Origin of the sequence: Pseudomonas sp. (assembly GCF_040514055.1) — a bacterium.
GTDB lineage: Bacteria > Pseudomonadota > Gammaproteobacteria > Pseudomonadales > Pseudomonadaceae > Aquipseudomonas.
Map to the genome: position 1 here is coordinate 1 of NZ_JBEVDL010000094.1, position 53,889 is coordinate 53,889.

At 64.6% G+C, this 53,889-nt stretch carries 57 protein-coding genes (1 of these 57 only partly in view); 22 read left to right on the forward strand and 35 right to left on the reverse strand.

Annotated elements, in window-relative coordinates; translation table 11 throughout:
• The 4 genes from ABWY06_RS24305 to ABWY06_RS24320 all read right to left on the reverse strand — a co-directional run.
• Positions 1 to 861 (reverse strand): sigma 54-interacting transcriptional regulator (locus ABWY06_RS24305; protein WP_353928159.1); only part of this gene is annotated, 861 nt, incomplete at its 3' end.
• Complete coding sequence (glnL, locus tag ABWY06_RS24310) at positions 858 to 1,943, reverse strand: nitrogen regulation protein NR(II) (protein ID WP_353928160.1); 1,086 nt, start codon at positions 1,941 to 1,943, stop codon at positions 858 to 860. The genes glnL and ABWY06_RS24305, both read right to left, overlap by 4 nt.
• A 336-nt stretch (positions 1,944 to 2,279) precedes the next feature.
• A complete protein-coding gene (locus tag ABWY06_RS24315; RefSeq protein WP_353928161.1) occupies positions 2,280 to 2,936 on the reverse strand; it encodes a DUF4124 domain-containing protein in 657 nt (218 codons plus the stop codon).
• A gap of 3 nt (positions 2,937 to 2,939) precedes the next feature.
• Positions 2,940 to 3,497, reverse strand: coding sequence for a DUF4124 domain-containing protein (locus ABWY06_RS24320; RefSeq protein ID WP_353928162.1), 558 nt, complete (start codon positions 3,495 to 3,497; stop codon positions 2,940 to 2,942).
• Positions 3,498 to 3,843: 346 nt separating this feature from the next.
• On the opposite strand from ABWY06_RS24320, the gene ABWY06_RS24325 reads away from it, so the two are divergent.
• Positions 3,844 to 4,245 carry a hypothetical protein gene (locus ABWY06_RS24325; RefSeq protein WP_353928163.1) on the forward strand — a complete coding sequence of 134 codons (402 nt, stop codon included), beginning with the start codon at positions 3,844 to 3,846 and terminating at the stop codon, positions 4,243 to 4,245.
• 94 nt (positions 4,246 to 4,339) lie between these two features.
• Here the strand turns inward: ABWY06_RS24325 and glnA are convergent, their stop codons facing one another.
• A complete protein-coding gene (glnA, locus tag ABWY06_RS24330; RefSeq protein ID WP_353928164.1) occupies positions 4,340 to 5,746 on the reverse strand; it encodes a glutamate--ammonia ligase in 1,407 nt (468 codons plus the stop codon).
• Between the two features lie 325 nt (positions 5,747 to 6,071).
• On the opposite strand from glnA, the gene thiI reads away from it, so the two are divergent.
• The 3 genes from thiI (at position 6,072) to cptA (ending at position 11,401) form a co-directional block, all read left to right on the forward strand.
• Positions 6,072 to 7,526 carry a tRNA uracil 4-sulfurtransferase ThiI gene (thiI, locus tag ABWY06_RS24335; protein WP_353928165.1) on the forward strand — a complete coding sequence of 485 codons (1,455 nt, stop codon included), beginning with the start codon at positions 6,072 to 6,074 and terminating at the stop codon, positions 7,524 to 7,526.
• A 133-nt stretch (positions 7,527 to 7,659) separates the two neighbouring features.
• A complete protein-coding gene (typA, locus tag ABWY06_RS24340) occupies positions 7,660 to 9,477 on the forward strand; it encodes a translational GTPase TypA (RefSeq protein WP_353928166.1) in 1,818 nt (605 codons plus the stop codon).
• Between the two features lie 178 nt (positions 9,478 to 9,655).
• Positions 9,656 to 11,401, forward strand: coding sequence for a phosphoethanolamine transferase CptA (cptA, locus tag ABWY06_RS24345; RefSeq protein ID WP_353928167.1), 1,746 nt, complete (start codon positions 9,656 to 9,658; stop codon positions 11,399 to 11,401).
• On the opposite strand, the gene ABWY06_RS24350 is transcribed toward cptA, so the two are convergent.
• Positions 11,383 to 11,778 (reverse strand): YkgJ family cysteine cluster protein, encoded by a 396-nt coding sequence (locus ABWY06_RS24350; protein WP_353928168.1) that lies wholly within the window; start codon positions 11,776 to 11,778, stop codon positions 11,383 to 11,385. The two genes, cptA and ABWY06_RS24350, sit on opposite strands and share 19 nt — an antisense overlap.
• Before the next feature lie 229 nt (positions 11,779 to 12,007).
• Here ABWY06_RS24350 and ABWY06_RS24355 point away from each other — a divergent pair, with 229 nt between their 5' ends.
• From ABWY06_RS24355 to ABWY06_RS24390, 8 genes are all read left to right on the forward strand, one after another.
• Positions 12,008 to 15,664, forward strand: coding sequence for a DUF2339 domain-containing protein (locus ABWY06_RS24355; protein WP_353928169.1), 3,657 nt, complete (start codon positions 12,008 to 12,010; stop codon positions 15,662 to 15,664).
• Between the two features lie 68 nt (positions 15,665 to 15,732).
• Positions 15,733 to 17,052 (forward strand): DUF3999 domain-containing protein, encoded by a 1,320-nt coding sequence (locus ABWY06_RS24360; protein WP_502948249.1) that lies wholly within the window; start codon positions 15,733 to 15,735, stop codon positions 17,050 to 17,052.
• A gap of 18 nt (positions 17,053 to 17,070) precedes the next feature.
• Complete coding sequence (locus tag ABWY06_RS24365; RefSeq protein WP_353928171.1) at positions 17,071 to 17,217, forward strand: hypothetical protein; 147 nt, start codon at positions 17,071 to 17,073, stop codon at positions 17,215 to 17,217.
• 355 nt (positions 17,218 to 17,572) lie between these two features.
• A complete protein-coding gene (locus ABWY06_RS24370; RefSeq protein WP_353928172.1) occupies positions 17,573 to 19,489 on the forward strand; it encodes an autotransporter domain-containing protein in 1,917 nt (638 codons plus the stop codon).
• A 191-nt stretch (positions 19,490 to 19,680) separates the two neighbouring features.
• The gene (locus ABWY06_RS24375; protein ID WP_353928173.1) at positions 19,681 to 20,688 is read left to right on the forward strand and encodes a class 1 fructose-bisphosphatase; all 1,008 of its coding nucleotides are present in this window, start codon (positions 19,681 to 19,683) and stop codon (positions 20,686 to 20,688) included.
• A gap of 3 nt (positions 20,689 to 20,691) precedes the next feature.
• A complete protein-coding gene (locus ABWY06_RS24380; RefSeq protein ID WP_353928174.1) occupies positions 20,692 to 21,294 on the forward strand; it encodes a DUF924 family protein in 603 nt (200 codons plus the stop codon).
• 65 nt (positions 21,295 to 21,359) lie between these two features.
• The gene (gene bamE / locus ABWY06_RS24385; protein WP_353928175.1) at positions 21,360 to 21,614 is read left to right on the forward strand and encodes an outer membrane protein assembly factor BamE domain-containing protein; all 255 of its coding nucleotides are present in this window, start codon (positions 21,360 to 21,362) and stop codon (positions 21,612 to 21,614) included.
• 43 nt (positions 21,615 to 21,657) lie between these two features.
• Positions 21,658 to 22,206 (forward strand): lipocalin family protein, encoded by a 549-nt coding sequence (locus ABWY06_RS24390; protein ID WP_353928176.1) that lies wholly within the window; start codon positions 21,658 to 21,660, stop codon positions 22,204 to 22,206.
• A 280-nt stretch (positions 22,207 to 22,486) separates the two neighbouring features.
• Here the strand turns inward: ABWY06_RS24390 and ABWY06_RS24395 are convergent, their stop codons facing one another.
• The gene (locus tag ABWY06_RS24395; RefSeq protein WP_353928177.1) at positions 22,487 to 22,927 is read right to left on the reverse strand and encodes a DUF2141 domain-containing protein; all 441 of its coding nucleotides are present in this window, start codon (positions 22,925 to 22,927) and stop codon (positions 22,487 to 22,489) included.
• Positions 22,928 to 23,012: 85 nt separating this feature from the next.
• On the opposite strand from ABWY06_RS24395, the gene ABWY06_RS24400 reads away from it, so the two are divergent.
• Genes ABWY06_RS24400 through darH form a run of 4 tightly spaced genes read left to right on the forward strand, consistent with a single transcriptional unit; the run spans position 23,013 to position 26,514 of the window.
• The gene (locus ABWY06_RS24400; protein WP_353928178.1) at positions 23,013 to 23,930 is read left to right on the forward strand and encodes a dialkylrecorsinol condensing enzyme; all 918 of its coding nucleotides are present in this window, start codon (positions 23,013 to 23,015) and stop codon (positions 23,928 to 23,930) included.
• Positions 23,931 to 23,933: 3 nt separating this feature from the next.
• Complete coding sequence (locus tag ABWY06_RS24405; RefSeq protein ID WP_502948247.1) at positions 23,934 to 25,112, forward strand: beta-ketoacyl-ACP synthase III; 1,179 nt, start codon at positions 23,934 to 23,936, stop codon at positions 25,110 to 25,112.
• Positions 25,109 to 25,516, forward strand: coding sequence for a DarG family dialkylresorcinol biosynthesis protein (locus tag ABWY06_RS24410; RefSeq protein ID WP_353928180.1), 408 nt, complete (start codon positions 25,109 to 25,111; stop codon positions 25,514 to 25,516). Before ABWY06_RS24405 ends, ABWY06_RS24410 begins: the two co-directional genes overlap by 4 nt.
• On the forward strand, positions 25,513 to 26,514 hold the full coding sequence (gene darH / locus ABWY06_RS24415) for a BtrH-related acyltransferase DarH (protein ID WP_353928181.1): 1,002 nt from the start codon (positions 25,513 to 25,515) through the stop codon (positions 26,512 to 26,514). Before ABWY06_RS24410 ends, darH begins: the two co-directional genes overlap by 4 nt.
• Before the next feature lie 16 nt (positions 26,515 to 26,530).
• On the opposite strand, the gene ABWY06_RS24420 is transcribed toward darH, so the two are convergent.
• The 7 genes from ABWY06_RS24420 to ABWY06_RS24450 form a co-directional block, all read right to left on the reverse strand.
• On the reverse strand, positions 26,531 to 27,100 hold the full coding sequence (locus ABWY06_RS24420; RefSeq protein ID WP_353928182.1) for a hypothetical protein: 570 nt from the start codon (positions 27,098 to 27,100) through the stop codon (positions 26,531 to 26,533).
• Entirely contained in the window at positions 27,097 to 28,203 is a 1,107-nt protein-coding gene (locus ABWY06_RS24425) for a beta-ketoacyl synthase N-terminal-like domain-containing protein (protein ID WP_353928183.1), read from the reverse strand. The genes ABWY06_RS24420 and ABWY06_RS24425 overlap by 4 nt, the downstream gene beginning before the upstream one ends.
• Complete coding sequence (locus ABWY06_RS24430; protein WP_353928184.1) at positions 28,200 to 28,466, reverse strand: acyl carrier protein; 267 nt, start codon at positions 28,464 to 28,466, stop codon at positions 28,200 to 28,202. Before ABWY06_RS24430 ends, ABWY06_RS24425 begins: the two co-directional genes overlap by 4 nt.
• Positions 28,448 to 29,638, reverse strand: coding sequence for an ABC transporter permease (locus ABWY06_RS24435; protein ID WP_353928185.1), 1,191 nt, complete (start codon positions 29,636 to 29,638; stop codon positions 28,448 to 28,450). Before ABWY06_RS24435 ends, ABWY06_RS24430 begins: the two co-directional genes overlap by 19 nt.
• Complete coding sequence (locus tag ABWY06_RS24440; RefSeq protein WP_353928186.1) at positions 29,635 to 30,531, reverse strand: ABC transporter ATP-binding protein; 897 nt, start codon at positions 30,529 to 30,531, stop codon at positions 29,635 to 29,637. Before ABWY06_RS24440 ends, ABWY06_RS24435 begins: the two co-directional genes overlap by 4 nt.
• Positions 30,524 to 30,931, reverse strand: coding sequence for a beta-hydroxyacyl-ACP dehydratase (locus tag ABWY06_RS24445; protein WP_353928187.1), 408 nt, complete (start codon positions 30,929 to 30,931; stop codon positions 30,524 to 30,526). Before ABWY06_RS24445 ends, ABWY06_RS24440 begins: the two co-directional genes overlap by 8 nt.
• 78 nt (positions 30,932 to 31,009) lie before the next feature.
• On the reverse strand, positions 31,010 to 31,441 hold the full coding sequence (locus ABWY06_RS24450) for a hypothetical protein (RefSeq protein WP_353928188.1): 432 nt from the start codon (positions 31,439 to 31,441) through the stop codon (positions 31,010 to 31,012).
• Positions 31,442 to 31,677: 236 nt separating this feature from the next.
• Here ABWY06_RS24450 and pip point away from each other — a divergent pair, with 236 nt between their 5' ends.
• Together pip and dtd are read left to right on the forward strand one after the other, a co-directional pair.
• A complete protein-coding gene (gene pip, locus ABWY06_RS24455) occupies positions 31,678 to 32,649 on the forward strand; it encodes a prolyl aminopeptidase (RefSeq protein WP_353928189.1) in 972 nt (323 codons plus the stop codon).
• Positions 32,646 to 33,083: a D-aminoacyl-tRNA deacylase gene (gene dtd, locus ABWY06_RS24460; RefSeq protein ID WP_353928190.1), complete on the forward strand. Its 438-nt coding sequence runs from the start codon at positions 32,646 to 32,648 to the stop codon at positions 33,081 to 33,083. The genes pip and dtd overlap by 4 nt, the downstream gene beginning before the upstream one ends.
• Before the next feature lie 6 nt (positions 33,084 to 33,089).
• Here the strand turns inward: dtd and ABWY06_RS24465 are convergent, their stop codons facing one another.
• Together ABWY06_RS24465 and ABWY06_RS24470 are read right to left on the reverse strand one after the other, a co-directional pair.
• Positions 33,090 to 33,677, reverse strand: coding sequence for a 2-hydroxychromene-2-carboxylate isomerase (locus ABWY06_RS24465; protein WP_353928191.1), 588 nt, complete (start codon positions 33,675 to 33,677; stop codon positions 33,090 to 33,092).
• 52 nt (positions 33,678 to 33,729) lie between these two features.
• The gene (locus ABWY06_RS24470) at positions 33,730 to 34,458 is read right to left on the reverse strand and encodes an SDR family oxidoreductase (RefSeq protein WP_353928192.1); all 729 of its coding nucleotides are present in this window, start codon (positions 34,456 to 34,458) and stop codon (positions 33,730 to 33,732) included.
• A 104-nt stretch (positions 34,459 to 34,562) separates the two neighbouring features.
• On the opposite strand from ABWY06_RS24470, the gene ABWY06_RS24475 reads away from it, so the two are divergent.
• Positions 34,563 to 35,057, forward strand: coding sequence for a winged helix-turn-helix transcriptional regulator (locus tag ABWY06_RS24475; RefSeq protein ID WP_353928193.1), 495 nt, complete (start codon positions 34,563 to 34,565; stop codon positions 35,055 to 35,057).
• A 162-nt stretch (positions 35,058 to 35,219) separates the two neighbouring features.
• Here ABWY06_RS24475 and ABWY06_RS24480 read toward each other — a convergent pair whose 3' ends face one another.
• From ABWY06_RS24480 to ubiE, 10 genes are all read right to left on the reverse strand, one after another.
• Entirely contained in the window at positions 35,220 to 35,642 is a 423-nt protein-coding gene (locus ABWY06_RS24480) for a UPF0158 family protein (protein ID WP_353928194.1), read from the reverse strand.
• Between the two features lie 66 nt (positions 35,643 to 35,708).
• On the reverse strand, positions 35,709 to 36,416 hold the full coding sequence (locus ABWY06_RS24485; RefSeq protein WP_353928195.1) for a 16S rRNA (uracil(1498)-N(3))-methyltransferase: 708 nt from the start codon (positions 36,414 to 36,416) through the stop codon (positions 35,709 to 35,711).
• A complete protein-coding gene (tatC, locus tag ABWY06_RS24490) occupies positions 36,413 to 37,204 on the reverse strand; it encodes a twin-arginine translocase subunit TatC (RefSeq protein WP_353928196.1) in 792 nt (263 codons plus the stop codon). Before tatC ends, ABWY06_RS24485 begins: the two co-directional genes overlap by 4 nt.
• Positions 37,201 to 37,596, reverse strand: a complete 396-nt coding sequence (gene tatB, locus ABWY06_RS24495; protein ID WP_353928197.1) for a Sec-independent protein translocase protein TatB — start codon at positions 37,594 to 37,596, stop codon at positions 37,201 to 37,203. The genes tatC and tatB overlap by 4 nt, the downstream gene beginning before the upstream one ends.
• Entirely contained in the window at positions 37,596 to 37,844 is a 249-nt protein-coding gene (locus tag ABWY06_RS24500) for a twin-arginine translocase TatA/TatE family subunit (RefSeq protein WP_353928198.1), read from the reverse strand. Before ABWY06_RS24500 ends, tatB begins: the two co-directional genes overlap by 1 nt.
• Positions 37,845 to 37,869: 25 nt before the next feature.
• Entirely contained in the window at positions 37,870 to 38,205 is a 336-nt protein-coding gene (locus ABWY06_RS24505; protein ID WP_353928199.1) for a phosphoribosyl-ATP diphosphatase, read from the reverse strand.
• The gene (hisI, locus tag ABWY06_RS24510) at positions 38,198 to 38,599 is read right to left on the reverse strand and encodes a phosphoribosyl-AMP cyclohydrolase (RefSeq protein ID WP_353928200.1); all 402 of its coding nucleotides are present in this window, start codon (positions 38,597 to 38,599) and stop codon (positions 38,198 to 38,200) included. Before hisI ends, ABWY06_RS24505 begins: the two co-directional genes overlap by 8 nt.
• 84 nt (positions 38,600 to 38,683) lie before the next feature.
• Complete coding sequence (ubiB, locus tag ABWY06_RS24515) at positions 38,684 to 40,291, reverse strand: ubiquinone biosynthesis regulatory protein kinase UbiB (protein WP_353928201.1); 1,608 nt, start codon at positions 40,289 to 40,291, stop codon at positions 38,684 to 38,686.
• Complete coding sequence (locus ABWY06_RS24520; RefSeq protein ID WP_353928202.1) at positions 40,288 to 40,911, reverse strand: ubiquinone biosynthesis accessory factor UbiJ; 624 nt, start codon at positions 40,909 to 40,911, stop codon at positions 40,288 to 40,290. Before ABWY06_RS24520 ends, ubiB begins: the two co-directional genes overlap by 4 nt.
• Positions 40,911 to 41,681, reverse strand: coding sequence for a bifunctional demethylmenaquinone methyltransferase/2-methoxy-6-polyprenyl-1,4-benzoquinol methylase UbiE (gene ubiE / locus ABWY06_RS24525; RefSeq protein ID WP_353928203.1), 771 nt, complete (start codon positions 41,679 to 41,681; stop codon positions 40,911 to 40,913). The genes ABWY06_RS24520 and ubiE overlap by 1 nt, the downstream gene beginning before the upstream one ends.
• 125 nt (positions 41,682 to 41,806) lie before the next feature.
• Here ubiE and ABWY06_RS24530 point away from each other — a divergent pair, with 125 nt between their 5' ends.
• The 3 genes from ABWY06_RS24530 (at position 41,807) to ABWY06_RS24540 (ending at position 43,480) form a co-directional block, all read left to right on the forward strand.
• Positions 41,807 to 42,085 carry a polyhydroxyalkanoic acid system family protein gene (locus tag ABWY06_RS24530; RefSeq protein WP_353928204.1) on the forward strand — a complete coding sequence of 93 codons (279 nt, stop codon included), beginning with the start codon at positions 41,807 to 41,809 and terminating at the stop codon, positions 42,083 to 42,085.
• A gap of 107 nt (positions 42,086 to 42,192) precedes the next feature.
• Positions 42,193 to 42,654, forward strand: coding sequence for a phasin family protein (locus tag ABWY06_RS24535; protein WP_353928205.1), 462 nt, complete (start codon positions 42,193 to 42,195; stop codon positions 42,652 to 42,654).
• Between the two features lie 10 nt (positions 42,655 to 42,664).
• Entirely contained in the window at positions 42,665 to 43,480 is an 816-nt protein-coding gene (locus ABWY06_RS24540; protein WP_353928268.1) for a phasin family protein, read from the forward strand.
• Between the two features lie 83 nt (positions 43,481 to 43,563).
• On the opposite strand, the gene ABWY06_RS24545 is transcribed toward ABWY06_RS24540, so the two are convergent.
• From ABWY06_RS24545 to argS, 9 genes are all read right to left on the reverse strand, one after another.
• Positions 43,564 to 44,190, reverse strand: coding sequence for a TetR/AcrR family transcriptional regulator (locus ABWY06_RS24545; RefSeq protein WP_353928206.1), 627 nt, complete (start codon positions 44,188 to 44,190; stop codon positions 43,564 to 43,566).
• Between the two features lie 73 nt (positions 44,191 to 44,263).
• Positions 44,264 to 45,943, reverse strand: coding sequence for a class II poly(R)-hydroxyalkanoic acid synthase (gene phaC / locus ABWY06_RS24550; protein ID WP_353928207.1), 1,680 nt, complete (start codon positions 45,941 to 45,943; stop codon positions 44,264 to 44,266).
• 150 nt (positions 45,944 to 46,093) lie between these two features.
• The gene (gene phaZ / locus ABWY06_RS24555; protein WP_353928208.1) at positions 46,094 to 46,951 is read right to left on the reverse strand and encodes a poly(3-hydroxyalkanoate) depolymerase; all 858 of its coding nucleotides are present in this window, start codon (positions 46,949 to 46,951) and stop codon (positions 46,094 to 46,096) included.
• 199 nt (positions 46,952 to 47,150) lie between these two features.
• On the reverse strand, positions 47,151 to 48,830 hold the full coding sequence (gene phaC, locus ABWY06_RS24560; protein WP_353928209.1) for a class II poly(R)-hydroxyalkanoic acid synthase: 1,680 nt from the start codon (positions 48,828 to 48,830) through the stop codon (positions 47,151 to 47,153).
• Positions 48,831 to 49,136: 306 nt separating this feature from the next.
• Positions 49,137 to 49,508 (reverse strand): gamma-butyrobetaine hydroxylase family protein, encoded by a 372-nt coding sequence (locus ABWY06_RS24565; RefSeq protein WP_353928210.1) that lies wholly within the window; start codon positions 49,506 to 49,508, stop codon positions 49,137 to 49,139.
• Between the two features lie 115 nt (positions 49,509 to 49,623).
• Positions 49,624 to 50,964 (reverse strand): ATP-dependent protease ATPase subunit HslU, encoded by a 1,341-nt coding sequence (gene hslU, locus ABWY06_RS24570; protein WP_353928211.1) that lies wholly within the window; start codon positions 50,962 to 50,964, stop codon positions 49,624 to 49,626.
• A 15-nt stretch (positions 50,965 to 50,979) separates the two neighbouring features.
• Positions 50,980 to 51,510 carry an ATP-dependent protease subunit HslV gene (gene hslV, locus ABWY06_RS24575; protein ID WP_353928212.1) on the reverse strand — a complete coding sequence of 177 codons (531 nt, stop codon included), beginning with the start codon at positions 51,508 to 51,510 and terminating at the stop codon, positions 50,980 to 50,982.
• 159 nt (positions 51,511 to 51,669) lie between these two features.
• The gene (locus tag ABWY06_RS24580; protein WP_353928213.1) at positions 51,670 to 52,347 is read right to left on the reverse strand and encodes an SPOR domain-containing protein; all 678 of its coding nucleotides are present in this window, start codon (positions 52,345 to 52,347) and stop codon (positions 51,670 to 51,672) included.
• A gap of 1 nt (position 52,348) precedes the next feature.
• Positions 52,349 to 53,889, reverse strand: the 3' portion of a protein-coding gene (gene argS, locus ABWY06_RS24585; protein ID WP_353928214.1) for an arginine--tRNA ligase. It continues 199 nt past the right edge of the window; 1,541 of the gene's 1,740 nt are visible here — the last part of the coding sequence; the start codon falls outside the window, past its right edge; the stop codon is at positions 52,349 to 52,351.

The following is a 53,889-nucleotide window of genomic DNA, read 5'->3' on the forward strand; positions in this document are numbered from 1 at the left end:
GGTTTCCAGATTCTGGTGCGTCGCGGCGATGATGCGCACATCGACCTTGACCGGCACATGGCCGCCAACGCGATAGAACTCGCCGTCGGCCAGAACCCGCAGCAAACGGGTTTGCGTATCCGCCGGCATGTCGCCGATTTCATCGAGGAACAGCGTGCCGCCGTCCGCCTGTTCGAAGCGGCCGCGACGCAGGTTGGCTGCGCCGGTGAATGCGCCTTTCTCATGGCCGAACAGCTCGGACTCCATCAGATCCTTGGGGATCGCCGCCATGTTCAGCGCGATAAACGGCGAGGCCGCGCGCGGGCTGTGGCGGTGCAGGGCGTGGGCGACCAGTTCTTTACCGGTGCCGGATTCACCGTTGATCAGCACGGTGATGTTGGAGTGGCTCAAGCGGCCGATGGCGCGAAACACTTCCTGCATCGCCGGCGCTTCGCCGATGATTTCCGGGGTGCGCGTCAGCGCCGGAACGACTTCCAGGCCTTGCTGTTCCTGCGCGTGCTGATTGGCGCGCTTGACCAGCGACACCGCCTCATCAACGTCGAACGGCTTCGGCAAATACTCGAACGCGCCGCCCTGATACGAGGCGACAGCGCTGTCCAGATCGGAGTGAGCGGTCATGATGATGACCGGCAAACGTGGGTGCTGCTCACGAATCCGCGCCAACAGGTCCAGACCACTGGCACCGGGCATGCGAATGTCGGAAATGATCACGTCAGGCTGTTGACGGGCAAGACGACTCATCACGCCATCAGCGCTGTCGAAGCTCTGGGTGGTCATGCCTTCCTGCTGCAAGGCCTTTTCCAGAACCCAACGGATAGAACGGTCGTCATCGACGATCCATACGGTTTCACTACGGCTCATGTCGATGTGGCTCCTTGTTCCAGTGGCAGAAAGATCGAGAACGTGGTGTGGCCTGGATGGCTGTCACACTCGATCAGGCCCTGGTGCTGGCTGATGATGTTCTGGGTGATGGCCAGGCCCAGCCCGGTGCCGTCCGGACGGCCACTTACCATGGGGTAGAAGATGGTTTCCTGCAGCTCGGAGGGGATGCCCGGGCCGTTGTCGATGATCTCCAGCTTGGTCACCAAGCGATGGCGGGTGTGGCCGATGGTGAACTGGCGCAGGGTGCGGGTGCGCAGGGTAATGCGCCCCAGGCGCAGTTCGTTCTGCCCGCCGATGGCCTGCATGGCGTTGCGCACGATATTGAGTACCGCCTGGATCATCTGCTCACGGTCGATCAGCACGTCGGGGATGCTGGGGTCGTAGTCGCGCACCAAGGTGATGCTGCCCTGGCTCTCGGCCTCGATCAGGCTGCCGACCCGCTCCAGTACCTCGTGCACATTGGTCATGGCGAGGGACGGCAGCTTGTTCGAGCCGAGCATGCGGTCGACCAGGTTACGCAGGCGATCGGCTTCCTCAATGATGACGTTGGTGTAATCCTTGAGGTTTTCATCCGGCAACTCGCGGGCCAGCAGTTGCGCGGCGCCGCGGATCCCTCCCAGCGGATTCTTGATTTCATGGGCCAGGCCACGCACCAGCATCTTGGTGGTTTCCTGCTTGGACAGTTGCGCCTCTTCCTTGGTGATGCGCAGTAAGCGGTCGCGTGGATGGACTTCCAACAGCAGCAGGGTTTCGCCGCGGTTGAGGATCGGCGTCACCGCGTAATCGACCGTCAGTGTCTGGCCCGTCAGGGCGGTGACCACGGCTTCGCGCTTATTGAACGGATGGGCCTGTTCCACCGCCTGGCGCAGCGAGGCCAGGGCCTCCGGCGACTCGGTAAACAGTTCGCTGATAAATTGGCCGTGGCTGCGTTGACCGCTGACGGCCAGCAGCATTTCGGCCGCTGGGTTCATGTACTCAAGACGCAGTTCGGCATTGAGCAACAGGGTCGCGGTGGTCAGGTTATCCAGCAGCAGGCGGTGCAGTGCGTCGTTTATGGTCATGGGCAGCTTTCCGGAAGTAGAGCGGAAAATGCAAAAAACAAACCAAAGCCCCGAAACGACGCGTGAATCGCTGGCAGGGTGCACCGCAGGGGGCCAAGTGGCGCGGAGGGCGGGCGTCGATGAACCAAAATGGGGAGAGTATAGAAAGTCGTGCGCGTCAGCGCTCCTAAATGGTGCGCTGCGACCGGCTCGCATTCTCCCCGCGCGGTCGCGCCGGACGCTGTATCGGCCCTGGCTCAGGTGTGACGCGCAGTGCCGGCCCAACGCAGTGCGATTCGCGATGGAGCTGGTACACGCGCCTGGCCAGGGTGGGTTAACCCTGGCGCAGCGGGGTGATTACTTGGGCGGGGGCATCAGGCTAGGTATCAGGCTGGGTATCAGGCGGCGAAGCAGTCCAGGCTCTTCCGGTGGTTTGTCCTTGAGTGGGCACTCCAGCCGGTGGCCGTAGTCGTCTTTCTGGCAAGGCTGGACGGTGCGTTTCTCTTCCAGACTGATGCGCTTCATATGAAACGGCTGGCTCGGTGTGCGCTCAAGGATGCGCCCTTGTCCATCGATGATCTCCACGGCCAGCTGATGGGTGCCGCGGTCCAGGTTCTTCAGTGGAAAGACCGGGCTGCGACCTGGCTCGCCGGCTGGTTTGCCGTCCAGTGTCAGGCGGTACTGATGCCCGTCGAGCAGCGTGGGCTCGCTGGTGGCCGTGACGATCAGGTCGCCTGCGGCACCATCACGGATGGTTGCGTCCGGTTCGGGGACAAGAATGCGCAGCAATTGGTAGGCCGGTGCAACTGTGGGGGCGTTAAAGGCCGGCGGAGGGCGAATGTCGGCCCCCGGTTTCATTTCGGTGGCGTTGGTGGGCGCCATTTCGATGCGTTCGGCCTTGTTCGAGCGGGGATTGTCGGTATAGACGCGATTGCCCTCGGCATCGATATAGGTGTAGACCTCGGCGGTCGCTGAAAGGCTGGCCAGGAGCAGACTAAGCAGGATAAAACGCATGGTTCAGGGGGCCGACTTGGGGGTGGGTTTGGCGGGAGGGGGAGTGGTGCTGACCCTTTGCACGGTAAAGGGAGTGGGTGCGCCTTGCTGAATGACTTGATCGCCGCTGAGTACCTGAACCACCAAGTTGTGGTCGCCACGATCAATTTGGTTCAGTTGCAGGTTGGTCCCGGAAGTCGGCGGGCCATAAGGTTTGCCGTCCAACAGCACACGAAATGTGTGTCCAGGCAGCAGGGGCGGTTGTGCGCTTATTGTCACGCTAAAGGTGCCGTTATTGGCGCGCAGCGCTTCCTCGCTGGGCAGGTTGCCGATCTTCAATGACTCATAAGGTCCATTGCCGCCGTCTGGCGCCGCTTTGCTGGCAGCGCCGTCGCTGGCGTCGGCGGCAGGGGCTTTCATTTCGACCGTGTTGATCGTGGGCAGGTTGACGGTTTCACTTGCCGTACCTGCCGGTGCCTGGTTGGTGTAGACGATGTTGCCCTTGGCGTCGGTGTATTTGTAGATCGCTGCGCTGGCCGGTAATGTCAGGCTCAGCAGCAGGCAGGTGAGGGTCAAGCGCATAACCGAGCTCCCACTCAAAATGGAGTATCCAGGTACTGTCCGGTGCCGGCCGCCTGGCGACAGCGGCTTCCGGGGCTCTAGCCTTGCACCGCCGGGGCGCGCTGGCAAGCCCGGGCGAGCCTGGTTGTGCGGCCGGGCAAGGATTGATCGCATCATAATGGCGGGTGAATGCATGGGCCCGGCATCCCGGCCGGGTGCGCGCCAGACTGCCAGGGGCGCCACTGCGCAGTGTAGGCGTAGCACGCCCTGGCTGCCCGGGGGCTGCCTGAGCGCACTCGGGGTTTCAGCAGCGTGCATCGGCCGTGGGGGGCGCGGGTCGAGACTGCGGCGACATGCAGGAGGTCGAATGAGTGCACGAGTAATGTGTGAAGGTGAATGGAGTGGCGGCGAGCTGCGTTGCGTCGAATCTGGCGATTGGACGCCTGGGCGGGCGAAAGCGGCTCTGGAGCGGCTTGACGGCAGGCGGCGGACACAAGTGCAGTTCAGCGTCGGCGCGGGTCGCTGCATGATGGTTGGCGGCGGCGCCAACCGTTTCTCGGTGATCATGAGTGTCGACGTGGATCGGGCACTCCATACGCGGGTCGATCCGGCGAAGTCGGATGCGCGGGGCGAAGATCTGCGGATCGGCGGTCAGCTCGATTGTTTCCCGCAGAGTCAAAACGTCTCCAAGGACATGGCCCTTGCCGCGATCGAGCATTTTTACGCCGAAGGGGAGGCTGCGCCGGGGTTGACCTGGTTGCGCAGCTGAGCGCGCCGGAATCCGGCTCAGGCTTAAACAAAAAAGGCCTCGCCCGGAGCGGGAGAGGCCTTTTGTTCAAGCCGCTGGCGCGGCCCGCAGAAACTTAGACGCTGTAGTACAGGTCGTATTCCAGCGGGTGCACGAAGGTGCGCACTTTGATTTCTTCTTCGCTTTTCAGCTCGATGTAGGCATCGATAAAGTCATCGCTGAACACGCCGCCCTTGGTCAGGAACGCACGGCCCTTGTCCAGCTCTTCCAGGGCTTCCTTCAGGCTGCCGCACACTTGCGGAATCAGCTTGCCTTCTTCTGGCGGCAGGTCGTAGAGGTTCTTGTCGGCAGCATCGCCGGGGTGGATCTTGTTCTGGATACCGTCCAGGCCTGCCATCAGCAAGGCCGCGAAGGCCAGGTAGGGGTTGGCGGCCGGGTCCGGGAAGCGCGCTTCGATACGGCGGGCTTTCGGGCTGGATACGTAGGGGATACGGATCGAGGCGGAGCGGTTACGCGCCGAGTAGGCCAGCATCACCGGTGCTTCGAAGCCCGGGACCAGACGCTTGTAGGAGTTGGTCGAGGGGTTGGTGAAGCCGTTCAGGGCCTTGCCGTGTTTGATGATGCCGCCGATAAAGAACAGCGCGGTGTCCGACAGCCCGGCATAACCTTCGCCGGCGAAGGTGTTCTTGCCATCTTTGGAGATGGACATGTGCACGTGCAGACCCGAGCCGTTGTCGCCGTACAGGGGCTTGGGCATAAAGGTGGCGGTCTTGCCGTAGGCGTCGGCGACGTTGTGCACACAGTATTTCAGCGTCTGCACTTCGTCGGCCTTGGCCACCAGGGTGTTGAACTTCACCCCGATTTCGTTCTGGCCGGCAGTGGCCACTTCGTGGTGGTGCACTTCGATGACCAGGCCCATCTCTTCCATGGCGTTGCACATGGCGGTACGGATTTCATGGTCGTGGTCGAATGGCGGGACTGGGAAATAGCCGCCTTTGACGCCCGGGCGGTGACCCTTGTTGCCGCCTTCGACGTCCTGGTCGGACATCCAGGAACCTTGTTCGGAGTAGATCTTGAACATGGAGCCGGAGATGTCGGATTTGAACTTCACTTCGTCGAAAATGAAGAATTCCGGCTCCGGACCGACGAACACGGTGTCGCCGATACCGGTGGACTTCAGGTATTCCTCGGCGCGGTGGGCAATGGCGCGCGGGTCGCGGTCATAACCTTGCATGGTCGAGGGTTCGATGATGTCGCAGACCAGGATCAGGGTCGGCTCTTCGGTGAAGGGGTCGAGCACGGCGGTGCTGTCGTCCGGCAGCAAGATCATGTCGGAGGCTTCGATGCCTTTCCAGCCATGGATGGAGGAGCCATCGAACATCTTGCCGACTTCGAAGAAGTCTTCATCGGCCGCATCACGTGCCGGCATGGTCACGTGGTGCTGTTTGCCTGTGGTGTCCGTGAAGCGCAGATCAATCCACTTCACGTCGTGTTCTTTGATGAGTTGAAGCGACTTCGACATGGTGTCCTCCAGGTGGCAAGGGCTGTAAGGCCAGCCCTTAAAAAAACCGTGAAACCGGCGGCATAGTCCGCCAGGCTTATCTGCCTCACAAGGGAGCAAATTGCATGCCAGTGCCCCGGAATGGGCTAAGGCCCTGATCGTCAGGGCTGGCGCGGGCTGCGCCGGACAGTTCGCGGGTTTGCTGCACTCTTGTGGGTCATCATGAAATGTCTGTGCGCTTATTTGGTGCGCTGCGGATGAGGTGTGCGAAAATTGGTTAAACCGTGAACAATTTCCGCTATAATCCGCGCCCCTCTTTTCAGGCTGGCACCGCGCGCGCTGTTTCATGAAACTTATCGTTAAAGTTTTTCCAGAAATCACCATCAAAAGCCGTCCGGTGCGCAAGCGCTTCATCCGGCAATTGGCGAAGAACATTCGCGCGGTGCTGCGTGACCTGGATCCGGCCCTGCGGGTGACCGGCGTGTGGGACAACCTCGAGCTAGAGACCCTGGTGGACGATGCGCGCACGCTGCGCACCATGGTCGAGCGCCTGAGTTGCACCCCGGGTATCGCGCATTTTCTCGAGGTCAACGAGTACCCGCTGGGTGATCTCGAGGACATCCTCGAGCAGTGCAAGCGTCACTACGCTGACCTGCTGCCCGGCAAGATTTTCGCCGTGCGCTGCAAGCGCGCCGGCAAGCATGATTTCACCTCCATGGACGTCGAGCGTTATGTCGGCAGTCAGCTGCGTCAGCAGTGTGGCGCCGCCGGCATCTCGCTGAAGGAACCCCAGGTGGTGGTGCGCATGGAGATCCGCGACCAGCGCCTGTTTGTCATCCACCACCAGCACGACAGCATCGGTGGTTTCCCGCTTGGGGCACTGGAGCAGACCCTGGTGCTGATGTCCGGTGGCTTCGACTCCACCGTGGCGGCGTACCAGATGATGCGCCGCGGGCTGATCAGCCACTTCTGCTTCTTCAACCTCGGCGGCCGTGCCCACGAGTTGGGCGTGATGGAAGTGGCGCACTACCTGTGGAACAAGTTTGGCAGTTCCCAGCGCGTGCTGTTCGTCAGCGTGCCCTTCGAGGAAGTGCTGGGCGAGATCCTCGGCAAGGTCGACGATGCCCATATGGGCGTGGTGCTCAAGCGCATGATGCTGCGCGCCGCCAGCCGCATCGCCGACCGCCTGGACATCGAGGTGCTGGTCACCGGCGAGGCGATTTCCCAGGTGTCGAGCCAGACCCTGCCGAACCTGTCGGTGATCGATGCGGTCACCGATAAACTGGTGCTGCGTCCGCTGATCACCACCCACAAGCAAGACATCATCGACACCGCGACACGGATCGGCACCGCCGAGTTCGCCAAGCACATGCCCGAATACTGCGGTGTCATCTCGGTCGGGCCGACTACCCGGGCCAAGCCGGCGCGGGTGGTCTACGAGGAAGAGCAATTCGACTTGGCCGTGCTCGAGCGTGCCCTGGAGCGCACCCGGCTGGTGTCGATCGACCGGGTAATCGAGGAGCTGGGCCAGGACCTGCAGGTCGAGGAAGTCGCCGAGGCGCTGCCGGGCCAGATCGTGCTGGACATCCGCCATCCCGATGCCCAGGAGGAGCAGCCGTTGCGCCTGGCGGATATCGAGGTGCAGGCCCTGCCGTTCTTCGCCCTCAACAGCCAGTTCAAGACCCTGGATGCGACCCGCCAGTACCTGCTTTATTGCGACAAGGGCGTGATGAGTCGCCTGCATGCCCACCACCTGCTCAGCGAGGGACATGCCAATGTGCGCGTTTATCGTCCGGCATAGGATCCCGGGGCTCAATGGCGGCAGCATCCGCCATCGCCCCCCCGACCGACCAGTTGTCATCGCTGCATGAGACTCTCTGCCAATCGCCGCCTAAACTAGGCAGCACACCGAATCCCCTGATCGAGATACACAAGTGATCGAAAATCTCCGCAACATCGCCATCATCGCCCACGTTGACCACGGCAAAACCACCCTGGTCGACAAGCTCCTGCGCCAGTCCGGCACCCTTGAGCGCAACGAGCTCAACGACGAGCGCGTGATGGACAGCAACGACCAGGAGAAAGAGCGCGGCATCACCATTCTGGCGAAAAACACCGCGATCAACTGGAACGGTTTCCACATCAACATCGTCGACACCCCCGGTCACGCCGACTTCGGCGGTGAAGTGGAGCGCGTGATGTCGATGGTCGACTCCGTGCTGCTGCTGGTTGACGCCCAGGACGGCCCGATGCCGCAAACCCGCTTCGTGACCAAGAAGGCATTCGAAGCCGGCCTGCGTCCGATCGTCGTGGTGAACAAGGTCGACCGTCCGGGCGCGCGTCCGGATTGGGTGGTTGAGCAGATCTTCGACCTGTTCGACAACCTCGGCGCCACCGAAGAGCAGCTGGACTTCCCGATCGTCTACGCCTCGGCCCTGAACGGCATCGCCGGTCTGGAACACACCGACATGGCCGAAGACCTGACCCCGCTGTACCAGGCCATCATCGACCACGTCCCGGCGCCGAAAGTCGACCGTGACGGTCCGTTCCAGATGCAGATCTCGGCCCTGGACTACAACAGCTTCCTCGGCGTGATCGGCGTTGGCCGCATCGCTCGCGGTCGCGTCAAGCCCAACACCCAGGTGGTGGCGATCGACGTCAACGGCAAGAAGCGCAACGGCCGTATCCTCAAGTTGATGGGCCACCACGGCCTGCACCGTATCGACGTCGATGAAGCCGCCGCCGGCGACATCGTCTGCGTCAGCGGTTTCGACCAGCTGTTTATCTCCGACACCCTGTGCGACCCGCTGAACGTGGAAGCGATGAAGCCGCTGACCGTCGACGAGCCCACAGTGAGCATGACCTTCCAGGTCAACGACTCGCCGTTCTGCGGTAAGGAAGGCAAGTTCGTCACCAGCCGCAACATCAAGGAGCGTCTGGACAAGGAGCTGCTGTACAACGTGGCCCTGCGTGTGGAAGAAGGCGACACCGCCGACAAGTTCAAGGTCTCCGGCCGTGGCGAACTGCACCTCTCGGTATTGATCGAAACCATGCGGCGCGAAGGCTTCGAGATGGGTGTCGGCCGTCCGGAAGTGATCATCAAGTTGGTCGATGGCGTTCGCCACGAACCCTATGAAAACGTCACCATCGACGTGCCGGAAGTGTCCCAAGGCGCGCTGATGGAGCAGATGGGTAACCGTAAGGGCGACCTGACCAACATGGTGCCGGATGGCAAAGGGCGCGTGCGCCTGGAGTACAACATCCCGGCCCGTGGCCTGATCGGCTTCCGCAACGAGTTCCTGACCCTGACCTCCGGTGCCGGCATCCTGACCAGCATCTTCGATCGTTACGCTCCAATGAAGTCCGGCGACATGTCCGGCCGTCAGAACGGCGTACTGGTCTCGGTGGCCACCGGCAAGGCACTGACCTACTCGCTGGAAACCCTGCAGGCCCGTGGCAAGCTGTTCCTCGGCCACGGTGAGGACGTCTATGAAGGCCAGATCGTCGGCATCAACAGCCGCGACAACGACCTGGGCGTAAACCCCACCAAGGGCAAGAAGCTCGACAACATGCGCGCTTCGGGCAAGGACGAAACCATCGCCCTGGTTCCGCCGATCCGCTTCACCCTGGAGCAGGCGCTGGAATTCGTCCAGGAAGACGAGCTGTGCGAAGTGACGCCCAAGTCGATTCGCCTGCGTAAGAAAATTCTTGGCGAAAGCGAGCGTACCCGCGCCGCCAAGAAAAACAGCTGATAGCGATATCCGCTGAACCAGACCCCCGCCATCGCCGATGGCGGGGGTTTTTTTATGCGGGCGCCGCTGCGTCGGGCGAGACCACGTCGGCCGACAACGAAGCTTTCACGCCTGCTCCCGTAGCCTGCTGCTGACAGATCGCCCACCCCGGGCGTAGCCCGTCACGCAGGAGGTCGGCATGTACAGCAGCGCCCCATTCGAGTCACGCTCGGGCAATGACTGGGCGGCGCTCGGCTGGCTGTTTCTGTTCTTCTGGTATTTTTCCGGCCTGACCCAACTGCTGATCCTGCTGAGCGGGCATGCCGGCTTCGAGGCCTTCCGCCAGGCGTTCCTGATGAGTGCCCTCTGGCTGATCCCCGTGCTGCTGTTTCCCGCGCGGGCGCGGGCGATCGCCGCGGGCCTGGGGCTATTGCTGTGGCTCAGCTCGCTGGTCGGTTTGGGGTACTTCTGCATCTACGGCCAGCAGTTTTCCCAAAGCGTGATTTTTATCCTGTTCGAATCCAACCTGGCCGAAAGTCGCGAATACCTGGTGCAGTATTTCGCCTGGTGGATGCCTCTGGTGTACTTGGCCTACAGCCTGGGCGCCTGGTATTTGTGGCGGCGCCTGCGGCCACTGGCGCTGCGGCGCCCGCAGGCGCTGGCGTTGAGCCTGGCGCTGGTCGCCGGCCTGCTGTTGTACCCGCTGGCCAAGCAGGTGCACCGGCAAGCGAGCCTGGCCAGCGCGCTGGAGAAATTCGAGGCGCGCTTCGAACCGGCGGTGCCCTGGCAGCTGCTGATCGGCTACCGCCGCTACCGCGAGCAGCTGGCGGACATGCAGGCCTTGCTCGCCGGTAACGCCCGCATTCCCCCGCTGCACGGGCTGGTGGATACCCATGCCGGGCAACCCGCCACGCTGGTGCTGGTGATCGGCGAGTCAACCAATCGTCAGCGCATGGGCCTTTATGGCTACGGCCGCAACACCACGCCCGAGCTGGATAAGCTGCGTGACCAGCTGGCGGTGTTCGACAATGTGGTGACGCCACGCCCTTACACCATCGAGGCCCTGCAGCAGGTGCTGACCTTCGCCGATGAGCAGCATCCCGACGCCTACCTGACCACGCCGTCACTGATCAACCTGATGAAGCAGGCCGGCTACAAGACCTACTGGATCACCAACCAGCAGACCATGACCAAGCGCAACACCATGCTCACGACCTTCTCCCAGCAGGCGGACGAGCAGGTCTACCTGAACAACAACCTCAGCCAGGACGCTCGCCAATACGACGGTGAAGTGCTGGCACCGTTCGCCAAGGTGCTCGCCGATGGCGCGCCGCGCAAGTTGATCGTGGTGCACCTGCTGGGCACGCACATGAGTTACCAGTACCGTTTTCCGCCCGAGTTCCAGCGCTTTAACGATCGCCAGGGCGTACCCGCCTGGGTCCGTGATGACCAGGTGCCGACCTACAACGCCTACGACAACGCGGTGGCGTACAACGACCATGTGGTGGCGGGGTTGATCGAGCGGTTCGCCGCGAGCACGCCCGAGGGCTTTCTGCTCTACCTGTCAGACCACGGCGAAGCGGTGTTCGACTCGCCAGAGGGCGCGGTGCTGGGGCGCAACGAGGCGCGGCCAACGGCGCCGATGTACACCATCCCCTTTCTGCTCTGGACGTCGCCGGGCTGGGGCGCGCCGCCGCCTGGTGTCACGGCAAGGCCTTACAGCAGCGCTGACCTGATCCACACCTGGGCCGACCTGGCAGGCCTGCGCTTCAAGGAGTGGGAGCCAAGCAAGAGCCTGGTGAACGCAGAGTTCCAGGCGCGGCCGCGGCTGATCGGCGACCCGCACCAGCCGGCTGCGCTGATCGACTTCAGTACCCTGCGCCGGCCGGGGCCGAGCGTCGCGCAGCAGGGCGCCGCGCGGCCGCCTCAGGCCTTGGGCTTGTAGGCGCAGAAGCCCGGGCGTGGGCCGATCTTGGGGTGGTTGCGGCACGTGTCCGGGCGCAGGTCGTATACGGTGCACAGGCGACTCTTGCGGTCCAGGTACAGGCAGTCGTTATTGCCCATGCGCACCAGGGTGAAGATTTCGCTCTTCTGGTGGAAACGTTCGACCACCCCTTCCTTCATCAGGCGCTTGGCGATCTGCTTGCGCGGCTCGCCGCGCTCGAACTCCTGGACCAGGCCGAGGCGCAGCAGGTCGTTGAAGCGCACTTCCACCGGCAGGGTGCAGCAACTGGAGTTGCAGCTGCTGCACATGGTCTTTTCGTACTTGATCCAGGTATCCGTCCGATCGAGTTCGGCACCGACGATCAACAACTTGTTCATTTTCCACACCTGTAGCGGGGCGTTCTGGGCGCGGCATGATAGCGGTGTTGGTGAATTTGTGAACAAAGATCTGCTGGCTGGTCGTGATCAGGCCGGTGAATGGTGGCGAAATGTGCCTGCTTCTCAGAGTACGGGCGTCTCAGTGGTACCAGTGCAGGGGTTGTTATAGGCTCGTCGGCGGTTACCGAGGCGCTACGCCCCCACTACTTCTCCCTTAGAGGCGCACTGCATGCAATGGCTGTTCATGCTGGTCGGTTTGCTGTGCGGTGGGCTGGTCAGCCAGTCCACCTCGGGGGCGATACTGGGCTTTCTGCTCGGCTTGGGGCTGGCGCAGGCGCTGCGCCTGGAAACGCTGGCGCGGGAAAACGCGCGCCTGACCCTGCAGCTGAAAACCTTTGCCGCGCGTTTCGATGACGGCACCGAGGCGCTGCACGAACGACTGCGGCGGCTCGAGCAGGCGCCCGTCGAGCCGCCGGTCCAGGCCACAGAGCCCTCCGTGGTCGCGCCGGCCGAGGTCGAAGTGCCTGCGCCCCCGGTGCGGGTAGCGGTTCCTCATGCGCCGCTGCCAGCGTCGCCGGAGCTGATCTGGGAACTGCCGGCCGACCTGCCCTTCGAGGCGCCGCGCCAGTCTGCCAGCGCGGATGCAACTCGGCAGGAGCCCTCGCCTTGGGTCGCCGAAGCGGTTGAATCGCCTGCGCCGCCGCCACGCCCGCCCGCCCAGGCGCCTGAACCGCGCCAGCCCTCCATCGTCGAGCATGGCTTCGAGCTGGCCAAGGCCTGGCTGTTCGGCGGCAATACGGTGCTGCGCATTGGCGTGGTGCTGTTGTTTCTCGGCCTGGCGTTTTTGCTGCGTTATGCCACCGAAGGCATGGTGGTGCCCCTGGAAGCGCGTTACGCCGGGGTGGCCGCCAGCGCCATGGCCTTGCTGGGGCTGGGCTGGTGGCTACGGCTGCGCAACCCCAACTACGGCCTGATGCTGCAGGGCGCCGGGATCGCGGTGATGTACCTGACAGTGTTCGCCGCCATGCGCCTGCACCCACTGCTCGATCCGAAGGCAGCGCTCGGCCTGCTGGTGTTGGTGACCCTATGTTCGGCGATCCTGGCGGTGACCCAGAATGCCCTCGGGTTGGCGGTCGCGGCGGCGCTCGGCGGTTTTGCCGCGCCGATCCTGACGTCCACCGGCAGCGGCAACCATGTGGCGCTGTTTTCCTACTTTATCCTGCTCAATGGCGGCATTTTCGCCATCGCCTGGTTCAAAGCCTGGCGACTGCTCAACCTGGTCGGTTTTGTCGGCACCTTTGGCATCGGTTTCGCCTGGGGGCTGAAGAACTATGCGCCAGAGTTGTTAGGGAGCACCGAGCCATTCCTGCTGCTGTTTTTCCTGATGTACGTGGCCATCGGCCTGTTGTTCGCCCGGCGCAAGCTGCGCGAGGCGGCAGCGGCGGGAGAGGCGCCGCTCGAGCGCGACGCCTTGCTGCGCTGGTCGGCGCGCCAGGGCGACTATGTCGATGGCACCGTGCTGTTCGGCCCGCCGCTGGTGGGGTTTGGTCTGCAGGTCGCGCTGGTGCGCCACCTGGAGTTCGGCGCCGCGTTCAGCGCCCTGGGCCTGGGCCTGTTCTACCTGACCCTGGCGACCCTGTTGGCTCGGCGCACGGCCGGGCGCGCCTCGCTGCTGGTGGAAACCTGCCTGGCCCTGGGTGTGGTATTCGCCAGCCTGGCGATTCCCCTGGGCCTGGACGCCAGCTGGACCTCCGCCGCCTGGGCGGTGGAAGGGGCGGGTATCTACTGGCTGGGCTTGCGCCAGGGTCGCCGGCTGGCGCGCGCCTTTGCCCTGTTGCTGCAGGCCGGTGCCGCCCTGGCCTTTCTCCCGGGGCTGCGGGTCGGCATGGACAGCCTGCTGCAGGGCTCGCCCTTGGGCGCCTTGATGCTCGGCCTGGCGCTGTCGTTCAGCTATTGGCAACTGCGCCAGCGGGCTACTGCCCCCGCAGTGCTCAGTGACCGGCAGGGTCGGCTATTACCGTGGCTGGCGGTGGCCGGCCTGGGGTTCCTGTACCTGATCGCGCCGCTGCTGTTCGGCGCCGAGGCCACTGCCATCAGTTGGGCGCTGGCGGGCCTGGCAACGCTCTGGCTGGGCCTGCGCCTGCAGGCGCGGGTCTTTCTGTTCTGCGCCTTTGCCGTGCAGTTGCTCGGTGGCCTGGTGTTCCTGCTGCAGCTCGACGCGGGTCAGGGGGCGGCGGGCGGCGTACTGGACGACGGCTGGCGCGGCTTGCTGACGGCATCGCTGATCGGCCTGACGCTGATCGGCGGCATGCTGTTGGCGGTGCGCGACCCACTGGTGCAGTGCGACCGCCGGTTACTGCGCGGCATGTCGGTGCTGCTGTTGCTTGGCCTGGTCTTTCTTAACCTGGCAGTGTTGTTCGTATTGCCCTGGCAGAGCGCCAGCGCGGTCTGGGGTGGCAGCGGCTTGTTGATCGTCTGGCTCAGTTTGCAGCTGCAACAGCGCGCCAGTTTCGTTTTCGGCCTGGCGTTGCAAGTCCTGGGCGGGCTGGCGTTCCTGGCCGCCAGCCCGCTGCTGCTGGGCCGTCTCAGTGGCGAAGGCTTGAGCCCGCTGGCCCATGCCGGTTTCTGGACTCCGGCGGTGCTGGCCCTGGCCGCCCTGGTCGGTGCCTGGCGCCTGCAGCAGGCTCGCCCCGCCGATCAGGCGCTCAGCGCGATCAGCCTGGCCCAGCTGTCCCAGTTGCTGCTGGTCTGGGGCGGCGCCTGGTGGGTACTGGCCGGGGTCAGCGAGGTGCTGCGTTTCTGCATCCCTGAGCGGCACGCGGCGGCGCTGCTGCTGGTGGCGGCCGTCACCGCCGCGCTCTGGGCCCTGGTCGCCGTGCGCAGTCAATGGCGTGGCCTGGCCGCCCTGTGTGCCTTGCTGGTTCCCGCCGGGGCACTGGTGCTGCTGTACGCCTGGCACAGCCGGTATCACCCGGCGGCGGAGTTCGGTTGGCTCGGCTGGGGGCTGGTGTTCGCCGTGCACCTGCTGAGTCTGCGGCGCCTGGCCCCCTTGCTGCCCGCGGGGCCGCTGAGTGCCAGCCATGTACTGGGCTGCTGGTTGATCCTCGGCGTGTTGTCGCTGGAGCTGCGCTACCTGCTGTACGCCTTGTCCGAGCAATACAACGCCTGGCGCTGGCTGGGCTGGGCGCTGTTGCCCAGCGCCTACCTGTGGTGGACCGTGCAACCGGCCGGGTCCAGTTGGACCGCGCCGGCGCGTGGCCCATGGCCGTTGTCCGCCTTCCCCCGGGAATACCGGCTGTGGGCGGCGGCGCCCCTGGCCGGCCTGATGCTGGCGTGGTTCTGGCTGGCCACCTTGTTCAGCGACGGCAACGCCGACCCCTTGCCCTACCTGCCGTTGCTCAATCCCCTGGAACTGGGATTGGCGATCAGCCTGCTCTGCCTGTATCGCTGGTTGGCTTTCGGCCTGGTGCCCTTGGGTATCGCCGAGCCCCAGGCCACCCGGCTGCCGCTGCTGCTGGCCGGCGCGTCGCTGTTCGCCCTGCTCAGCACCGCGGTGCTGCGCGCGGTACATCAGTGGGGCGGGGTACCTTACCGTATTGGGCCGCTGCTCGAGTCGATGCAGGTGCAAGCCGGCTGGTCGCTGGTCTGGACCCTGATCGCGTTGCCGCTGATGATCCTCGGCCATCGCCGCGGACGTCGCGAACTGTGGCTGTTGGGCGCCGCCTTGATCGGAGTCGTGGTGGCCAAGCTGTTTTTCGTCGAGCTGGGCAATCGTGGCGGCCTGGAACGCATCGTGTCCTTTATCGGAGTGGGCGTGCTGTTGCTGGTGGTGGGTTACTTCGCCCCCCTGCCGCCCCGTCAAACCCAACCGGAGACCGAGCGTTGAAGACCTCTCGCCCCACGCTGTTTCACCTCTTGGGCGCTGCCGCGCTGCTGGCCTGCGCCGACCTGAACATGGCGCTTGAGGCGCCGGCGGGCCCGGCCGCGGTCACGGACTTCGCCAGCCACGGCGACTTGACCCTGAGCGGGGAAGGGCCCTGGTACCGGCTGGAGTTGCCCATGGCGTTGCGCTTCGCCGCCGGGCACGCCGACCTTCGCGACCTGCGGGTGTTCGATGCTCAGGGCCAGGCCCAGGCCTACGCTCTGACCCGGGAGCGTTCCGAGACCGCAACCACGGCTCAGGAGATCCAGGCGCGGCGTTTCCCCCTCTACGGCGCGGCGGATGCCACCCCCGATCTGTCGAGCATCCGCGTGCAGCGCGGTACCGACGGGACCCTGATCGAGGTGCTGCCCGAGGCGCCGCCGCTGGCCCAGGGTCAGGTGCTGCGCGGTTGGCTGCTGGACGGCGGTGCCCTCGACCTGCCGCTGCAACGGCTGATTCTCGACTGGAGTGCCGAGTCCGAAGGCTTTCAGCGGTTCTCCATCGAGGCCAGCGACGACCTGCAACAGTGGCAGCCCTGGGGTGAGGGACAGATTGCCCGGCTGACGTTCGCCGCCGAGCGTATCGAGCAGCCCGAGGTCGAGCTGCCGGGGCAGTCCGCGCGCTACCTGCGCCTGCTCTGGCAGGCCCCCACCCAGGCGCCGCAGTTGCAGGGCGCCCGCTTGATCGGCGCCAGCCGCGCCGAGCAGGCCCCGCCGTTGAGCTGGTCGGAGCCCTTGCCCGGTCGGCGCCTGGAGAGCGGTGAATATCAATGGGAGTTGCCCCTGGCGCTGCCGCTGCAGCGCCTGCGGCTCGACCTGCAACAGCCCAATACCCTGGCCCCGGTGATCGTCAGTGGGCGCACGCCGCCGGCGTCCGCCTGGCAACCGCTGGCCCGTGGCCTGCTCTACCGCCTGCCCGAAGGCGGACGTCAAGCCCGCCAGGACGAGCTGGAGCTGCCGGGTTGGCCCGTGCAGCAACTGAACCTGCGAGTCGATGCCCGGGGCGGGGGGCTGGGTGCCGAGGTACCGCAGGCCCGGGTGGCGGTGCACGCCACCGAGCTGGTCTTCCTCGCTCGTGGCAATGGGCCCTATACCCTGGCACTGGGCAACGTCTCGGCACGGGCGGCGGACCTGCCACTGGAGACGCTGATCCCCGGTTACAGCGCCGCTCGTTTGAGCGGGCTGGGCGTCGCGTCGGTGGCCAATGTGCGCCGACACGAAGCGCCAGTGGTCGTGGTGTCCTCGCCGGGGATCGACTGGAAGCGCATCGGCCTGTGGGCAGTGTTGCTGGCGGGCGTGGCGTTGCTGGCGGGCATGGCGTTCAGCCTGCTGCGCGCGCAACGCAGTCCTTAGTCGCGAGAGGTCCGGGCGGTGTTTCGCTTCGGTGGCGGGGCGTTGCTCCTGGTCATGCCGGGTGCGGCCGCCGCCGAGGCCTGCCTGCGGGTGGAAAGCCTGTGCCGGGCGCTGCCCGCTGCGACATTGCCGGCTCGCAGCGGCGCTCAGCCGATCACCCTCTAGGGCCTGCTCAGGCTCGCCACCCGCGCCGCGTTGCCGCGGAAAATGGCCCCAGGCCAGGCCAGGCCAAGCCGGGCGCGGGACGCTGGGGCAAGGGTCATTCCCTTGCCCAGTTTCGCAACGCCGTATGCGCTCTTATTCGCGCCACCCGCAGGGCCGGGCCTGTTTTGATGGGATAAACGATTACGCATTGTTCGTTCGTCGGCCCTCGACGGCGCGTTGCATGCCGGGCCTGGTTTCAAAACCAGGTTCGCGCGGCCGTGCGGATAGTGTCCACAGGCCCTAGTGCATTTGCTCTAGAAACTGGCTAGATTCACTGTCCTGTAAGTCCCATAACAATAATGTCGAGGAGTACCCCATGAAACGAGTGTTGACGCCCCTGGCCGCCGCTTGCCTGCTGGCCCTGGCTCCCGCGGTACAGGCTTCGCCCTACAGCGGATTCGTGGTGTTCGGCGACAGCCTCAGCGATGCCGGGCAGTTTCCCGACACCGCGGGCCCGGACGGGGCGACCCGGCGTTTCACCAACCGGGTGGGCCCGACGTTCCAGGGCGGCTCCGGCGAAATCTACGCGCCCAATGCCACCATGCTGATCAGCGAGCAACTGGGCCTGGGGCCCTCGATTGGCTCGACCTCGCCGGTCAACGAAGCCCTGGGCCAGGCTGACGGGCGTAACTATGCCGTGGGCGGCAATATCACGGCGCAGGTCTACGACTCGATCACCGGCAGCGGCGAAGGCTCGGTGGTCGAGACCACCGACGGCACCAACCTGCGGGTCCGCGAGGCCTATCTGGTGGAACTGGCCAACCGTGGCCTGGCCGTGGACCCGAACACCCTGTTTTATGTCAGCGCCGGCGGCAACGACTTTCTCGACGGGCTGATTCTCAGCCAGCCCCAGGCGGTGGCCTCGGCCGGTCGTGTGGCGGACAGCGTGCGCGCCCTGCAGGCGGCGGGCGCGCGCTATATCGTGGTGCCATTGCTCGGCGATGTCAGCCAGACGCCTTTCGCCCTGAACGCCGGGGTCTCGGATTTTATCGCGCCGCTGGCGGCGGGTTTCAACCAGGAGCTGGCCCACCAGCTGGCTGGCATCGACGCCGAAATCATCCCCTTGAATGTGCCGCTGTTGGTCAAGGAGGCCGTGGCCAATCCCGGCCAGTTCGGCCTGGCCACGGACCAGAACCTGACCCTGACCTGCTTCGACGGCTGTGCCAACGTCAACCCGGTCTACGGGATCAACGGCACCACCCCGGATCCGACCCGCCTGCTGTTCAATGACGGCGTGCACCCGACCATCACCGGCCAGCGCATCGTCGCCGACTACACCGTCTCGCTGCTTAGCGCACCCTACGAATTGACCCTGCTGCCGGAGATGGCCCACGGTACGTTGCGGGCCCACCAGGACCAGCTGCGCAGCCAATGGCAGGCCGATTGGCAGGCCTGGCAACCGGCCGGCCAACTGCGCACCTTTGTCAGTGGCTCGGGGCAGCAGCAGGATTTCGACCGTCAAGCGGCCTCGGTGGATGCCGACAGCGACGGATACGCCTTGAACCTGGGCGCCAGCTACCGGCTGGACGACGCCTGGCGGGTTGGGTTGGCGCTGGGCCTGGACGAGCAGGAGCTGGATGCCGAGGCCTCGGATTACCAACTGCGCAGCTACCTGCTGACGGCCTTCGCCCAGTACCAGCACAACCGCTGGTGGGCCGACCTGAGCGCCACCGGGGGCAAGCTGGACTATGACGACCTGCAGCGTGGTTTCGACCTGGGCGTCGGCCAGCGCACGGAAAAAGGCGACACCGAGGGGGATCTGTGGGCCTTCGGCGGACGCCTGGGTTACGACATCGCGGAGGAGGGCAGCGTCTGGCACCTGAGCCCCTTTGTCAGCGGCGACTACGCCCGGGTCGAGGTCGACGGCTATTCCGAGAGCGGCGCACGCTCCACGGCGCTGGCCTTCGGCGACCAGGAACGCACGTCCAAGCGCCTCGGCGTGGGCCTGCAAGGGCGTTACGCCTTGAGCGCCGACACCCAGCTGTTCGGCGAAGTGGCCCATGAGCGTGAGTACGAGGACGACGCCAGCGAGCTCGACCTGTCCCTCAACAGCCTGCCAAGCCTGGGCTTCAGCCTGCAGGGCTACACCCCGGAGGACAAGATGAACCGCGTCAGCCTGGGCTTCAACCAGCAACTGGGCAGCGGCCTGGCCTTGCGCGGCGGCTACAGCCTGCGCCAGGGCGAAGACGACACCCAACAGGGCGTCAACCTGTCGCTGGTGCTCGACCTCTAACGGCCTGCGGGCCACGCCGGAGGCGTCCGGCGTGGCCCCGGATGGTCACTGCCCCCCCTTTCCACCGGTCCGGACTGTGCGGCAAGTCCGGCTTGTCGGGCTGTGCTCACTGAACTCTGCATAACGCCGCTCTGTCTGAGGCAAGGCACTCGCGCTAAACTGCGCGGGTTTTCCTTCCCCCGGAGCCTTCCATGTCCCGCGTTACCCTCAGCCGCTACTTGATCGAGCAGACCCGCAGCAACAACACCCCGGCCGACCTGCGGTTCCTAATCGAGGTGGTGGCCCGCGCGTGCAAGGAGATCAGCCATGCGGTGTCCAAGGGCGCCCTGGGTGGTGTGCTCGGCAGCATGGAAACCGAAAACGTCCAGGGCGAGGTGCAGAAAAAGCTCGACGTGCTGTCCAACGAAATCCTCCTGGAGGCCAACGAGTGGGGCGGTCACCTGGCCGGCATGGCGTCCGAAGAAATGGACAATGCCTACCAGATCCCTGGCCAGTACCCCAAGGGTGCCTATCTGTTGGTGTTCGACCCGCTGGACGGCTCGTCCAATATCGATGTGAACGTCTCGGTCGGCACGATTTTCTCGGTGCTGCGCTGTCCCGAGCGCAATGGCGAGAGCGGTGACCTGGGCGAGGACGCGTTCCTGCAGCCGGGCACCGAGCAGGTTGCGGCCGGTTATGCCATCTATGGTCCCCAGACGATGCTGATGCTGACCCTTGGCGACGGCGTCAAGGGCTTTACCCTGGACCGCGAGCTGGGCAGTTTCGTCATGACCCACGACAACATCCGCATCCCGGCCACCACCCAGGAATTCGCCATCAACATGTCCAACCAGCGCCACTGGGAAGCGCCGGTGACGCGTTATGTCGAAGAGCTGCTGGCCGGCAAGAGCGGTCCCCTGGGCAAGGACTACAACATGCGTTGGGTCGCGGCCATGGTGGCCGACGTGCACCGCATCCTGACCCGCGGCGGCCTGTTCATGTACCCGCGCGACAGCCGCGAACCGCAAAAGCCCGGCAAGCTGCGTCTGATGTACGAAGCCAACCCGATGTCCTTTATCGTCGAACAGGCCGGCGGCGCCGCGACCAATGGCCTGCAACGCATCCTCGATATCCAGCCGACCTCCCTGCACCAGCGGGTAGCGGTCTTCCTCGGCTCCAAGGAAGAAGTCGAGCGCGTCAGCGCCTATCACCAGGCCTGAAGTGTGACCGCGCCCTGGCAGCCGCTGCTGGACTGGTGGTTCGGGCCGCCGGCCACGGCGCTGGAGGTGGCGAGCGTGCGTCAGGGCCTGTGGTTCGGCAAACGAGCGGAGCAGGACCGCGAGGCGCGCGAGCGCTTTGGCGCGTTGCTCGAGCAGGCGCTGAAGGGTGGGCTGGAGGACTGGGCGCACAGCCCACCGGGCTGGCTGGCGTTGATCCTGCTGCTGGACCAGCTGCCGCGCATGGTGTTGCGCGACAGCGGCCGCGCCTATGCCGGCGACCTGCGGGCCCAGGCGCTGGTCGAGCGCGGCCTGGCCCAGGGCTGGGATCGGCAGGTGCCGGCCATCGCGCGGGTCTTTGTCTACCTGGTCTTCGAGCATGCCGAGGACTTGGCGCTGCAGGTGCGGGCCGTGCAGCTGTTTCGTGACCTGCGGGCCGAAGCCCCTGCCGCGGAGCAGTCATTGTTCGACGGTTACCTCGACTATGCCGAGCGGCACCGCCAGGTGATTGCCCGTTTCGGGCGTTTTCCCCATCGCAATGCCCTGCTCGACCGCCGGTCAACGGCCGAAGAACTGGGCTTCCTGCAGGAACCGGGCTCAGGCTTCTGACGTCCAATACGTCACGCCGAGCCGTTTCGTTGCGTTTTCTATCGTCACCCCTAGGAATCACTGTCATGCCTTTGCGTTCGATCGCCTTGCTGAGCCTGTGCCTGCTGTTGGCCGCCTGTAACAAACTGACCCAGGAGAACTATGCCCAACTGACGGCGGGAATGGATCGAACCGAGGTGCAGGCGTTGCTCGGTGACCCCACCGAGTGTTCCGGTGCCCTGGGCCTTTCCAGCTGCACCTGGGGTGACGAGCAGCGGTTTATCAGCGTGCAGTACGCCGGCGACAAGGTACTGCTGTTCTCCGGCCAGGGCCTCAAATAGCGGGCTGGCCCGGCGCTTTATCCCTTTGTCGAGGACCGAGCTTATGCGCTCACTCTTGATTGTCGCGATGCTGGTAGTGACGGGCTGCGCCAGCGATCTGGCGCCGCCGCAAACGGTGGGAGCGGTCGACCTGCGGCGTTACCAGGGAACCTGGTACGAGCAGGCGCGGCTGCCGATGTTTTTTCAGCGTAACTGCCTGCAGTCCGAAGCCCTGTACCGGCTGCGTGACGATGGCAGCGTGGCGGTGACCAACCGTTGCACCACCGAGGGCGGTGGCTCGCAGCAGGTGGAAGGCACGGCGGTGCCCCAGGTAGCGGGTCAAACGGACAAGCTCTGGGTGCAGTTCGACACCTGGTTCAGCCGCCTGTTTCCCGGGCTGACCCGGGGCGAGTACTGGATCCTGGCCCTGGATGATGACTACCGCAGCGCCTTGGTCGGGCATCCCAACCGCAAGTACCTGTGGCTGCTGACCCGCGAGCCCAGGGCCAGCGACGCGCTGCGCGAGCGCTTGCTCGAGGTCGCCCGGCAGCAGGGTTACGACACCGAGCGCTTGATCTGGCGTCCCGCCGACCCGGCGCTGGCTGGGCAGTGACAGGCGGTGCGCTAGGGCCTGTGGGCACTACCCGCACGGCCGCGCCGACCCTGGTTTTGAAACCCTACCCAGCATGAAACGAGCCGTCGGGGGCGTCAGAACGAACCACGCGTCATCCCCTGTCGCATCAAAACAGGGCCTGCCCTGCGGGTTGCGCGAACAAGTGCCCCATGCCGCGTTGCGAAACTGGGCAAGGGAATGACCATTGCCGGCGTTTCGCGCCTTGCCTGGACCCCTTCTTCGCGGCAACGCGCCTCGCGATGCTTAATGTCCACAGGCCCTAGTGCGCCGGTTGTGCCGCGGGCACTGGCGGCGGGGCGGCCGCTGGCCGGCGCGGCTGGCGCAGCACGATGTTGAGCTGGCTGGGGGCGCTGCCGTGCTCGAACACGGCGCTGGCCAGGGCGGGTTTGCCCCGTAGCTGAGCGGGGTTGCCGGAAAAACCGGTGGGTTCCTGGGGGATGCCGCGCGGGCTGAGGTCGAGCTGGCCGTTGCCGTTGCTGTCCTGGTACAGCTGCACCGCGTACCGCCCCGGCGGCACCTCATCGAAGCGCAGAGCTGCCGTCTGGCTTTCCACCAGGCGCAGGGGGCGCTCCGGCCAGTCCGCCTGGTCGGCGGCCACCAGCGCGGCCCGCAGGGTTCCAAGTGGGGCCCAGCCGGCGACCTGCACCTCGATGTCGGCGGCCACGACGGCGCCCCCGAACAGCCCGATCGTCAGGGCCAACAGCCCAGTCTGGGCGCGGATCGTTACAAGTTTACGCAGGCTATATGGCATAATTCGGGCCGTTTTGGCGGCGTGAATGATTGGAATGCGGCGGATTCTGGTGGTGCACTACTCGCAAACGGGCCAGCTGGATCGCCTGGTCCAATCGGTCTGCGCGCCCCTGTTGCGCCAGGAAGGCATTCGGCTGGACTTCCTGGCCCTGCAGCCGGCACGACCTTACCCCTTTCCCTGGCCGTTTTTCAGCTTTTTCGGCATTTTTCCGGAAACCGTGCTGATGCGCCCGCCGCCCTTGCTGCCACTGGCGGTGGACGCAGAGACCCGCTACGACCTGGTGATCCTGGCCTATCAGGTGTGGTTTCTGTCGCCCTCGCTGCCGCTCACCGGTTTCCTTGCAACCCCCGAAGCGGCGCGGCTGCTGCGGGGCACACCCGTGCTGACCCTGATTGGTTGCCGCAATATGTGGCTGATGGCCCAGGAAAAGGTCAAGGCCCGGCTCGCCACCCTGGGCGCGCGCCTGGTGGACAATGTCGCGGTGATCGACGAGTGTGGCAGTGCCTGGAGTTTCCTCACCACCCCCTTATGGATGTTCACCGGCGATCGCCAGCGCTGGTCCTGGTTGCCCAAGGCCGGCATCAGCGATGGGCAGATCGCCGCCGCCAGTCGTTTCGGCGAAGCCATAGGCGCGCGCCTGGTGCGTGATCCGCTGCCGATCGAGGCGCCGATGCTGCGCGGTCTGGGGGCGGTGCGGGTGAATGAGAAACTGATCGCCAGCGAGCGAGTTGGTGCCCGCAGTTTTCGCCTGTGGAGCCTGCTGCTGGCGGCATTGGGACCCCAGGGTAGCCGGGCGCGCAAGGCCGGGATCCTGCTGTATTTCGTCTTCCTGTTCTGTTTGATCCTCACCGTGGTCCCTGTCACCGCGTTGCTGAAAAAATTGCTGGGCCCGCTGGTGCGTAAGAAAACCCAGCGTGAAAAGGCCTATTTCGCCGCGCCATCCGGCGAGTAGTCGATGTCTTTTGAGGATTGCACCGTGCCCCACCCCGTGTTTATCAACCGCGTCAGCGCGTACCTGCCCCACGCGCCGGTCGACAACGACCAGATGGAAACACGCCTGGGCCAGGTCGGCGGCCGTCCCTCGCGGGCCCGCAACCTGGTGCTGCGCAGCAACGGCATCACCCAGCGGCATTATGCAATCGACCCGCAGTCGGGCTTGCCGAGCCTGACCAACGCGCAAATGAGTGCCGAGGCCATCCGCGGCCTGGAAGGTCCCGGCTTCGACCTGCGGCGCCTCGAATGCCTGGTGGCCAGCAGCGCCTCGCCGGATCAGGTGATGCCCAACCATGCGGTGATGGTGCATGGCGAACTGGGCAACCCGGTCTGCGAGGTGGTGTCCACCGCCGGCATCTGCCTGTGCGGCGTCACCGCGCTGAAATACGCCTACCTCAGCGTGGCCAGCGGCGAGACCGCCAATGCGGTCGCCTGCGGTTCGGAGCTGGCCTCCAGCCTGATGCATGCGCGCAATTTCGAAGCCGAACTGGACAGCCGGGTCGATGCGCTGGAACAGAATCCCGAGATCGCCTTCGAGAAGGACTTTCTGCGCTGGATGCTCTCCGACGGGGCCGGCGCCGTCTGGCTGGAAGCGGCGCCCAATGCCCAGGGACTGAGCCTGCGCATCGACTGGATCGATATTCTCTCCTTCGCCGACAGCATGCCGCCCTGCATGTACGCGGGCGCCGAGCGCGAGGGCGAGCGCCTGATCGGCTGGAGCCGCTTCGATGGCGAGGCGCGCAATCGCCACTCGGTGATGGCGATCAAGCAGGACGTCAAATTGCTCAACGACAATATCGTGCGGGTCACGGTCGAGCAGGCCCTGGAGCGTATCCTGGCGCGACGTCCGTTGAGCGCCGAGGCCATCGATTATTTCCTGCCGCACTACTCCTCGGAGTTCTTTCGCCAGCGCCTGGCGGTCGGCCTGGCCAACGCCGGCCTGCCGATTCCCCAGGAGCGCTGGTTCACCAATCTGACGCGCAAGGGCAATACCGGCGCGGCCTCGTTTTTTATCATGCTTGAAGAGCTGTTCAATGGCGGCACGCTGCGCCCCGGGCAGACGCTGCTGGGCTACGTGCCGGAAAGCGGACGCTTCTCCAGCGCCTTCCTGCACCTGACCGTGGTAGGGAACCAGCCATGAAACTCGACGAGGTGCCCCAGGACCACAGCAGTACCTATGGTGGGCACAGCAAGCTGGTCTACGCCCTGGACGCCGGTGGCCGTTATCAGTCGGCGCAGAGCGATGGCTGGGAGCCGGAAGCCTATGCCACCCAGCTGGCGGTCGCCGAGCTCCAGGCCCAGGAACAGGCCGCGCTGAGCGATTGGCAGGCCGGCCGTGCTTCGCCCTTGAAGTACCTGATGTGCCAGTGCCGCATGGATGAACCGGCGCTGGCGCAGATTTCCGGCCTGTGGCGCTGGCGCATCCGCCGCCACTTCCAGCCCCACCATTACGCCCGTCTGCCACGACGGGTCCTGGCGCGTTATGCCGAGGCCTTGGGCCTGGATGTCGCGCAGTTGATCCGCTATCAGCGAGAGTCCGCATGACGGTTTTCCAGCACCAGCAGAGTGCCCACTGCGAAAGCGGGGTCATGGCCAGCCTGCTGACCCACAGCGGCCTGCCCATGAGCGAGCCGATGGCCTTTGGCCTGGCCTCGGGGCTGGCCTTCGCCTACCTGCCGATCGTCAAGCTGGGTGGCATGCCGCTGATCGCCTACCGCATGCCGCCCCGGCACCTGATCAAGACCCTGAGCAAGCGCCTTGGCGCCCACCTGCACACCGCTACCTTCGCCGGCCCGGCCCAGGGCCAGGCGGCGCTGGATGGCGCGCTGGCCGCGGGACGCCTGGTGGGGCTGCAGAGTTCGGTGTACTGGTTGCCGTATTTCCCCGAAGAGATGCGCTTTCATTTCAATGCCCACAACCTGTTGGCCTACGGCAAGGACGGCGATCAGTACCTGCTCAGCGATCCGGTCTTCGAAGACGTGGTGCGCTGCAGCGAGGCGGACCTCAACAAGGCGCGCTTCGCCAAGGGCGCGCTGGCCGCCAAGGGGTTGCTGTACTGGCTTGACCAGGTCCCGGTCGAGCAGGATTGGGCCACGCTGATCCGCCAGAGCATCCTGTCCACCAGCCGTATTCTCGATGGCCTGCCGTTGCCCTGGATCGGCATTCGCGGTATCCGCCATCTGGCCGGGCGGGTGCGCAAGCTCGACCCCGCGGCGCTGAAATACAACCGCCTGTACCTGACCCATATCGTGCGCATGCAGGAAGAGATCGGTACCGGCGGCGCGGGGTTTCGCTTTATGTACGCCTCCTTTCTGCAGGAGGCGGGGCTCAAACTTGGCGATGCGCGCCTGGCCGAGGCGGCGCTGGAAATGACCCGTATCGGCGACGACTGGCGGCAATTCGCCGCGGCCTGCGTGCGCTACAGCCGCAACAAGCAGGGCCACAGCGACTTCGAACCCATTGCCCTGGCGCTGGAAGGCATCGCCGAGCAGGAGCGGGCCCTGATGCGCCAGCTGGCGGCCTGGGCCAAGGCCAAGTCTTAAGGGGGCAGGCCTGTTTTCAGCCGGTGCGTAGGTCCAGCCGTGTCACGCGGACGCCGGCCGTCAGGCTGGCGAAGTCCGTGCCCGCCAGCGGGCCGCCGTCGCCCGGTTCGAGCAGCAGCGCCTGGACCTGGAAACCGTCGCGTTCGTCGCAGAGCACCAGCAGCGCCTGGCCGATCACGCCCTCGGCCAGGTCCAGGCCGGCCAGACGAGTCAGGTCGGACCAGACGTCCGGCCCCGCACCGATAAACAGGTTGGGGCCGTTCAACCGCAACTGCTGGGCGACGTGAAAGCCGGCGGCATTACTCACGCTGTTGACGAACTCGAAGGGTTTGGGCAGTTTTCCGTGCACGCAAACCGCTTCCAGCAGGGCCTGCATGGTCGGCCTGGCGGGATAGCTCGAGGCCAGGTACAGGCCGCTTTCCGCGCGCGGGCGTGACTGCAGCACGGCGGCGCCGAGCAGGGCCTGCAGGATCAGGCGGTCGACCCGCCGCGGGGGGTGGTCGAGGTAGCAGCTCAAGTGCGCCTTGAGGGCCTTGTCGTCGACCGCGGCGTTGCCGTCGATCTGGCTGGCGGCGATCACCTTCATAAGCCCATTCCCTGCAGTACCAGGCTGGCGTTGTTGCCGCCAAAGCCGAAAAAATTCGCCAGCAGCAGCCCATCCACCGGTGCTCGCCAGGCCGCGCCCGGCAGCGCCAGCAGCGCCTGGTCGGCATAGTCCACGCCGGGCAGGCTGCCCTGGCGCAGGGCCTCCAGCAACAGCAGGCTTTCGCTGAGTCCGCAGGCGCCCAGGGTATGGCCCAGGTAGGGTTTGAGCAGCACGGCCGGCGGCAGGTGTCGGCCGAACAAGCGTTGCATGCCATTGCCTTCGGCGTGGTCGTTGGCCGCGGTTGCCGTGCCATGCAGCTTGACCAGGTCGATCTGGCCGGCAGTGATGCCCGCGCTGTCCAGGGCCCGGCGCATCACCCAGTCGACGTGGCTGCCGTCCTCCAGGGTGGTGGTCAGGCTGCTGGTATCACAGGCACTGAAGCCGCCAAGCAGGCGGGCCAACGGTGCCGGGCCGGGCTCCGCGCTCAGCAGCACGCTGGCATAACACTCGCCGAGGATCAGGCCGTCGCGCTCAGGGTGAAAGGGCCGATAACGGGCGCTGGGGCTGACCAGTTCAAGGGCGGCAAAACCCTGCATGGCGACGCGACTGGGGGTCTCGAAACTCAGCACCAGGGCACGGCGCAATGGCCCCTGGCCCAACAGGCGCGCGCCGTAGAGCAGGGCGTTGGCGGCGCTGCTGCAGGCGGTGTTGAGGGTAAAGGCGGCGGCGAAGCCCCAGGCCCCGCGCAGTCGCTGGGCGAGTCGATCGAGCGGGGTGACCAGGCTGTCGTCGAACGGCTGGCCCGCGACCATCTGCGGCTCGATGTCGGCGATATCCAGGGTGGTGGTGGCAATGATCAGCAGGCAGTCGGTCAGGGGGGCCGGGTGCTCGCCGAGGCTGCTGCGCAACAGTGCATCGAGGCGTTCGAGCAAGGGCAGGGGGCTGCCCGTGGCGTGAAAATACGGGCACTGCTGGGGCAGCTCCAACCGCTGGTAGTGACTTGCCAGCGGGCGTCGATCGGCGCGGTAGGCGCTGGCGGCGCTGCCCAGGTCAGGCCCCAGGGCGCTGTGCAGCTGGGCGCGTTGCAGGTAGACCGGCGTCACTGCCCGTGCCTGATAAAGGCGGCGATGCTGTCGATGCTGGCCAGGATCCGGCGGCCTTCCTTGGCCCCCTCGATGCGTACGCCGTAGTGCTGCTGCACCGCCAGCGACAACTGCAGGGCGTCCAGGCTGTCCATCTGGATCCGGCTCTGGCGGCCGAAGAGCGGCTCGTCATCGGCGATGCCCTGCCAGTCGAGTTCGTCTTCCTTGTCGCATTCGCGCACCAGGAGTTGCTTGAGTTGTTGCTTCAGTAGTGCGTCGTCCATTGGGTTTCACTTAGTCGGCGTTGAAACAGCGCCAGCCCCAGGCTACCGGTCAGGGCGGCGAACAGCAGCAGGCGGATACAGTAGGGCAGCAGGTCAGCGAGGTCGCCCTGGCCCACCAGCAAGGTCAGAAAACCATCCAGCGCCCAGCTCATGGGTGACAGCTCCGCCACCTGGCGCATGGCTTCGGGCATCACGCTCTTGGGCACCATGATGCCGCCGATGGCGGCCAACACCAGGTTGAGTCCGCCGCTGAGCAGCAAGGCCTGTTCGGTGCTGCGCGCCAGGGCGGCGATGGCCAGGCCCAGGCAACAGGCGGCGCAGGCCAGGCTGCTGGCCAGCAGCAGATAGGCCCAGGGGCTGCCCGGCAGGTTCAGGGCGCTCAAGCCTAACAGCGGTAAGCCCCAGACACCCAGGGCCAGCAGCACGCAGAACTGCAGCAGGTTGACCCCCAGGTAGGGCAGCAGTTTGCTCAAGGCCAGTTGCGCCAGGCTCAGGCGCAGGCAGCGAAAGCGCAGCAGGGTGCCGCTCTGTTGTTCGCGCTGGAAACTGTTGGCCATGGGCAACATGACGAAAAACATGCCGAAGATCAGCCAGGCGGGCACGCTGTGCTGGCTGGCATTGGCCTGCAGGGCGAGATCTCCACTGGCCAGCACTTCCTGTTCGACAATGGCGTTATGGGTGCGTTGGCGGATCAGCGCCAGACGTTCCTGCAGGGGGAGCTCGGCGGCCAGCTCGCCACTGTCGACCAGCAGCGCCATCAGTCGGGTCTGGGCCAGGCTGACCTCGACGGCAGCCCGCAGGCGTTGGCGCGAGAGGGCGTCGGTACGGGCGGGAAAAACCAGTCGGGTGGCGGCGGCGCCTTGGTCCTGCAGCAGGGTGTCGGCGAAATCGGCCGGCAGATAGATGCGCGAGCGGCTCGCCGCAGGCTCGGACTGCAGCGGACTGTCGGGCAACTGGGCCGCCAGGGCGGCGGCGAAAAAGGCGCTTTCGTCGCTGCTGACCGGTATTTCCAGCCCCAGGTGCAGCGGTGGCAGGCGGTTCTGATTGACCTCGGCCAGGGCAAAGGCCATCAGCAGCAAGAACAGCGCCGGCATGATAAAGAGCACTGCCAGGGCATGCAGGTCGCGGCGCAGCAACAGGCCTTCCTTGCGCACCAGGGCCCAGAGCCTCATAGCTGCCCACCGCTGAAATGCAGGTACAGCTGTTCCAGGGACGGACGGCCGAAACGCAGCAGGCTGGGCAGCGGCGCCTGGGTGCCGACGAACTCGGCGATGCGCGCCAGCGCGGCGGCGTCCAGTTGCTCGATCCAGCAGCCGTTGGGCAGCCATTCGACGTCCAGTCGCAGCGCCTCGAGCAAGGCCCGCACGCCGGCCGGCGGCGGCCCCGGCCATTCCAGCAGCAGGCCATGACGGTCGCCCAGCAACTGCTGCTTGTCCAGGTCGAGGCGTACCTGCCCCTGTTGCAGTAACAAGATGCGTTGCGCCACCCGCTCGACCTCGTCGAGGTAGTGGCTGGTGTAGATCACCGCCTTGCCGGCGGCGGTCAAGGCCTGGATCGCGTCCAGCAGCAGCAGCCGCGACTGCGCGTCCACACCCACGGTGGCTTCGTCGAACAGGTAGAGCGGGGCGGGTTGCAGCAGGCCCAGGGCGAAGTTGAGCCGGCGTTGCTCGCCGCCGGAAAGGCGGTCGGCGCGCCGCGACAGTTTGTCTTCCAGGGCGGTGCTGTGGATCACCCACTCCAGGCGGGTACGCCGCTCGGCGTCACGCAACCGATAGAGGTCGGCGAACAGCCCGAGGTTCTCGCGCACGCTCAGGGCCGCGTAAAAGCCCAGTTGCTGCGGGACTATGCCCAGTAGTGGCCGCTCGGCCTGTTCGCCGCACCAGCGCAGCTCGCCCTGGTCCGGCCGCAGCAGACCACTGATCAGCGACAGCAGGGTGGTCTTGCCCGCCCCGTTGGGGCCCAGCAGGCCCAGGCATTCGCCCGCGCCCAGGCGCAGGTCGATCTGTTGCAAGGCCGGCGCGCTGGCGCCGGGGTAGCTGAATCCGACGGCACGCAGCTCAAGCACTGACCAGCACCAGCAGCAACTTGCCGTCCAGTAACAGGCGTTCGTGGGTGCTGATGCTAAAGCGGTAGCTGGCGCCGGCTGGGCTCAGGCTTTCCTGGGCGGCCTGGACCAGCAAAGCGCCGCTGCGGCACTCGGGCTCCTGGTGCAGGCGCAGCTGGCTGACCTTGCCGACCAAGGCCATGTCGACCGCGCCGCGGTCGCCGTAGAGCGCCCCGTGGGCCGCGCAGAGCTGCGCGGCGGCTTCGAACAACAGACAGGGCGAGGCATCCTCGGCCAGATTCGCCAGATGGCTCCAGTCGCTCAGGCCGCTGATTCCTTGCGCATCATGGGCCAGCAGCCGGTCCAGCCAGAGGGCGGCGCCCTGGTGCGGCAGCAGGCGGTGCAAGTGCGTTCGGTCCATGGTATCCGGTCGCCGGGGTTGAACGCGCAGTGTACCAGTTAGGCGCTGCCGCGCGACCCGGCTGCCGGGGGCCATGCATCATTGCCAGTTCAGGCGCGCCAGTTTCCATTCGCCGTCCTCCAGCCACCACTCCAGGTCGACCTGGTACTGGCGCGCGCTGTCGGGAATCAGCCCCTCGGCGCCGGTGAGCGCCACGCGCGCCTGGGTGTGGGCCTTCTGCGAATAGGTGGGGTCCAGCTGACTGTCTTCAGACAGCACCAGCACCCGGATATTCTTGTATCGCAGAAAAACCAGGGCCATGCTTCGTTTGGCCCAGTCACGGTCCAAGCTCTGTTGTTGGGCGCTAAATTGCGGATGCAACTGATCGAGCACCGCCGTCGTCTGCTTGGCCTCTAGGGTGTTTTGCAAGCGCGCCACGGCCGCCTCGAGTGCGGCCTGGGGGGCGTCGTGGCCGCAGCCGGCGAGCAGGGTCAACAGCGCCAGCAGCGCAACAAAAAACCTGGGTGACATGCTCGATTCCTGTTTCGTGGTTATGATGCCCGGCACGGCCGCCGCACCCTACTGTAGAACAGGGGTAGGTCGGGGTGAACCCGGCGCATTTACACGCGCCCACTGGCGCGCGCGCAGGTCGCCGGCCAAGGCACGCAAGACCAGGATCCGCCATGACTTGACGGTTCGTGGATTTCAGGATGAATTGAGCGGTGCTCTTATCGAGGGGCACCCCTGTAACGACTCGGGAGCGCACTATGCAGACTTTGTATCCGGAGATTAAACCCTACGCCCGCCACGAGCTGGCGGTGGACGCGCCACATGTCCTGTATGTGGACGAAAGCGGCACGCCAGCGGGTTTGCCGGTGGTATTTATTCATGGCGGCCCGGGTGCCGGGTGCGACGCCTTGAGCCGGCGCTTCTTCGATCCCAATCTGTACCGTATCGTGACGTTCGACCAGCGTGGCTGCGGACGCTCCACGCCCCATGCGAGCCTGGAAAACAACAGCACCTGGGACCTGGTCGCCGACCTGGAACGTATCCGCGAGCACCTGGGTATCGATAAATGGGTGCTGTTCGGTGGCTCCTGGGGCTCGACCCTGTCGCTGGCCTACGCGCAAACCCACCCCGAGCGGGTCCATGCGCTGATTCTGCGCGGCATCTTCCTCTGCCGTCCGCAGGATGTCCGCTGGTTCTATCAGGAAGGCGCGAGCCGGCTGTTCCCCGACTATTGGCAGGATTACCTGGCACCCATTCCCGCGGAGGAGCGGGGTGACCTGATCCAGGCTTTTTACAAGCGCCTGACCGGCGCCGACCAGATCGCTCAGATGCATGCGGCCAAGGCCTGGTCGACCTGGGAAGGGCGGACCCTGACCCTGCGCCCTAACCCGCAGGTGGTGGAACGTTTCTCCGACGCCCATCGGGCGCTGTCGATCGCCCGCATCGAGTGCCACTACTTCGTCAACAACGCCTTTCTCGAGCCCGATCAGCTGATTCGCGACATGGGCAAGATCGCCCATCTGCCGGGCGTCATCGTCCATGGCCGCTACGACGTGGTCTGCCCGCTGGATAATGCCTGGGAACTGCATCAGGCCTGGCCCAACAGCGAGCTGCAGATCATCCGCGAAGCCGGTCATGCGGCCTCGGAAACCGGTATCACCGATGCCCTGGTGCGCGCGGCCGATCAGGTGGCCCAGCGTCTGCTCGACCTGCCCCCTGAGGAAGCATGAAGGGACTGATCCAGCGCGTCAGCCAGGCGCGGGTGGAGGTCGCCGGTGAAACCGTCGGCGCGATCGCTCAGGGCTTGCTGGTGCTGGTGGGGGTCGAGCCCCAGGACAGCCCGGCCAGAGTCGACAAGCTGCTGCACAAGCTGCTCAACTACCGGGTGTTCGCCGATGCCCAGGGCAAGATGAACCTGTCGCTGCGCGATGTCGGTGGCGGCCTGCTGCTGGTCTCGCAGTTCACCCTGGCCGCCGATACCAAGAGCGGCTTGCGCCCGAGTTTTTCCAGTGCCGCCACCCCGGCCCTGGGCGCCGAACTGTTCGAGTTGCTGGTCGAGCGGGCCCGCCGGGCCCATCCCCAGGTCGCGACCGGGCGCTTTGGCGCCGACATGCAGGTGCACCTGGTGAACGATGGGCCGGTGACCTTTCTGCTGGACAGCTAGGCGACCCTAACGCGCCAGGGCTTCGGCGACGAAGTCCAGGCGATCCTGGCCGAAATGCAGTTCGTCGCCGACGAAAAAACTCGGCGCGCCGAACACTCCCCTGCGCACCGCCTCCTCGGTATTGGCCTTGAGCCGCTCCTTGACCCCCTCGTCAGCGACCAGGCGTTCGAACTCGGCCGGGTCCAGGCCCGCCTCGAGCAACACCTGGGTCACCACTTCGGCTTTGCCCAGGTGCTGCCGGTGCACCCAAAGCGCTTCAAAGATCGCGCGTACGTAGATCCCGAACTGCGGGCTGTCCAGATAGCCTGCCGCGCCGCGCATCAGGGTCAGGGTGTTGATCGGGAAATGCGGGTTGAAGGCCATGGGAACGCCGTAGCGGCTGGCGAAGCGCGCCAGGTCCTGCAGCATGTAGCGGCCCTTGCTGGGGATGCTGACCGGCGACTGGTTGCCGGTGGCCTTGAACACCCCACCCAGCAACATCGGCCGCCAATGGATCTCGGCGCCCGCGGCGGCGGCAATCGTCGGCAGTTGGGTCCAGGCCAGGTAGGTGGTGGGGCTGCCGAAATCGAAAAAGAACTCCAGGGTCTTACTCATCTGATTGTGTCCTGTAAGGGTGGCCAGCAGGTGCCGCGAGCGACGGAATCTCTCAGAAGGTTTCGGACCAGGGCCGCAGGTCCAGTTCATGCACCCAGCAGTCGCGGGGCTGGTTGTGGATCTGCCAGTAGGTCTCGGCGATGTGGTTGGGGTCAAGGATGCCGTCCTGCTCCTTGAGGCGATAGAGGTCGGGGAAGGTCTCGCGGATAAAGGCGGTGTCGATGGCGCCATCGATGATCGGATGGGCCACGTGGATGCCCTTGGGCCCCAGCTCCCGGGCCATGCTCTGGGCCAGTGCGCGCAGGGCGAACTTGGCGCTGGCGAAGGCGGAGAAATTGGCCCGGCCGCGCAAGGAGGCGGTGGCGCCGGTAAAGATGATGCTGCCACGGGCGCGTGGCAACATCACCCGCGCGGCTTCCCGGCCGGTCAGGAAGCCGGCCAGGGCCGCCATCTCCCAGACCTTGCGGTAGACCCGTTCGGTGGTTTCGGTGATGGAAAACTGCACGTTGGCGCCGATATTGAACACCACCACTTCAAGGGGGCCGATTTCACGCTCAATGGTCGCGAACAACTGCTGTACCTGCTCTTCCACTCGCGCATCGCAGGCGAAGGCCCGGGCCGCGCCACCTTCGGCTTCGATGGCCTCCACCAGCGGCACCAGCTTGTCCGCCGTGCGGCGGGCCACGCAGGCGACATAGCCCTCGCGGGCAAAACGTTTGGCGATCGCGCCGCCAGTGGCGTCGCCTGCCCCTACCACCAGTATTGCCTTGCGCTCAGTCATGTCGAATCTCCTTGGTTCTGTTTTGGAACTAACTAAATACTCAGTTCCTTTTTGGAACCTGTCAAGTTAGGCTGTTGCACTGTCCTTGATTTTCGGGAGTCCTTATGCGCTGGGAAGAGCTCGATCAGCAGCCCTGTTCGCTGTCGCGCACGCTGTCGGTGGTCGGTGATCGCTGGACCCTGCTGGTGCTGCGTGAATGCTTTATGGGCGTGCGCCGTTTCGAGGAATTCGAAAGGCGTCTGGGCGTCACCCGTCATGTGCTGGCCGATCGTCTGAAAAAGCTGACCGCTGCCGCGGTGCTGACCAAGGTGGCCTATCAGGAACGACCGCGCCGCGAGGAGTACCGTCTGACGGAAAAGGGCCTCGAGCTGTACCCCGCCGTGTTGGCCCTGGTCAACTGGGGTGACCGTCATATGAGCGGTGTCGAGGGGCCGCCGATCCGCCACCGACACAGGACCTGTGGGCAGCCCATGCACGGCGTGCTGGTGTGTTCCGACTGCGGCGAGCCGTTGGCCGCCCGCGACGTGGTGCTGAGCGAGGCGCCGGGCCTGGAAGGGCAGCTGCTACCTCAACATTGGCGTGCCGACGCCCAGGCATGATCCGGGATGGCGCATAGGGTGAATGACGCTCTCGCGGGGGGGACAGGAAAACCGTTATCCAGACTACGGGCTACGCGGCTCGGCCCCCGAGAAGTCGCTCGCAATGAAAAAACCGCTTCGCCCGAGGTCGGGGCTCCGACACTCCAAGTGGGTGACTCGTGTTCAACGCCCGGGAGCGGCGTCCAGACCATTGACCTGCAGCCATTCCAGGGCCAGGTCATGCAGGTGCTCGACCTGGTAGGCCAGCCAGGCCTGCCGAACAGCGGGCCAGCGCTCCAGCGCGTAATCAAAGTTGCGCAGGGCCTTGCGCCCGTCGAGTGCCTGGCGCAGCGCCGCATGGGCCAGCGGGTCGGCCACCTCGTACAAAAAACCTTCGCGCACGGCCAGGGTTTGCGCTGGCGGCAGTCGGTCGATCGGCAGGTAGCGGTCGGCCTCTACCTGGTACTTCTCCAGGGCGCCGGGTGCCGGTTCCCCCGGGGCCGTGGCCAGCACGCTACCGGTCTGCAGATCCAGGTAGTACGCGTCAGCGTCGATGCTGGCCAGGGCGGCGGCCAGTGCCGCGAGATCGATTATCAGGGGACGCATAGGCTCGAGTGATTCAGTGGGGGTGAGGAGTTCGACTGGCGTGCAGCGCTACGGTTCGCCGGGCGACTAAAACAAGCGCGCCAGCAGCGCCGTGACCGCCGTTTCCACCCGCAGGATCCGCGCGCCCAACTGCACCGGTTGCAATCCGGCCTCTTGCAGTCTTTCCACCTCGTAGGGGATCCAGCCGCCCTCCGGTCCTATGGCCAGGGTCACCTGCTGCATCACCGCCCGTGGACACGCGGGGAAATCGCCGGGGTGGCCGACCAAGCCGAGGCTGCCGGCGGCCAGGTGCGGCAGGCGATCCTCGACGAACGGTTTGAAGCGTTTTTCGATCAAGACCTCCGGCAGCCGGGTGTCGCGGGCCTGCTCCAGGCCCAGCAGCAGCTGCTCGCGAATCGCCGCCGGATCGAGGAACGGTGTCTGCCAGAAGCTTTTTTCCACCCGGTAGCTGTTGAGCAGCACCAGCCGCGGTACGCCCATGCTGGCCACGGTCTGCAGTACCCGGCGCAGCATCTTCGGCCGCGGCAGGGCGAGCAGCAGGGTCAAGGGCAGCTTGTCGGGCGGCGGCTGGTCGAACTGCACCTGCAGCTCGGCTTCCCCGGCGTCCAGGCGCAGAACCTGGCCGTGCCCCATGGCGCCCTCCAGGCGGCCGACGCGCAGGCTGTCGCCCACTGCGGCGCGGTGCACCTCCTGCAGGTGCTTGAGACGCCGGTCACGTAGCAACACCCGGTCGGCCGCGACGAAGTCGGCCTCTTCCAGCAACAGCAGGTTCATGGCTGCGCGGCGGGCGGTTGGTCGGCCGACGGGGTGTCCGCTTCGTCGTGCTCGCTGCGCTTGCGGATCAGGCTGCCGGCGATGACGCCCAGTTCGAACAGCAGCCACATGGGCACGGCCAGCAGGGTCTGGGAAAAAATATCCGGTGGGGTCAGCACCATGCCGACGACAAAGCAGCCGATGATCACATAGGGCCGTATGCGCCGCAGGTAGGCCACGTCGACCACACCGATCCAGATCAGCAACACCACGGCCACCGGGATCTCGAAGGCCACGCCGAAGGCGAAAAACAGGGTCATCACGAAATCGAGGTAGCTGCTGATGTCGGTCATCATCGACACCCCTTCGGGGGTCACGCTGGCGAAAAAGTGGAAAATGATCGGAAACACCAGGAAATAGGCGAAGGCCATGCCGCCGTAGAACAGCAGGATGCTCGACACCAGCAGGGGCACGGCGATGCGCTTTTCATGCCTGTACAGCCCCGGCGCGATAAAACCCCAGATCTGATGCAGGATCACCGGCATGGCGAGAAACAGCGCCACCACCATGGTCAACTTGAAGGGCGTCAGGAAGGGCGAGGCGACGTCGGTGGCGATCATCGTCGCGCCTTCGGGCAGGTAGGCCCTGAGCGGTGCCGAGACCAGGGTGTAGATCTTCTGGGCGAAGTAGAAAAGCCCGGCGAAGATCAGGAAAATGGCCACCACACAGCGCAGCAGGCGGGTGCGCAATTCGGTCAGGTGCGAAACCAGGGGCATTTCCGGGTCGTGATTCGGGGTCTGGACGCTCATGGGACTCGCGGAGGTTGTTGCGCAGGGGAGACGGCCAGTGGCGCGCCGCCTTTGGCCAGGTTGACCGCGGTTGCGGGCGCTGTTTCGGCTGCTGGCGCGGGTACTTCGACAGGCGCCGGCACGTCTGGCTCGACTGCGGACGGCTGCAACGGCGACAGCAGGCTGCGCGCTTCTTGCTCCAGTGACAGGATATGTTCGTTGTGCAGTTGCCGGCGGATTTCGTCGGCGCCGATTTCGCGCTCCACTTCCTGCTTGATGGCATTGAAGCTGCGTTTCAATCGGCCGATCCACAGACCCGCCGTGCGCGCGGCGCCCGGCAGGCGTTCCGGGCCGAGCACCAGCAGGGCGATCAGGCCGATCAGCAGCAGTTCACCGAAGCTGATTCCGAACATCAGTCTTTCCTGGCCGGCTCTTCGACCTTCTGTGCCTGCACGTCGATGGTCTGCGGCTGGCTCAGCGGCTGTGCTGGCGCACCCTGGGGTTCGCCGGCCTTGCCGTCTTCCTCGGTGTTCATGGCCTTGCGAAAGCCCTTGATCGACTCACCGATATCGGTACCCAGCCCCTTGAGTTTCTTGGTGCCGAAGACCAGCACGACCACGATCAAGATAACGATCCAGTGTTTCCAGTCAAAAATACCCATGCAACGGTTCCTCCAAAAGAATGCGTTAGGCCGAGGGCGCGCGTGCGGCCTTTTCAGCGTGGCCGGAGAGGCCGAAACGGCGGTCCAGCTCATCCAATACCGCCTGCGGGTGCTGGCCGAGGGCCGCGAGCATCACCAGGCTGTGAAACCACAGGTCGGCCGTCTCGTAGACCAGATCGCTGCAGTCGCCGCTGAGCGCGGCGTCCTTGGCGGCAAGTATGGTTTCCACCGATTCTTCGCCGACCTTTTCCAGAATCTTGTTCAGCCCCTTGTGGTACAGGCTGGCCACGTAGGAGCTGTCCGCGGGCGCGCCCTTGCGCGACTCGAGCACTTCAGCGAGGCGGGTCAGGGTGTCACTCATGGGAATGTCCTGCGGCGTAGATGGCATGCGGATCCTTGAGTACGGCCTCGACGGTCTTCCAGGCGCCGTTTTCATGGACCCGATAAAAGCAACTTTCCCGTCCGGTGTGGCAGGCGATACCGCCCAATTGCTCGACCTTGAGGACAATCACGTCGGCGTCGCAGTCCAGGCGCACCTCGTGCAAACGCTGCACATGGCCCGACTCTTCGCCCTTACGCCACAGTTTGCCACGGGAACGTGACCAATAGATGGCACGGTTTTCCGCCACGGTCAGGCTCAACGCTTCGCGGTTCATCCAGGCCATCATCAGGATCCGACCGCTTTGGTGGTCCTGGGCGATGGCCGGGACCAGGCCATCGGCGTTCCAGTTGATCTCGTCCAGCCAGTCGTTCATGGAAGGTCCGTTGCAAGTGGGGCCAGACGGCACAGCGGTGTGCCGTCGGAAAAACGCTAGTGTGCCAGCCAGGAACCGGGCTGGCTATCGATGCAGGACCAGGTACAGCCCGCTGGCGGCCATCACCCAGGCGGGCCAGACGACCAGCAGCTCGAGACTGCCGGCGGCGGCGCCGAAGGCGCTGCCCGCGGCCAACAGGGACGCGCCGACCAGGCGCAGACCGACCCAGGAACGCTCCGCGCGCCAGGGCGGCGGTGGGTCCTGGGCGTGCGGCTGGGCCATGCGCTCGAGCAGATCGCGGGTCATCTGCGCCAGGTGCGGCACCTGCTCGACCTGGGTCTGCAGGTTGTGCAGCAGGCTTTTGGGGCTGATCCGCTCGCGCATCCAGCGCTCCAGAAATGGCTGGGCGGTGGCCCACAGGTCCAGGTCGGGATAGAGCTGGCGGCCAAGCCCCTCGATATTGAGCAGGGTCTTTTGCAGCAATACCAGTTGCGGCTGGATTTCCATATTGAAGCGCCGCGCGGTCTGGAACAGGCGCATCAGCAGCAGGCCGAAGGAGATGTCCTTGAGCGGTCGTTCGAAGATCGGTTCGCAGACGGTGCGGATCGCCGCTTCGAAGTCGTTGACCTTGGTTTGCGCCGGTACCCAGCCCGAATCGATGTGCAGCTGCGCCACCTTGCGGTAGTCACGTTTGAAAAAGGCCACCAGGTTGCGCGCCAGGTAGTCCTGGTCCTCGGGGGTCAGGCTGCCGATGATGCCGCAGTCGACCGCAATGTACTGCGGGCTCCAGGGCTGGCGGGTGCTGACAAAGATATTGCCCGGGTGCATGTCGGCATGGAAAAAACTGTGGCTGAAGACCTGGGTAAAGAAGATCTCCACGCCACGTTCCGCCAGCAGTTTCATATTGGTGCGCTGGTCGGCCAGGGTGGCCAGGTCGGTCACCTGGATGCCGTAGATGCGCTCCATCACCAACACTTTTGGCCGGCACCAGTCCCAATACACCTGGGGCACGTAGAGCAGCGGCGAGCCTTCGAAGTTGCGCCGCAGCTGGCTGGCATTGGCGGCTTCGCGGAGCAGGTCGAGTTCGTCGTAGATGGTCTTTTCGTAGTCGCTGACCACTTCGACCGGATGCAGGCGGCGGGCCTCGTTGGAGCTGTATTCGGCGAGACGGGCCAGCAGAAACAGCCAGGCCAGGTCCTGTCGGATAATGGGCTTGAGGCCCGGGCGGATCACCTTGACCACCACGTCTTCGCCGCTTTTCAGCTGGGCGGCATGCACCTGGGCCACCGAGGCCGATGCCAGTGGCTGGGTGTCAAAACGGGCGAACACCTCGCTCACCCGGGCGCCGAGCTGCTCCTCGATCAACGCCACCGCCTGCTGCGGATCGAACGGCGGTACACGGTCCTGCAGGTGCGCCAGCTCGTCGGCGACATCCGTCGGCAGCAGGTCGCGGCGGGTGGACAGCAATTGCCCGAACTTGATGAAGATTGGCCCCAGTTCCTCCAGGGCCAGGCGCAGCCGCTCGCCGCGGCTCAGCTCGAGCGTCTTGCGCGGCAGCCAGCGCCAGGGCAACAAGGGTTTGATCAGGCGCAGCCACCAAGGCAGCGGCAGGGCGAACAGCAGGTCGTCGAGGCGGTAGCGAACGACCACGCGCTGAATACGAAACAGGCGGCGAAGGGCAAGCACACTCATGGGGTTTCGCCGGAGGAGGGGATGGCTTCGAGGCGCTGAACGCGGGCATCGAGCCGGTCCAGGGCCAGTTTAAGGTGGTCCAGTTCGGCGAAGCGCGCTTGCGCCTCGCGTTGCCCGACCAGGGCGCGGGACTCTTCACTGAGGTAGTCGGCCAGGTCCAGGCGCAGGCTGTCGAGGCCTTCACGACCCCAGCGGGTGCGACTGCGCAGGTGCTCACCGAACCAGTGGCTGGCAACCGGCCCGAGCCAGAGGGACAGTTCATATTCCCAGTCCAGCTCCAGGTCCTGGAGAATCTCCGCCAGCTCCATCAGCACTGCGCTGTCGCCTTGCAGGTCGACGTCGGCGCGGTGCAACACGGCGCTTTTGTCGCGGCCGGTGGCCAGGCGCAACAGGCTGCTCAGGGGCGCACGCAGGCGACAATCGGCCGGTGCTTCCCAGTGCGACGCCAGGCGCAGGCCGTCCGGCCCCGGCAGCACCACGATCTGCAGCGCCGGTGCGGTGCAGTCGAAGGCAATGACCTTGCCACTCAGGCGGCCCAGGCGCGGCAGGGCGGTGCTGTCCAACGCCAGGACGCGATTGATGCCCCGTTCCACGCCCGCCAGCAGGGCCTGCGTCAGCATCAGGGTTTGATGCCGCGGTGCAGGGCGACTATGCCCCCGGTCATGTTGTGGTAGGTGGTGCGTTCGAAACCGGCCTCGACCATCATGGCCTTGAGGGTTTCCTGATCGGGGTGCATGCGGATCGACTCGGCGAGGTAGCGGTAACTCTCCGAATCGTTGGTGATCAGCTTGCCCATCATCGGCAGCAAGCTGAAGGAATAGGTGTCATAGGCCTTGGACAGCAGGCTGTTGGTGGGCTTGGAAAACTCCAGCACCAGCAGTCGACCGCCTGGCTTGAGCACACGCAGCATCGAGCGCAGCGCGTCTTCCTTGTGGGTGACGTTGCGCAGGCCAAAGGCGATGGTTACGCAGTCGAAGTGGTTGTCCGGAAAGGGCAGTTTTTCCGCGTCGGCCTGGACGAACTTGACGTTGCCGGCCACGCCCAGGTCGAGCAGGCGGTCGCGCCCGACCTTGAGCATCGAGGCATTGATGTCGGCCAGTACCACTTCGCCGCTGGGGCCGACCAAGCGCGCGAATTGCTTGGTCAGGTCACCGGTGCCGCCGGCGATATCCAGCACCCGGTTGCCACTGCGAACACCCGACAGTTCGATGGTGAAGCGCTTCCACAGGCGGTGCACGCCAGCGGACATCAGGTCGTTCATCAGGTCGTATTTGGCGGCGACGGAGTGAAATACCTCGGCCACTTTTTCGGCCTTCTGGCTTTCCGGCACGCTTTTGTAGCCGAAATGGGTAGTCGGTTCGGCATCGCTGCCTTTGCGTGGATCGTTCATGTCACTGTCACCCGGAGAAAGTGCCGGCCATTCTAATCCCCGCTGGGCGGCTTTGTCTTGGCCGCTGCCGCGGCGGTCCGGCGGGCTGGTATATAGTGGGGAAAATTCCTCTCTTGGAGCCAGCCATGGCGAAGATCGTTGTCGAACGTCCTCACACCCTGGGTCGGGAGGTGGCGCGCGCGCGCGCCGAGCAACTGGCCGAGCGCCTGGCCAGTCAGTACGACCTGCGTTATCAGTGGCAGGGAGATGTCCTGGAATTCAAACGCAAAGGCGCCGACGGCAGCATCCAGGTCGGTGACGATCAGGTGCGCGTGGAGTTGAGCCTGGGCCTGTTGTTGTCGGCGCTGGGGGGAACGATCAAGCGTGAAATTGAAAAAGGCCTCGACGAGTCGCTGCGAGGCTGAGGAGAATTTTTCCAACCTAGTATGTGGATTCTAATTTTCCTCGATACCTTGGTCCTATGCCTGCACCCGTGGGCGTTTCCTCCACCAGCGCCAATGTGAGGTCCACCATGTCCAAAGTAGCCGCAGTGAAAGCCAGCGCCGTCAAGGCGAAAAATAAAGTCCAGCGTGAAGCCAACGAAAACAAAACCAAACTGCTGAGTGAGGTCAAACACTACGGTCGGCAGATCTGGTTGGCCGGTTTGGGGGTGTACTTCAAGGCCGGTCATGAGGGCGTCGAGTACCTCAAGGAGCTGGTCAAGGCCGGTGAAGGCGTCGAGAAGCAGGGCAAGGCCCTGGTCGCCGAGCAGGTCGAAGCCGCCGGTGAAGAACTGGACGCCGTGCGCCAGAACCTGTCCAGCGTCAAGGGCAAGGTCGAGCTGCAGTTCGACAAGATCGAGCAGGCGTTCGACAGCCGGGTGGCCCGTGGTTTGAACCGTATCGGTATCCCTTCGCGCCAGGACCTGGACACACTGTCTGCTAAGCTGGACGTGCTGAATGCGATGCTCGAACGCGTCGCCAAGACTCAATAAGGAGAACGGAATGGCTGGTAAAAAGAAAGTCGAAAAAGAAAGCAGTTCCTGGATCGGCGAAGTAGAAAAATATTCCCGGCAAATCTGGCTGGCCGGTCTGGGCGCCTATTCGAAAATCAGCAAGGACGGCAACAAGCTGTTCGACAACCTGGTCCAGGACGGTGAAAAAGCCGAGACCCTGGTCAAGGGTGAAGTCGACAAGCAAGTCGATGCCGTGAAGTCCTCCGCGCAGTCGGCCAAGTCCCGTGTCGAAGAGGTCAAGGACAAGGCGCTGGGCAAGTGGAGCGAGTTGGAAGAAGCGTTCGACAAGCGTCTGAACAGTGCGATTTCCCGTCTGGGCGTACCGAGCCGCAATGAAGTGAAAGAGCTGCACGGCAAGGTTGAAACCCTGACCCGGCAGTTGGAAAAGCTCACCGGTGTCTCGGCCGCCTCGGTCAAGCCAGCGGTCAAAACTGCCGCCAAGCCCGCTGCCAAGGCAACCGTGAAACCGGCCGCCAAGGCTGCTGCCTCTGCGGCAAAAAGCGCCACTTCGTCGGTAAAGTCGGCGGTCAAATCCACAGCTAAAGCAGCGGTCAAACCGGCGGCCAAGGCAGTCGAGAAAGTGGCGGCCAAACCGGCGGTCAAGGCCGCTGCAGCCGCCAAGCCTGCGGCTAAACCCGCAGTGAAAGCGGCGGCAAAACCTGCTCCGAAAGCGGCGCCGGCCAAGCCTGCGGCGGTAAAACCCGCCGTGGCCAAGCCCAAGGCAGCGGATACCGCGGCGACCCCTGCGGCCCCGGCTACGGCCCCGGCGGCCGCTCCTGCGCCGACGCCCGCCAGCCAGTCCTGAGTTAGTCCGTACGACCCACGCCCGGCCCAGTGCCGGGCGTTTTCGTTTCTGCAGGGTTCACTTCGCCCTAGAACCCACAGGCCCTAGTCTTGATCCTCTTGCTCCAGGTAGCGTCGGGCCAGGTGCTCGGCGGTATGCCGCGGCTCTTGGGCCAGGTGCGGGGTGACCAGCATCATGACTTGGAATACGACCAGGCGGACTTCGCCGCGGCTGCCGAGGATGCGCTGGTAATCCAGGGAGAACAGCAGGGTCAGGGTGATCTGCTCCACCAGCAGGCCCAGCGCCTGGGTATCGCTGACCAGCTGGCCGTTGCTTTTGAGTTGGGCCAACAGCGTGGCCAGGGTGCGCTTGAGAGTATTGAGCCACTGACGAATGCCGCGCGCCAGCTTAGGCAAACGGCCGGACAGGTTGGACAGGTCCTGGAACAGGAAGCGGTAGTGGGCCAGGCGTTCGACGATCAGGTGCAGGAACAGCCAATAGTCCTCCACGTCCAGCCGGGCTTCCGCGGGCGGATCAAGCAGCGGCGCCAGCTCGTTCTGGAAACGCTCCAGCAATTCCATCACCAGCGGTTCCTTGCCATGGAAGTGGTAATACAGGTTGCCTGGGCTGATGCCCAGCTCGTTGGCGATCTCCAGGGTGGAGACGTTGGGTTCTCCCTGCTGATTGAACAGTATCAGGGCACACTCGAGGATGCGGTCGCGGGTTTTCATGGGCTCTTCTTGTTCTGTTCACCACGGGCGGCTGGGGACAGACCGGGCGTTGCCCGGCCAGTCGTATCAGCCGTTAACCTTCATGTACATACAGGCCGGGGGCGGGCTCCATGGGTGGATACTGCTCGCTGCCCAGCTGGGTCACGGCGTCGCGCAGCTCACCTGAGCGTTCCTGCAGCCAGCTGGTCCACAGCGTCCACCAGCTGCCCTTGACGTGTTGGGCCTGAGTGAACCAGCGCTTGGGGTCCGTGGGGAATTCATCATGAGTGAAATAGTTGGCTTTCGGGTTGCCGGGCGGGTTGAGGATGGCCTGGATATGGCCGCTGTTGGACAGCACGAACTGCCGTTTGCCGCCGAGCAGTAAGGTGGAACGATAGACCGCTTCCCAGGGGGTGATGTGATCATTGGTGCCGGCCACGGTGAAACTGTCCACTGTCACCTTGCGCAAATCGATGGGACTGTCGCACACCCGCAGTGCACCGGGTCGGCGCAGCGGGTTGTGCTTGAAAAAGTCCAACAGGTCGGCATGGAACGCCGCGGGCAGCCGAGTGCTGTCGTTGTTCCAATAGAGCACGTCGAATGCGGGCGGCTCCTTGCCCAGCAGGTAATTATTGACCCAGTAATTCCAGATCAGGTCGTTGGGTCTTAGCCAGGCAAATACCTTGGCCATGTCGCTGCCTTCGAGTACCCCGTGTTTACGGGTGCGGCGTTTGACGAAGTCCAGGGTCTTCTCGTCGGCGAACAGGGCGATGGGCGTGTCCAGTTGGCTGTCGAGCAAGCTGACGAAATAACTGGCGCTGTTGATCTTGCGCAATTGGCGTTTGCTCTGCAGGTAGCCTTGAAGCACACCGATGGTCAGGCCGGCGGAACAAACCCCGACCAGGTTGAGGTCCTTGCAGTTGTTGATGGCCAGGCAGACGTCGATGGTTTCATCGATCGCTTGGACATAGGTCGACAGGCTCCAGTCGCTGTGGCGGGCGTCGGGGTTGCGCCAGCTGATCATAAACACCGGCAGGTCATTTTTGAGCATGTGCTGGACAAAGCTCTTTTCCGGGCTGAGGTCGAACACATAGTATTTATTAATCTGCGGCGGCACGATCAGCAAGGGCCGGCTGTACTGCTTCTCGCCCTGGGGCTGGTAGTGGATCAACTCCAGCAGCTCGTTGCGATAGACGACCGATCCAGGGGTGGTGGCGATATTGCCGCCCACCTCGAAGGCCTGTTTGTCGACCTGAGCGGGCATGCCACCGTTGTGCCGCAGATCGCCGACAAAATGGCGCAAGCCGTTGAGCACGCTCGCTCCGCCACTGTTGAGCAGCTCCTTGAGTGCCAGTGGATTGAGCGGATGGTTGGACGGGGCCAGCGCGTCGCTGACCAGGGCGGCAATAAAACGTGCCCGCTCGCGGTCATCGGCATACAGGTCGCTGTCATCGATCCAGGCGTTGAGCTCTTTTTGCCAGGCCTTGTACGCCAGCAAACTGCGGCGATAGAAGGGGTTCAGTTTCCAGGTCGGATCCGCAAAGCGGGCGTCCGCAGTGGCCTCATCCTGGCTGGTGTCGCCGAGCAGGATTCGGCCCAGTTGCCCGCCAAGGGCCAGGGCATGTTTGGCGCTGTGCAACGGCCGCCGCACGCTGTGGCGGCCCAGCATGCGCAAGGTCGAGAGGAAATCCCGGCCGCGCAGGCTGACGGTTCCATTGGGGTGTACAAAAGTGGCGGGTGCGGGCGATGAGCCCGACGCGAGGGTGGTTGGCATGGGGTAAACACTCCGTTGTTAACCGTCATGGTTTGCAAACAAGCCGGCAAGGCTTGGTCCCTGGCGCGCCGGAGGTTCCTTCCAGACAGCCACGCACAGACTGGACTTGTTACACCAGGCACCTGAGTGGGTCAAGGTTTTCTCGGGGGTTCAATGACCGCGCAGGGGAGTGGGCAGCGGGTGCATGACCGCGCGTTGGCGCTCTTCCTGGAGGAACTTCATGATGATCGGTGCCACCGCCTCGGCGCGGGTGATCAGGAACAGGTGGCCGTCGTCGATCACGTGCAGCTCGGAATTGGGAATGCGCCAGGCCAACATGCGCATGTTCACCAGCGGAATCAGCGGGTCGTCGTCGCCGGCCAATACCAGGGTCGGCTGATGGATCTTGTGCAGCCAGTGGATGCTGGTCCAGCCGAGCCCGGCGAACAACTGCCAGTAGTACCCGACCTTGCCCGACGAGCGAACCTTGCTGGCGTGGGCCATGGCCAGGTTCGGGTCGCGGCGGAAGGCGCCGCCGTAGATGTCCGGGGCGATCTGTACGCCATAGGACGGCTGTACATAGCGCCGCGGACTGGCCATTAACCACAGCACCTTGGGTTTGCCCGGGAGCATGACTGCACCGGCGGAGGTGGCTGCCAGTACCAGTTTTTTACAGCGTTCGGGGTAGTCGTGGGCGAATTGCTGGGCCAGCGCCCCGCCCCAGGACACACCGATGGCATTGACCTGCCCGTAGTTCAGATAATCGAGCATGCGGGAGGCCAACTTGGCCAGCCCGGGGAACCGGTAGGGCCGGTTGGGGGTGGAGGAGCCGCCCACGCCCGGCACGTCGAAGGCGATCACCTCCAGGTCCGGGTCGAGCGCTTGCACAAAAGGAAACACCAACTCCAGGTTGGCCCCGATGCCATTGAAGATCAGCAGGGGCGTCAGGTGGTCTTTGCCTGGGCGAACGGCGGTACGGATCGTCTGTCCGTCCAGGTCGATGGTGCGAAAAACAAAAGGTAACGGCATGCGCAAAGCCCTATGGGTTTAATCGCTGGGAAAGCCGTCCAGCGCTTTTCCAGAATGGCGAAGCCGGCCTCCGGCAAGGACTTCATGGGTGCCCCTCCAGCCAGGCTGGAGGGGCGAGCGGCACTTCCCGGTGCCGCCAGCAGCGATTGCGCAGGCAGTGACCTTTTAGTTCCGTGGCGCTGGGCCGTATCGCAATCGGTTAACGTTCATGGACATAGGTCCCGGGTGCGGCTTCGGCAGCCGGGTAGGCCTTGTTGCCCAGCACGGTGGGTGCCTTTTTCAGTTTGCCAGAGCGCTCCGCTTGCCAGGCCTGCCAGTACAGCCACCAGGAATCGGCATGTTTGGTGGAGTCCTGCTGCCAGGTCTTGGGACTGGGTGGCAACTTGTCGCTGGTCATAAACCGCGCCTTGGGATTGCCCGGCGGGTTGAGGATGCTCTGAATATGCCCACTGTTGGACAGCACGAACTCAATTTTGCCGCCGAACAGCAGCGCCGACTTGTAGCAGGACTCCCACGGGGTGATGTGGTCATTGGTGCCCGCCAGGCTGAAAATGTCGCAGGTCACCTGCTTGAGGTCGATCGGCGTGCCGCAGACCTCCATGGCGTTGGCGCGGGTCAGCGGATTGGTCTTGAACAGTTCGATCAGGTCGCCATGGAAGGCCGCGGGCAAACGAGTGGTGTCGTTGTTCCAGTACAGAATGTCGAACACCGGCGGTTCGTTGCCCAGCAGGTAATTGTTGACCCAGTAGTTCCAGATCAGGTCGTTGGGACGCATCCAGGCGAACACCTTCGCCATATCCCGTCCTTCCAGTACCCCCGACTGGTAGGAGCGTCGTTTCGCCGCCTCCAGGGTCTGCTCGTCGACGAACAGCGCGACCTGGGTGTCGAGTTTGGTGTCCAGCACACTCACCAGCAGGCTCAGGGCCTTGACCTTCTGTTCGCCGATGGCGGCGTAGTGCCCCAGCAGCGCAGCGGTGGTAATGCCACCTGAGCAGGCGCCGAGCATGGTGACATCGGGGCTGCCGGTGATGGCGATAATGACGTCGATGGCTTCCTTGAGCGCCTCGATGTAGGTCGACAGGCCCCATTCGCGTTGGGCCTTGGTCGGGTTGCGCCAGCTGACGATAAAGGTTTGCAGGCCATTGCGCAGGCAGAAGCGGGCCAGGCTTTTTTCCTGGGACAGGTCGAATACGTAGAATTTATTGATCTGCGGCGGCACCACCAGCATGGGCCGCTCATGCACCTGCTCGGTCGTGGGCTTGTACTGGATCAGCTCCAGCAGGTTATTGCGAAACACCACGGCACCTTCGGTGGTGGCCAGGTTCTTGCCCACCTCGAAGGCATCCATATTGACCTGGCTGGGCATGCCACCGTTGTGCACCAAGTCTTTGGCCAGGTGGGACAGGCCGTCGAGCAGGCTTTTTCCGCCGGTTTCGAAGAAACGCTTAATCGCCGCCGGGTTGGCCATGGTGTTGGTCGGGGCCATGGCCTCGGTCAGCAGATTGATCACAAAATGTCCGCGGCTGGTGTCGACATCCGACAAACTGCTGTCCTCGACCCAGTCATGCATCTCCTTGCGCCAAGCCAGGTAGGCCTGCAGATAACGTTTATACAGCGGATTTTGGCTCCAGGCCGGGTCGACGAAACGGCGGTCGCCTTCCTCGGGCTGCAGGTCGGACTGACCGAACAGAACGCTTTTCAGTTCCAGGATAAAATGGGTGACGTGTTTGGCGCTGTGCACCGGTTGCTTGACCGCCTGGGTCAGCACCATGCGCGCCGAGGTCAGGATGTTCTTGCCGCGCAAACCAATGACAGGGTTCAGCGCCAGGGTATTTTCCGAGGCTTGGTGCTTCAGGTCTTCATTATTCTTGTTGCTCATCTACGACGCTCCATTGTCCTGAGACGAATACCGGCATGCTGCTGTGTTCGTCCACACAGGGCGAAGGGCCTAGTACTGCTCGGGGTAACCGGGTTAGCTGATTGCAGAAGTGTGCACCGGGTCATTCATTGCGCTTGGCACCGTCTATGCCAATGCAGGGAATCTGCCAGGTACTTGGTTACCCGAGTTTGTGACTTTGCGCAAGCGAGCCGAGCATTCAGCCATGCGCGCTGATGAGTATGCCCAGCAGAATTAGAATGTGCGCCCTAACCTGCAGCGGGCCTTGAGGCGCGTTATCCGTGGGTCCTAGAGCATCAACCGCACGACCGACTCGCTGGGGTCGCGGGTTTTGCCCGCCGCGTCAAGGGCTTGCAGGTAATCGGCCCAGAGTGCGTCCTGGCGTTGCGCCAGTTCGTAGAGGTAGTCCCAAGTGAACAGGCCGCTGTCGTGGCCATCGTCGAAGCACAGTTTCAGTGCATAGTTGCCGGCCGGCTCGATGCGTTCGAGAGCCACGCCGAGCTTGCCGGTCTGCAGGATCGGCTGGCCATGGCCCTGCACCTCGGCGGAGGGCGAGTGTACGCGCAGGAATTCGGCGGGCAGGCGAAACTCCTGGCCCTCGTAGGTCAATACCAGGGCCTTGGAGGCCTTGTGCAGCGTGATGGCGCTGGGGATGTGCATAAAACTAGCCTCAAGCTACAAGCTACAAGCTACAAGCTACAAGCTACAAGCTACAAGCCAAGCAGTGGGCTTTGGATCGTCTTACCGCTTGAAGCTTGCAGCTTGGCTGCTGCCATTAAAGAATATAGCGCGACAGGTCTTCGTCCTGCGCCAGCTCGCCCAGGTGGCCGTTGACATAGGCTTCATCGATCAGGATCGGCGCGCCGTCCTGCTTACCCGCCAGGTCGCCAGCGCTGAACGAGACCTCCTCCAGCAGGCGTTCGAGCAGGGTGTGCAGCCGTCGTGCGCCAATGTTTTCGGTCTTCTCATTGACCTGCCAGGCGATTTCGGCCAGGCGTTTGATGCCGTCGGCGGCGAATTCAATCCGCAGCCCCTCGGTCTTGAGCAGCTCACGGTATTGCTCGGTCAGGGATGCATGGGGCTCGGTAAGAATGCGCTCGAAGTCGTTGGGACTCAGGGCTTTGAGTTCCACCCGGATCGGCAGGCGGCCTTGCAACTCGGGCACCAGGTCGCTGGGCTTGCTCAAGTGGAACGCGCCCGAGGCGATAAACAGGATATGGTCGGTCTTGACCATGCCCAGCTTGGTGTTGACCGTGCAGCCTTCGATCAGGGGCAGCAAATCCCGTTGCACGCCCTCGCGCGAGACATCGGCCCCACCGACATTGCCGCGTTTGGCGACCTTGTCGATTTCGTCGATAAAAACGATGCCGTTCTGTTCGACCGCTTCCAGGGCGCGGGCCTTGAGCTCTTCCTCGTTGACCAGGCGCCCGGCTTCCTCGTCGCGCACCAGTTTCAGCGCGTCCTTGACCTTGAGCTTGCGGCTTTTTTTCTTGCCCTTGCCCATGTTGGAAAACAGGTTCTGCAGCTGGCTGGTCATTTCCTCCATGCCCGGGGGGGCCATGATCTCCACGCCGGCCGGGTTTTCGGCGACCTCGATCTCGATGTCCTTATCGTCCAGTTGGCCTTCGCGCAGGCGTTTACGAAACAGCTGGCGGGTGTTGCTGTCGGTGCTCGGCTGGGCTTCCTCCTGGAAGCCGCTGCGGGCGGGAGGCAGCAAGGCATCTAGGATTCGCTCCTCGGCGGCATCCTCGGCACGGTGGCGGACCTTGACGATTTCCTGCTCGCGCAGCAGCTTGATCGCCGCATCGGCCAGGTCGCGGATGATCGATTCGACATCGCGGCCGACATAACCAACCTCGGTGAACTTGGTCGCTTCCACCTTGATAAAGGGTGCGTTGGCCAGCTTGGCCAGGCGCCGGGCGATTTCAGTCTTGCCGACGCCGGTCGGGCCGATCATCAGGATATTCTTGGGCGTGACTTCGGCACGCAAATCCAGCGGCAGCTGCATGCGCCGCCAGCGGTTGCGCAAAGCGATGGCAACGGCACGTTTGGCATCGTCCTGGCCGATGATGTGACGGTTAAGTTCGTGGACGATTTCGCGGGGCGTCATGGACATAGGGATTCATCGACCTCAGACAGCGAGGTCCAGCTCCTCGATGGTCTGGTTGTGGTTGGTGAAGACGCAGATGTCGCCGGCAATATTCAGCGCGGTTTCCGCGACTTCACGGGCGGACAAGCTGGTGTGCAGCAGCAGGGCGCGCGCGGCGGCCTGGGCAAAGGGGCCGCCGGAGCCCATGGCGATCAACCCATCCTCGGGCTCGACCACGTCGCCATTGCCGGTGATGATCAGCGAGGCGTCCTTGTTGGCGACCGCCAGCATGGCTTCCAGGCGGCTCAGGGAGCGGTCGGTGCGCCAGTCCTTGGCCAGCTCGACGGCGGCGCGGACCAGATGCCCTTGGTGTTTTTCCAGCTTGCCCTCGAAACGTTCGAACAGCGTAAAGGCATCCGCCGTGGCGCCGGCGAAACCGGCCAGCACCTGGCCGTGGTAGAGGCGCCGGACTTTTTTCGCATTGCCTTTCATCACGGTATTGCCAAGGGACACCTGGCCGTCGCCGGCCATGACGACTTTGCCTTGGCGGCGCACTGAAACGATGGTGGTCAAGGGAAGGATCTCCACACGAGGGCGAAATGCCCAGATGGAGACAGATATGGGGGAGCCTGCGGCGCATTTCAACCGGTCGCGCCACCTGTTCGGATCGCGCTGTGAACCCGCCCGCGCGGTTTGCCCCCCAGGCCCGACGGCGTGGGCTTGGGGGTGCGGTCAGCGGCCCTGGCGCTGTTGTAACAGCAGGTTGCTGAAGCCGCTGCCGGCCAGCTGTTTCTGTGCCTGGCTGAGTTGCTCGCGACTGGCGAACGGGCCCACCAGCACCCGGTACCAGACTTCCTCGCGGACTTTGCCGGATTCCACTTGCACGTTTTGCCCCAGCAATATGATCTGCGCCCTGACCTTGTCCGCATCGCCCTGTTTGCGGAAGGAGCCGGCCTGGAGGAAAAACTGCGTGGTGACCGGCGCCTTGGCGATCACCACCGGGGCCGGTGGCGGTGTTTGGCCGTTGAGCGCCGCCTGGGCACGGGCGGCATCGATTTTCGCGGCCTCCTCGGGTGTCACCACCGGCGGGGTTTTTTCCGCGGCAGCGTCGGGCGGCACTATGACTTCGGACTCGGGCAGCAGGGTGTAGAAATCGTACTTGGGTTTGACCGGTTGGGTCGGCGACGGCGTCGTGGGCTTGTCTGGCACTTGGCTGGTCGTAGGGCGCGGGGTATCGAGCCGCGGGCGCTTGACGTCGTCGCGGCCGGGTTCGAGTTTCATCAGGAAGACCACGAAGGCGCCGATCGCCAGGCCGGCGACCAGCCACACCCAGCCGGGCACCGATTGCCGTTGTGCGGCCTGGTAGCGGCTGGCGCCGCGCTTGGCGGCGGGTTTCTTCGCGGCGGCCATCTTACATGCGCTCCAGGGTTTCCAGACCCAGCAGCTCCAGGCCTTGCTTGAGGGTGCGTCCGGTCAGCGCGGCCAGACGCAACCTGCTTTGTTGCTGTTCGGCTCGCTCCGCCGTCAGGATCGGGCAGTGTTCGTAGAAGCTGGAGAACAGTCCCGCCACTTCGTAGAGGTAGGTGCACAGGCTGTGGGGTGTGCCTTTTTCCGCGACGTTGTTCAGCACCTCGGCGAACTGCGCCAGTTTGGTCGCCAGTTCCTGTTCCTGCGGTGCCTGCAGCTCGATCTGGCCGGCCAGCTCGGTGTAGGTCTTGCCCAGTTTGCGGAACACGCTGGCCACCCGGGTGTAGGCGTACAGCAGGTAGGGCGCGGTGTTGCCCTCGAAGCTCAACATCTGCTCGAAGTTAAAGCTGTAATCGCTGGTGCGGTGTTTGGACAGGTCGGCGTATTTCACCGAGCCGATGCCCACCACCCTGGCGATATTGCGCAGTTCGGCGTCGTCGAGCTGCGGATTCTTTGCCTTGACCAGGTCATAGGCACGCTGCTCGGCCTCGTCGAGCAGGTCGATCAGCTTGACCGTGCCGCCATCGCGGGTCTTGAACGGTCGCCCGTCGGCTCCGTTCATGGTGCCAAAGCCCATGTGCTCGAGCTGCAGACCGTCGTGCACGAAGCCGGCGCGACGGGCCACCTCGAACACCTGCTGGAAATGCAGGGCCTGGCGCTGGTCGACAAAGTACAGCACGCGGTCGGCGTGCAGGGTCTGACTGCGGTAGCGCATGGCGGCCAGGTCGGTGGTGGCGTACAGGTAGCCGCCACCGGCTTTTTGCACGATGACCGGCAACGGTTCGCCGTCGGCGTTTTTGTAGGCCTCGAGAAATACGCACTGAGCGCCGTTGCTTTCGACCAGCAGACCGGCTGTTTGCAGGTCGCTTACCACCTGCGCCAGGTCGTCGTTGTAGGCGCTTTCGCCCTTGACGTCGGCCGGACTCAGTCGGACATTCAGGCGCTCATAGGCGGCCTGGCAATGGGACAGCGAGATGGCGTTGAAACGGTTCCACAGGCGCAGGCATTCTGGCGCTCCCGCCTGCAGTTGCACCACCAGGGCGCGGGCGCGGTCGGCGAAATCGCTGGACTCGTCGAAGCGCCGTTTGGCCGCGCGGTAGAACACTTCCAGGTCGGCGAGTTCGGTTTCGCTGGTCTCCGGGTTTTCCTGCAGGTAAGCCAGCAGCATGCCGAACTGGGTACCCCAGTCACCCACATGGTTTTGCCGGATCACCGTGTCGCCGAGAAACTCCAGTACCCGCGCCACGCTGTCGCCGATGATGGTCGAGCGCAGGTGGCCGACGTGCATTTCCTTGGCCAGGTTCGGCGAAGACAGGTCGACCACCACCCGCTGCGGCGGGCCGGCCTTGCGTACGCCCAGGTCCGCCTCGCCCAGGGCGGCATCGAGGCGACCGGCCAGGGCGGCGCTGTTCTGGTAGAAATTGAGGAAGCCGGGGCCGGCGATCTCGACCTTGCTGACCTGCGGATCGCTCGGCAGGGCGGCGA

Excerpts from the sequence above, each read along its gene's own strand:
- ABWY06_RS24520 (WP_353928202.1), bottom strand. The coding sequence starts at position 40,911 with ATGCTGACGCAGGCCCTGCTGGCGGGCGTGGAACGGGGCATCAATCGC.
- tatC (WP_353928196.1), bottom strand. The coding sequence starts at position 37,204 with ATGAGCGTCCAGACCCCGAATCACGACCCGGAAATGCCCCTGGTTTCG.
- ABWY06_RS24505 (WP_353928199.1), bottom strand. The coding sequence starts at position 38,205 with ATGAGTGACACCCTGACCCGCCTCGCTGAAGTGCTCGAGTCGCGCAAG.
- ABWY06_RS24450 (WP_353928188.1), bottom strand. The coding sequence starts at position 31,441 with ATGTCACCCAGGTTTTTTGTTGCGCTGCTGGCGCTGTTGACCCTGCTC.
- ABWY06_RS24325 (WP_353928163.1), top strand. The coding sequence starts at position 3,844 with ATGAGTGCACGAGTAATGTGTGAAGGTGAATGGAGTGGCGGCGAGCTG.
- ABWY06_RS24500 (WP_353928198.1), bottom strand. The coding sequence starts at position 37,844 with ATGGGTATTTTTGACTGGAAACACTGGATCGTTATCTTGATCGTGGTC.
- ABWY06_RS24400 (WP_353928178.1), top strand. The coding sequence starts at position 23,013 with ATGCGGCGGATTCTGGTGGTGCACTACTCGCAAACGGGCCAGCTGGAT.
- hslU (WP_353928211.1), bottom strand. The coding sequence starts at position 50,964 with ATGTCCATGACGCCCCGCGAAATCGTCCACGAACTTAACCGTCACATC.
- dtd (WP_353928190.1), top strand. The coding sequence starts at position 32,646 with ATGAAGGGACTGATCCAGCGCGTCAGCCAGGCGCGGGTGGAGGTCGCC.
- ABWY06_RS24465 (WP_353928191.1), bottom strand. The coding sequence starts at position 33,677 with ATGAGTAAGACCCTGGAGTTCTTTTTCGATTTCGGCAGCCCCACCACC.
- ABWY06_RS24420 (WP_353928182.1), bottom strand. The coding sequence starts at position 27,100 with ATGAAGGTGATCGCCGCCAGCCAGATCGACGGCAACGCCGCGGTCGAC.
- ABWY06_RS24545 (WP_353928206.1), bottom strand. The coding sequence starts at position 44,190 with ATGAAAACCCGCGACCGCATCCTCGAGTGTGCCCTGATACTGTTCAAT.
- ABWY06_RS24535 (WP_353928205.1), top strand. The coding sequence starts at position 42,193 with ATGTCCAAAGTAGCCGCAGTGAAAGCCAGCGCCGTCAAGGCGAAAAAT.
- ABWY06_RS24320 (WP_353928162.1), bottom strand. The coding sequence starts at position 3,497 with ATGCGCTTGACCCTCACCTGCCTGCTGCTGAGCCTGACATTACCGGCC.
- ABWY06_RS24485 (WP_353928195.1), bottom strand. The coding sequence starts at position 36,416 with ATGAACCTGCTGTTGCTGGAAGAGGCCGACTTCGTCGCGGCCGACCGG.
- ubiE (WP_353928203.1), bottom strand. The coding sequence starts at position 41,681 with ATGAACGATCCACGCAAAGGCAGCGATGCCGAACCGACTACCCATTTC.
- ABWY06_RS24355 (WP_353928169.1), top strand. The coding sequence starts at position 12,008 with ATGCAATGGCTGTTCATGCTGGTCGGTTTGCTGTGCGGTGGGCTGGTC.
- ABWY06_RS24435 (WP_353928185.1), bottom strand. The coding sequence starts at position 29,638 with ATGAGGCTCTGGGCCCTGGTGCGCAAGGAAGGCCTGTTGCTGCGCCGC.
- ABWY06_RS24470 (WP_353928192.1), bottom strand. The coding sequence starts at position 34,458 with ATGACTGAGCGCAAGGCAATACTGGTGGTAGGGGCAGGCGACGCCACT.
- ABWY06_RS24375 (WP_353928173.1), top strand. The coding sequence starts at position 19,681 with ATGTCCCGCGTTACCCTCAGCCGCTACTTGATCGAGCAGACCCGCAGC.
- ABWY06_RS24405 (WP_502948247.1), top strand. The coding sequence starts at position 23,934 with ATGTCTTTTGAGGATTGCACCGTGCCCCACCCCGTGTTTATCAACCGC.
- phaC (WP_353928209.1), bottom strand. The coding sequence starts at position 48,830 with ATGAGCAACAAGAATAATGAAGACCTGAAGCACCAAGCCTCGGAAAAT.
- ABWY06_RS24540 (WP_353928268.1), top strand. The coding sequence starts at position 42,665 with ATGGCTGGTAAAAAGAAAGTCGAAAAAGAAAGCAGTTCCTGGATCGGC.
- glnA (WP_353928164.1), bottom strand. The coding sequence starts at position 5,746 with ATGTCGAAGTCGCTTCAACTCATCAAAGAACACGACGTGAAGTGGATT.
- ABWY06_RS24580 (WP_353928213.1), bottom strand. The coding sequence starts at position 52,347 with ATGGCCGCCGCGAAGAAACCCGCCGCCAAGCGCGGCGCCAGCCGCTAC.
- ABWY06_RS24475 (WP_353928193.1), top strand. The coding sequence starts at position 34,563 with ATGCGCTGGGAAGAGCTCGATCAGCAGCCCTGTTCGCTGTCGCGCACG.
- ABWY06_RS24565 (WP_353928210.1), bottom strand. The coding sequence starts at position 49,508 with ATGCACATCCCCAGCGCCATCACGCTGCACAAGGCCTCCAAGGCCCTG.
- ubiB (WP_353928201.1), bottom strand. The coding sequence starts at position 40,291 with ATGAGTGTGCTTGCCCTTCGCCGCCTGTTTCGTATTCAGCGCGTGGTC.
- ABWY06_RS24445 (WP_353928187.1), bottom strand. The coding sequence starts at position 30,931 with ATGGACCGAACGCACTTGCACCGCCTGCTGCCGCACCAGGGCGCCGCC.
- ABWY06_RS24530 (WP_353928204.1), top strand. The coding sequence starts at position 41,807 with ATGGCGAAGATCGTTGTCGAACGTCCTCACACCCTGGGTCGGGAGGTG.
- tatB (WP_353928197.1), bottom strand. The coding sequence starts at position 37,596 with ATGTTCGGAATCAGCTTCGGTGAACTGCTGCTGATCGGCCTGATCGCC.
- ABWY06_RS24480 (WP_353928194.1), bottom strand. The coding sequence starts at position 35,642 with ATGCGTCCCCTGATAATCGATCTCGCGGCACTGGCCGCCGCCCTGGCC.
- phaC (WP_353928207.1), bottom strand. The coding sequence starts at position 45,943 with ATGCCAACCACCCTCGCGTCGGGCTCATCGCCCGCACCCGCCACTTTT.
- ABWY06_RS24430 (WP_353928184.1), bottom strand. The coding sequence starts at position 28,466 with ATGGACGACGCACTACTGAAGCAACAACTCAAGCAACTCCTGGTGCGC.
- ABWY06_RS24390 (WP_353928176.1), top strand. The coding sequence starts at position 21,658 with ATGCGCTCACTCTTGATTGTCGCGATGCTGGTAGTGACGGGCTGCGCC.
- glnL (WP_353928160.1), bottom strand. The coding sequence starts at position 1,943 with ATGACCATAAACGACGCACTGCACCGCCTGCTGCTGGATAACCTGACC.
- ABWY06_RS24315 (WP_353928161.1), bottom strand. The coding sequence starts at position 2,936 with ATGCGTTTTATCCTGCTTAGTCTGCTCCTGGCCAGCCTTTCAGCGACC.
- ABWY06_RS24410 (WP_353928180.1), top strand. The coding sequence starts at position 25,109 with ATGAAACTCGACGAGGTGCCCCAGGACCACAGCAGTACCTATGGTGGG.
- cptA (WP_353928167.1), top strand. The coding sequence starts at position 9,656 with ATGTACAGCAGCGCCCCATTCGAGTCACGCTCGGGCAATGACTGGGCG.
- ABWY06_RS24350 (WP_353928168.1), bottom strand. The coding sequence starts at position 11,778 with ATGAACAAGTTGTTGATCGTCGGTGCCGAACTCGATCGGACGGATACC.
- ABWY06_RS24360 (WP_502948249.1), top strand. The coding sequence starts at position 15,733 with ATGGCGCTTGAGGCGCCGGCGGGCCCGGCCGCGGTCACGGACTTCGCC.
- ABWY06_RS24370 (WP_353928172.1), top strand. The coding sequence starts at position 17,573 with ATGAAACGAGTGTTGACGCCCCTGGCCGCCGCTTGCCTGCTGGCCCTG.
- hisI (WP_353928200.1), bottom strand. The coding sequence starts at position 38,599 with ATGAACGACTGGCTGGACGAGATCAACTGGAACGCCGATGGCCTGGTC.
- darH (WP_353928181.1), top strand. The coding sequence starts at position 25,513 with ATGACGGTTTTCCAGCACCAGCAGAGTGCCCACTGCGAAAGCGGGGTC.
- thiI (WP_353928165.1), top strand. The coding sequence starts at position 6,072 with ATGAAACTTATCGTTAAAGTTTTTCCAGAAATCACCATCAAAAGCCGT.
- pip (WP_353928189.1), top strand. The coding sequence starts at position 31,678 with ATGCAGACTTTGTATCCGGAGATTAAACCCTACGCCCGCCACGAGCTG.
- bamE (WP_353928175.1), top strand. The coding sequence starts at position 21,360 with ATGCCTTTGCGTTCGATCGCCTTGCTGAGCCTGTGCCTGCTGTTGGCC.
- phaZ (WP_353928208.1), bottom strand. The coding sequence starts at position 46,951 with ATGCCGTTACCTTTTGTTTTTCGCACCATCGACCTGGACGGACAGACG.